The 57,671-nt window shown below is 43.2% G+C and carries 39 protein-coding genes (1 of these 39 cut by a window edge); 28 read left to right on the top strand and 11 right to left on the bottom strand.

From position 1 onward, the window contains the following. Positions 1-22 precede the first annotated feature (22 nt). Together HMPREF1212_RS14340 and HMPREF1212_RS14335 are read left to right on the top strand one after the other, a co-directional pair. On the top strand, positions 23-898 hold the full coding sequence (locus HMPREF1212_RS14340) for a FimB/Mfa2 family fimbrial subunit (RefSeq protein ID WP_028728026.1): 876 nt from the start codon (positions 23-25) through the stop codon (positions 896-898). Between the two features lie 29 nt (positions 899-927). Continuing rightward, on the top strand, positions 928-1,206 hold the full coding sequence (locus HMPREF1212_RS14335) for an HU family DNA-binding protein (RefSeq protein ID WP_028728027.1): 279 nt from the start codon (positions 928-930) through the stop codon (positions 1,204-1,206). A 246-nt stretch (positions 1,207-1,452) separates the two neighbouring features. Here the strand turns inward: HMPREF1212_RS14335 and HMPREF1212_RS14330 are convergent, their stop codons facing one another. Beyond that, positions 1,453-2,805: an MATE family efflux transporter gene (locus HMPREF1212_RS14330; protein ID WP_046149818.1), complete on the bottom strand. Its 1,353-nt coding sequence runs from the start codon at positions 2,803-2,805 to the stop codon at positions 1,453-1,455. Positions 2,806-2,963: 158 nt separating this feature from the next. Between HMPREF1212_RS14330 and HMPREF1212_RS14325 the strand changes: the two genes are divergently transcribed. Then, positions 2,964-3,812, top strand: coding sequence for a helix-turn-helix transcriptional regulator (locus HMPREF1212_RS14325; RefSeq protein ID WP_028728029.1), 849 nt, complete (start codon positions 2,964-2,966; stop codon positions 3,810-3,812). Here HMPREF1212_RS14325 and HMPREF1212_RS14320 read toward each other — a convergent pair. Beyond that, positions 3,807-4,355 (bottom strand): DNA-3-methyladenine glycosylase I, encoded by a 549-nt coding sequence (locus tag HMPREF1212_RS14320; RefSeq protein WP_028728030.1) that lies wholly within the window; start codon positions 4,353-4,355, stop codon positions 3,807-3,809. The genes HMPREF1212_RS14325 and HMPREF1212_RS14320 overlap by 6 nt on opposite strands. A gap of 157 nt (positions 4,356-4,512) precedes the next feature. Here HMPREF1212_RS14320 and HMPREF1212_RS14315 point away from each other — a divergent pair, with 157 nt between their 5' ends. From HMPREF1212_RS14315 to HMPREF1212_RS14280, 8 genes are all read left to right on the top strand, one after another. Next, positions 4,513-5,643 carry a PDDEXK nuclease domain-containing protein gene (locus HMPREF1212_RS14315; RefSeq protein ID WP_046149817.1) on the top strand — a complete coding sequence of 377 codons (1,131 nt, stop codon included), beginning with the start codon at positions 4,513-4,515 and terminating at the stop codon, positions 5,641-5,643. Positions 5,644-5,680: 37 nt separating this feature from the next. Further along, positions 5,681-8,617 carry a DEAD/DEAH box helicase gene (locus HMPREF1212_RS14310; RefSeq protein WP_046149816.1) on the top strand — a complete coding sequence of 979 codons (2,937 nt, stop codon included), beginning with the start codon at positions 5,681-5,683 and terminating at the stop codon, positions 8,615-8,617. Between the two features lie 237 nt (positions 8,618-8,854). Further along, positions 8,855-10,741, top strand: a complete 1,887-nt coding sequence (locus tag HMPREF1212_RS14305; protein ID WP_046149815.1) for an amidophosphoribosyltransferase — start codon at positions 8,855-8,857, stop codon at positions 10,739-10,741. Further along, positions 10,738-11,844, top strand: a complete 1,107-nt coding sequence (gene carA, locus HMPREF1212_RS14300; protein ID WP_046149814.1) for a glutamine-hydrolyzing carbamoyl-phosphate synthase small subunit — start codon at positions 10,738-10,740, stop codon at positions 11,842-11,844. Before HMPREF1212_RS14305 ends, carA begins: the two co-directional genes overlap by 4 nt. 182 nt (positions 11,845-12,026) lie before the next feature. After that, positions 12,027-15,251, top strand: a complete 3,225-nt coding sequence (gene carB, locus HMPREF1212_RS14295) for a carbamoyl-phosphate synthase (glutamine-hydrolyzing) large subunit (protein WP_028728035.1) — start codon at positions 12,027-12,029, stop codon at positions 15,249-15,251. Between the two features lie 121 nt (positions 15,252-15,372). Continuing rightward, complete coding sequence (locus HMPREF1212_RS14290; RefSeq protein WP_046149813.1) at positions 15,373-16,113, top strand: (Fe-S)-binding protein; 741 nt, start codon at positions 15,373-15,375, stop codon at positions 16,111-16,113. Then, positions 16,110-17,480, top strand: coding sequence for a lactate utilization protein B (locus tag HMPREF1212_RS14285; protein ID WP_046149812.1), 1,371 nt, complete (start codon positions 16,110-16,112; stop codon positions 17,478-17,480). The genes HMPREF1212_RS14290 and HMPREF1212_RS14285 overlap by 4 nt, the downstream gene beginning before the upstream one ends. Further along, a complete protein-coding gene (locus HMPREF1212_RS14280; protein WP_046149811.1) occupies positions 17,477-18,055 on the top strand; it encodes a LutC/YkgG family protein in 579 nt (192 codons plus the stop codon). Before HMPREF1212_RS14285 ends, HMPREF1212_RS14280 begins: the two co-directional genes overlap by 4 nt. A 177-nt stretch (positions 18,056-18,232) precedes the next feature. Here the strand turns inward: HMPREF1212_RS14280 and tpx are convergent, their stop codons facing one another. After that, the gene (gene tpx, locus HMPREF1212_RS14275; RefSeq protein ID WP_082099887.1) at positions 18,233-18,811 is read right to left on the bottom strand and encodes a thiol peroxidase; all 579 of its coding nucleotides are present in this window, start codon (positions 18,809-18,811) and stop codon (positions 18,233-18,235) included. A 329-nt stretch (positions 18,812-19,140) separates the two neighbouring features. Here tpx and HMPREF1212_RS14270 point away from each other — a divergent pair, with 329 nt between their 5' ends. The 3 genes from HMPREF1212_RS14270 (at position 19,141) to HMPREF1212_RS14260 (ending at position 25,104) form a co-directional block, all read left to right on the top strand. Beyond that, on the top strand, positions 19,141-21,408 hold the full coding sequence (locus tag HMPREF1212_RS14270) for a bifunctional alpha,alpha-trehalose-phosphate synthase (UDP-forming)/trehalose-phosphatase (protein ID WP_046150404.1): 2,268 nt from the start codon (positions 19,141-19,143) through the stop codon (positions 21,406-21,408). Continuing rightward, positions 21,405-23,195: a glycoside hydrolase family 15 protein gene (locus HMPREF1212_RS14265; protein WP_046149810.1), complete on the top strand. Its 1,791-nt coding sequence runs from the start codon at positions 21,405-21,407 to the stop codon at positions 23,193-23,195. Before HMPREF1212_RS14270 ends, HMPREF1212_RS14265 begins: the two co-directional genes overlap by 4 nt. A 292-nt stretch (positions 23,196-23,487) precedes the next feature. Next, on the top strand, positions 23,488-25,104 hold the full coding sequence (locus HMPREF1212_RS14260; protein ID WP_046149809.1) for an ABC-F family ATP-binding cassette domain-containing protein: 1,617 nt from the start codon (positions 23,488-23,490) through the stop codon (positions 25,102-25,104). A gap of 77 nt (positions 25,105-25,181) precedes the next feature. Here HMPREF1212_RS14260 and HMPREF1212_RS14255 read toward each other — a convergent pair whose 3' ends face one another. Further along, entirely contained in the window at positions 25,182-26,177 is a 996-nt protein-coding gene (locus tag HMPREF1212_RS14255) for a gliding motility lipoprotein GldB (protein WP_046149808.1), read from the bottom strand. Between the two features lie 207 nt (positions 26,178-26,384). Here HMPREF1212_RS14255 and HMPREF1212_RS14250 point away from each other — a divergent pair, with 207 nt between their 5' ends. Next, on the top strand, positions 26,385-27,707 hold the full coding sequence (locus HMPREF1212_RS14250) for an MATE family efflux transporter (protein ID WP_046149807.1): 1,323 nt from the start codon (positions 26,385-26,387) through the stop codon (positions 27,705-27,707). 5 nt (positions 27,708-27,712) lie between these two features. Here HMPREF1212_RS14250 and HMPREF1212_RS14245 read toward each other — a convergent pair whose 3' ends face one another. Further along, entirely contained in the window at positions 27,713-28,837 is a 1,125-nt protein-coding gene (locus tag HMPREF1212_RS14245; RefSeq protein ID WP_046149806.1) for a DNA polymerase III subunit, read from the bottom strand. Between the two features lie 950 nt (positions 28,838-29,787). Here HMPREF1212_RS14245 and HMPREF1212_RS14240 point away from each other — a divergent pair. The 6 genes from HMPREF1212_RS14240 (at position 29,788) to HMPREF1212_RS14215 (ending at position 40,806) form a co-directional block, all read left to right on the top strand. Further along, a complete protein-coding gene (locus HMPREF1212_RS14240) occupies positions 29,788-30,630 on the top strand; it encodes a metallophosphoesterase (protein WP_232430102.1) in 843 nt (280 codons plus the stop codon). Positions 30,631-30,660: 30 nt separating this feature from the next. Next, a complete protein-coding gene (locus HMPREF1212_RS14235; RefSeq protein WP_046149804.1) occupies positions 30,661-31,233 on the top strand; it encodes an RNA polymerase sigma-70 factor in 573 nt (190 codons plus the stop codon). A gap of 55 nt (positions 31,234-31,288) precedes the next feature. Beyond that, positions 31,289-32,215: a FecR family protein gene (locus HMPREF1212_RS14230; RefSeq protein WP_052725004.1), complete on the top strand. Its 927-nt coding sequence runs from the start codon at positions 31,289-31,291 to the stop codon at positions 32,213-32,215. 390 nt (positions 32,216-32,605) lie between these two features. Then, on the top strand, positions 32,606-35,998 hold the full coding sequence (locus tag HMPREF1212_RS14225; protein WP_046149803.1) for a TonB-dependent receptor: 3,393 nt from the start codon (positions 32,606-32,608) through the stop codon (positions 35,996-35,998). A gap of 30 nt (positions 35,999-36,028) precedes the next feature. Next, positions 36,029-37,498: a RagB/SusD family nutrient uptake outer membrane protein gene (locus tag HMPREF1212_RS14220; RefSeq protein WP_046149802.1), complete on the top strand. Its 1,470-nt coding sequence runs from the start codon at positions 36,029-36,031 to the stop codon at positions 37,496-37,498. 68 nt (positions 37,499-37,566) lie between these two features. Next, on the top strand, positions 37,567-40,806 hold the full coding sequence (locus tag HMPREF1212_RS14215) for a glycosyl hydrolase (RefSeq protein ID WP_046149801.1): 3,240 nt from the start codon (positions 37,567-37,569) through the stop codon (positions 40,804-40,806). Between the two features lie 71 nt (positions 40,807-40,877). Here HMPREF1212_RS14215 and metF read toward each other — a convergent pair whose 3' ends face one another. Further along, positions 40,878-41,828 carry a methylenetetrahydrofolate reductase [NAD(P)H] gene (metF, locus tag HMPREF1212_RS14210; RefSeq protein ID WP_046149800.1) on the bottom strand — a complete coding sequence of 317 codons (951 nt, stop codon included), beginning with the start codon at positions 41,826-41,828 and terminating at the stop codon, positions 40,878-40,880. Between the two features lie 83 nt (positions 41,829-41,911). Between metF and HMPREF1212_RS14205 the strand changes: the two genes are divergently transcribed. From HMPREF1212_RS14205 to nifJ, 3 genes are all read left to right on the top strand, one after another. Beyond that, positions 41,912-42,931: a branched-chain amino acid aminotransferase gene (locus HMPREF1212_RS14205; protein WP_028728656.1), complete on the top strand. Its 1,020-nt coding sequence runs from the start codon at positions 41,912-41,914 to the stop codon at positions 42,929-42,931. Positions 42,932-43,120: 189 nt separating this feature from the next. Beyond that, the gene (locus HMPREF1212_RS14200) at positions 43,121-44,299 is read left to right on the top strand and encodes an ATP-binding protein (RefSeq protein WP_028728655.1); all 1,179 of its coding nucleotides are present in this window, start codon (positions 43,121-43,123) and stop codon (positions 44,297-44,299) included. A gap of 33 nt (positions 44,300-44,332) precedes the next feature. Further along, positions 44,333-47,896, top strand: coding sequence for a pyruvate:ferredoxin (flavodoxin) oxidoreductase (gene nifJ, locus HMPREF1212_RS14195; RefSeq protein WP_046149799.1), 3,564 nt, complete (start codon positions 44,333-44,335; stop codon positions 47,894-47,896). Between the two features lie 102 nt (positions 47,897-47,998). On the opposite strand, the gene HMPREF1212_RS14190 is transcribed toward nifJ, so the two are convergent. Further along, positions 47,999-49,033, bottom strand: coding sequence for an aldo/keto reductase (locus tag HMPREF1212_RS14190; protein ID WP_028728653.1), 1,035 nt, complete (start codon positions 49,031-49,033; stop codon positions 47,999-48,001). A 107-nt stretch (positions 49,034-49,140) separates the two neighbouring features. Between HMPREF1212_RS14190 and HMPREF1212_RS14185 the strand changes: the two genes are divergently transcribed. The 4 genes from HMPREF1212_RS14185 to HMPREF1212_RS14175 all read left to right on the top strand — a co-directional run bounded on the left by HMPREF1212_RS14185 (position 49,141) and on the right by HMPREF1212_RS14175 (position 52,055). Further along, positions 49,141-49,917 (top strand): Cof-type HAD-IIB family hydrolase, encoded by a 777-nt coding sequence (locus tag HMPREF1212_RS14185; RefSeq protein WP_028728652.1) that lies wholly within the window; start codon positions 49,141-49,143, stop codon positions 49,915-49,917. A 31-nt stretch (positions 49,918-49,948) separates the two neighbouring features. Next, a complete protein-coding gene (locus HMPREF1212_RS14180; RefSeq protein WP_028728651.1) occupies positions 49,949-50,488 on the top strand; it encodes a beta-class carbonic anhydrase in 540 nt (179 codons plus the stop codon). A 194-nt stretch (positions 50,489-50,682) separates the two neighbouring features. Next, complete coding sequence (locus tag HMPREF1212_RS27175; protein ID WP_007658304.1) at positions 50,683-50,841, top strand: hypothetical protein; 159 nt, start codon at positions 50,683-50,685, stop codon at positions 50,839-50,841. Positions 50,842-51,056: 215 nt separating this feature from the next. Then, a complete protein-coding gene (locus tag HMPREF1212_RS14175; protein ID WP_046149798.1) occupies positions 51,057-52,055 on the top strand; it encodes a M28 family metallopeptidase in 999 nt (332 codons plus the stop codon). Between the two features lie 116 nt (positions 52,056-52,171). Here the strand turns inward: HMPREF1212_RS14175 and HMPREF1212_RS14170 are convergent, their stop codons facing one another. From HMPREF1212_RS14170 to HMPREF1212_RS14155, 4 genes are all read right to left on the bottom strand, one after another. Then, on the bottom strand, positions 52,172-52,843 hold the full coding sequence (locus tag HMPREF1212_RS14170) for a hypothetical protein (protein WP_046149797.1): 672 nt from the start codon (positions 52,841-52,843) through the stop codon (positions 52,172-52,174). Between the two features lie 10 nt (positions 52,844-52,853). Next, positions 52,854-53,396, bottom strand: coding sequence for an FKBP-type peptidyl-prolyl cis-trans isomerase (locus HMPREF1212_RS14165; protein ID WP_028726858.1), 543 nt, complete (start codon positions 53,394-53,396; stop codon positions 52,854-52,856). Between the two features lie 107 nt (positions 53,397-53,503). Beyond that, a complete protein-coding gene (locus HMPREF1212_RS14160; protein WP_046149796.1) occupies positions 53,504-55,276 on the bottom strand; it encodes a SusD/RagB family nutrient-binding outer membrane lipoprotein in 1,773 nt (590 codons plus the stop codon). A 15-nt stretch (positions 55,277-55,291) separates the two neighbouring features. Beyond that, a protein-coding gene (locus HMPREF1212_RS14155) for a SusC/RagA family TonB-linked outer membrane protein (protein WP_046149795.1) crosses the window boundary here: on the bottom strand, positions 55,292-57,671 show its 3' portion. Its footprint extends 983 nt past the window's final position; only the last 2,380 of its 3,363 coding nucleotides appear in the window; its start codon lies beyond the right edge, outside the window; the stop codon is at positions 55,292-55,294.

Below are 57,671 nucleotides of genomic sequence, written 5' to 3'. Positions count from 1 at the left end.
TTCAATATTAAAATTAACTGTTATGCAACACAACAAATATCGTAACTCTTTTGGGCTACTACTTTCCGTGTTAGTTGCGGCATTTGTATTTGCCGGATGTGCCAGAGAAGATGCCGGTACACCCCAGTTTTCATTGAAGGTTACGGCCTTTGATGAGGACGGAAATGAGATCGATGCCGAGGTCGTAAAAGATGTTACGTTTTATATCTTCGATAAAGATAAAAAATTTCTGGACTCCTACGAGGGTACTCTCCTGGAATCTATAACATTCGATTATCCCGACCACGAGGCTTTGACGGTGGTGGTATGGGGAAACGGCAGACAAGGAAACCAGTTGATGCCCACGCTCCATAAAGGTGACCATTTGGAGACGGCATTTGTATCTCTTATCCAAACTAAAACAACACTGCCCCTCGCCGGTTCACCCGATGACCTGTTTTACGGTTCCATAGATATGCTGGCAAACGAAACTTCCACAAAGGTGCTGTCCCTTAAACGTAAAACATCGGGTGTTGTTGTTACGGCACGTTATCTCAAGGAATATGTTGGAGATACGGATGGAGAGTTTCATTACGTACTGCGGAAAAGCAGTGACAGACTGGATTTTTACGGTAAGCTTAATGGTGCGGATGTAAGCTACAGTCCTGATGCCGCGTTCGATAATACGGGAGATTTTGTCTCTTCCGTTTTTAATATATTCTCTACGGATAATGATATTAAAATTGATATTTATCACCGGAACGTACTAAAGACCACTATTGTGTCCGATAGCCAGGGTAAACCTCTCCGGGCTGTCGAGGGGCGGCTGCTTAACGTGTTTGTCAATTTCAAGGGAAGTGTCAGTGTGGGTGTGAAAGTGACCGATTGGGGCAGTAAGGAGATATGGAAAGAGTTTTGAAAAAGTAATAATTCTAATAAATTATACATATGAACAGAACAGATTTAGTAAAAAAGATAGCCCTTCGCATGTCGGTTACGGAGGTGCAGGCGCGAGATTTTATTCATTCTTTCCAAGGAATTCTAGAAGAGGAGATTCTGACAGAAAGAACTATTATGCTGTTGGGCTTCGGGACATTTACTCTTTGGCAACAGGCAGAACGACCCGGGCGTAATCCGAAAAACGGTGTGCCGACCGTTATTCCTGCACGCAACAGCGTGAAGTTCAAACCGGGTAAGATGTTACTTGAAGCATTAAATAAAAAATAGATACTGACAGGAAAGAAAGCCGGAATATCTTTTGTCACGGATCTTTTTTTGTCGACAGGCGAATCCGGCTTTGCGTGGAGCGGAAGAGGGACAAATCATTCCCCTCGGAAGTATTGCGCAATGGAAGAAAAATTCCATCAATTAGAATTATTATTCGGTCGATGCAAACCCGAATCGGTTATGTTGTTGATAGGGAAATTTAAGTCGTTTGAGGATCTCTGTGATGATTGAAGGTATTATGCCTAGTTAGCACTGTCGTTGTTTCCGCTTAGCGAAAACAACGACAGCAACTACGGAAGCCGAAAGTATTTCTGCTACCGGGACTGAAAGCCAGATACCTACCGTACCGAACCATACCGGCAGAATCAAAAAGCATATCACCGGTAAAATTCCGCGTATCGTGGTGAAGATCAGTGCCCGTCTGACATTCCCGATCGACATATAATATCCGATGGCAACAACGTTGATCCCGAAGAAAATGAAATCCAACGAGAAATAAGGCAATCCTTCGGCTGCAAGTATTCCGGCAGGGTTGGTAAGATCAGGTATAAACATCGATACGATCACTTGATTGAATAAGGTAGATACTAAAACGAATACCGTACTGATCCCTATCGCCGAAAATAAAGCCAATCGAACGGCTTTTATGTACCGGGCGGGTTGTCTCAATCCGTAATTGTAACTGACAATTGGTTGTGCTGACTGTATTACTGCATTGAACACCATAAATACAACGGGAAACAGATAATTTATCACACTAAAAGCAGCCACTCCATCCACTCCGATATAACGGCTGAACGTATAATTGCCCGTTACCGCCATAACAGAAATTGTTATTTCACTCAGTAACACCGGAAATCCCAGCCGGCAGATCGAGGCTGTATTGCCAAGAGCAAACTGTATATTTCTCCTGTTGATACGAGGTCTGACAAACCTGATGGGAGACGATCTTCTCATCAGGAAGCCTATAAGCATAATAGTACCTACAGCCTGACCCAGCCCGGTTGCAAAAGCAGCACCGAACAACCCCCATTTGAATACAAAGATAAACAGGTAGTCGAGTATAATATTTAGAACCGTAGCAACACTTAAACAGAGTAAACTGTAATTCGGACTGCTTATCCTGACAAAGAAAGGTAGCGAACTCAAAGCCATCTGGAATACCGAGAAACAAGAGAATGTGATCAGGTATTCACTTACCTGGCTGACGATACCGGAAGGTGCACCCAGCAGGATCACGATCTCATCCGGAAAACATACTCCAATAATGGAACACAGAAACATCAGCAGCGATGAAATAATGAACGACTCGGTGATCACCACATTGGCACTGCTGCGTTTACCTCTCGATAGGTGGATCGTTGCGATAATTGCTGCTCCCATACCGAACATCAGGCCGATACCGGTCATGACGGTAAAGATCGGTACAACTATATTGATGGCAGCCAGGGCATCGCTTCCGAGCCCGTTTCCTACGAATATCCCGTCTACAATTATAAACAGGGCACCGAACACCATTCCCAGGATGTTGGGGACTAATTGTTTTATAAACAACTTCCCGATACTTCCCCCCGCATAATCCATTTTTAATTTTGACATTGCTGAAATGTTTAAACGATTTATTTTTTAACGCAGCAAAGGTAGGCCGATATAAATGCCTGATCCTTTTCATAAGTACGACTGTATTGTTCATTATCGCAACTCTCTTGTTGGTTTTATTCCTGAAAAGAACTATTTTTGTGTATTAAAATAAACTGATGGAAAAGAATCTTTCGTTCTTTAATGAGTCGTTCTGGTACAGTGAGACGAATCTGGATATGCTGCTTAACTATCCGTTCAGGATGGAAGGTGGTTTTATTTTATTGTGCACGGAAGGAGAGGCTGTTGTCTCGGTCGGTGTACAGAAATGTGAAATCGTGAAGAATACGGAAATGATCGTTTTGCCGGGTACGACCTTTTATCTGCTGAGTGCTTCAGAAACATTTCATGTCAAAATATTGACGTTTCCTAAGGAAGTGTATGATGAGGTGAGCCTTCGTTTGGGAGTGCCGTTTTCCAGTTACCTGCGTGAAACGCCTTGTTATACTTATCCGGATGAGTCTTCGCTATTAAAAAATATAGCTGTCTGGATGAATATGGGAAAACTGATCTTTGAAGATAAAAGTAATCAGTTCAATGCATTGATGCTCCGTAATTTTATACAGAATTATCTTTTATGGTTGTACGATAAAAGTCTAAATTATTTTGAGCAAACGGTCGGTAAATTTACCCGTAAGCAGGAGCGTTATCATCAGTTTATGTCTTTACTCGATACGCATTGCCGCGAACAGCGTGATGCCTTGTTTTATGCCGACAAACTTTGCATAACGCTTTCTTATCTCCGCATGGTTTGCCATGCTTGCAGCTCTTTTGCTTCACCGAAAGAGATTATCGACAAGCGGGTGATCCTGGAAATAAAAGTACTTCTTCAGTCTACCGAATATACCATTCAGGAGATAGCCGAAATACTCCATTTTCCTGATCAATCCTATCTGGGACGTTATTTTAAAAGACATACGGGGATGGCTGCCAGTGAATACCGGGCTTTACAGAAAAGTGTGTTATAATCTTCTCCATGCCGGGTTTTTGTCCAATATTTTCTGGTATATGGGACAATCGGGCGTATGGGCACCTTCAAGATATCCGGTACTTAACAGAAACTCATTGACGATCTCCCCACCGGTGAATTTGAATGTTTGTTTGAACAGTTTTGTCCATTCGTCTTTGGTTTTAGGATGATGATGATCCAGCCAGCTTTTGAATGAGCCGTATTCCTTTTTCAGTTCCATAATGACCTGTGCATTGTGGATGGCAGCTTTTACTTTTAGCCTGTTCCGGATAATACCGGGATCGGATAAAAGCCTGGCTTCTTCTGTTTCCGTATAGTTGGCAATCGTTTCGATATCGAACTTGTCGTAAGCAATACGGAAAGCTGCTTCTTTTCTCAATATGGTCGACCAGCTCAAGCCTGCCTGGTTGATTTCCAGCAGGAGCCTGCCGAACAGTTCGTTATCATCTTCGATAGGAAAACCATATTTCTCATCGTGATATGTTTTGTTCAGATCGAGAGCCCAACCAGTGATGGTATTTATGTATTCGCAGTATGACATGATTCGGTAATTATTTAGTATTTTATGATTAAACAAAAGTAATTATTTATTTCAGAAGAATTTATATATGAGGGTAAAACTGAAAATAGTAATGTTTTTATACATTTGATTATGTAATATTAAGTACATTTGGATGCAATATGAAAAGTTAGTAGTAATGAATTTTGAGCAGTTAGCAGCTATCATAGAGAATACTCATCAGCAATTACAGCAGAATGCAGTAAAAGCAGTCAACCAATTCCAGACTATACGTAATTGGCTTGTGGGTTTTTACATTGTGGAGTTTGAACAGAATGGTGAAGACCGGGCGCAATATGGTGAACAGTTATTGAAGAAACTGGAACAAAAATTGAATCAGAAAGGATTAAATGTGACCTTATTTCAATGGTCGAGAAAGTTTTATCTTACTTATCCTGCATTTGCCAGACTTATTAGCGGCTCATTTCGATTAATTTATGCGACAGCGTCACATAAATCGTTGGAAGAGGATAAAGAAGAGATTTGTGCGACACTGTCGCATAAATTGCAAGTCGTTGATGGTGAGTGTGATATAGATGGAATGCCTGCCGATAAAATATTTTCTTCAATATCTTTCTCTCATTTTATTGAGCTACTAAAGATTGATGATCCTATTAAACGAATGTATTATGAGATGCTAACCATTCAAACCGGACTTTCTGTTCGGGAACTTAGACGTCAGATCGAATCTTTGAGTTATGAACGGGTTGGTTTGTCCGGTAATATAGAAAATGCATTATCTGTAATCAAACAGAAAATCCATCCGCAGACCGTCACTGATGCTGTCAAGGATGATTATTTCTTTGAGTTCTTGAATATCCCACCACAACGTTTATCATTTGTCAAAGAAGATGAACTTGAAACACTTTTACTCGACCATTTGCGTGATTTCATTATAGAATTGGGGAATGGGTTTTGCTTTGAAGCAAGACAAAAGCGTATTTTGATTGGTGATGAGTTTTATTTTATTGATATGGTATTTTACCATAGAATATTGAAATGTCATGTTCTTTGCGAACTGAAAATCTCTGCATTTAATCATTCTCATGTGTCGCAATTATATTCATATTTGAATTATTATCGGGCGGAGATGATGGAGCCCGGAGATAATCCACCTATTGGAATTTTGTTGGTAACAGATAAGAATAATGCTTTAGTTCAATATGCAACAACAGGTTTGGATGAACAGATCTTTGTGTCTAAATATAAACTACAACTTCCAACGGAGCAGCAGTTGAAAGATTTGATATTGAAGACTATTAATCAGTAAATAAACTAATTTCTTTTCAGATAAAATAATCAGTCGAATGTCCGAGAACCATATATTAATCATCGCATTAAGTAACCATCCCGTTTTGGGGCCTTTGCTTATTCCTTATTTTGCCAAACCTGTATCTACGGATGTGATCAGTGTGGAGGAGCAGGCTACCCATGCCGGGGACGACATGGAGTTGTCGGATATGGAGAAGCGGGCGATTGCCATTGCGCAAAGCTATTCGGAAAAGAATCTGATGCAGGTGTATTCCAGGCAGCGTACCGTTGCTGCTTTCCTGAACTCGATAGCGCCGGATTTGTTGAAGAAGCAGCTTCGTCCGTTTATAGATAAGAAAATAAGGGAGATGGTCAGGTTGATGCGGGCGAATCATTTACCTGTCTATTTCAAGGAGCCCGGAGTCAAACAGCTTTATGGACATGACCGGATACGTTTTTCAGAGAAAGAGGCGGAGATTTCTTTTCGTTTCGAGATAACGGATCACTCTTTCCGTTATACAGCCATCAGCCGGATGGATGGGGAAGAGATCCCTTTACTGAAGAAGAGGCGGTTTATGTTGCTGTCATCCCGACCTGCTATATTTCTGCTCGATGATAGGTTGCTGGCATTCAAGCGGATCGAAGCATCGAAAGTTATTCCTTTTCAGACCCGAAAATATGTGGAAGTACCGCTGGCTGATGCCGAAAAGTATCTGGAGATGGTCGCACTTCCTTTGATTGGTGACTATCCCAGCGAATCTTCCGGCTTTGATATTATCCGGGAGGCACGCACCTGTATCCCTGAATTATCCGTCGAACGGTCTATAGATGACGAACCGGCATTACAATTGCGATTCCGGTACGGAGACCGGTATTTCTCACCGGGAAAGAAATGCGAGTTTACTTATCCCCGGTTGGAAAAGGTGGATGGAAAACCTGTCATTTATTATTTTACACGCGACCCGCGGTTGGAACAAACTTATATCAGCCTGCTCGAACAATGGAACTTCAAGCAGATTACAGATACGCAATTTGTCCGGGCTGCGGAGTCGGGCGGATATACTTTTATCGATTGGCTGCAACGACATAAAACGGAGTTGGAGTCTTGCTTCTCTTTTATAAAGACAGAGACTTCGCTGAGTTTTTATCTGGGAGAGGTTTCGCTTACCCAGGAGATCGCTTCTTCTCCCGACTGGTTCGATATTCGTATAATGGTTCGTATGGGCGATTACCAATTCCCTTTTATCCGTTTCAGAAAACATATTCAGGAGGGGAAGCGGGAGTTTGTGCTGCCGGACGGGCAGGTGGCTTTATTGCCGGAGGACTGGTTTGAGAAGTATAGCGACTTGCTTGCCTTCGGCGACGACCGGACAGAGGAGATCAGAGTGCGGAAAATGCACTTGGGGATCGTTTCTGCATTAGAGCAGGATGATACTTTATCGAAGGAGTATGTGCAGAAAGAGTCTGTTGCTGTTCCACCTAAAATAAAAGCGACCTTGCGTCCGTACCAGCAGGAAGGTTTTTCATGGCTGGTTCATCTGGCGGCAAACGGCTTTGGTGGTTGCCTGGCGGATGATATGGGACTGGGGAAAACATTGCAGACGATAACTTTGCTGCAACATATATATGATCCGGAAGAACCCGTAGAGGTTACTCTGCCTGAAGCTGAACCAGCAAATATCACAATCGACTCTGGTGGACAACTCTCGTTCTTCGGAATGGATTTGCCGGACGAAAAGCCGTATGAGGAAAAGAAAAAAGAGAAAGAGGAGACGCTTCTCCCTGCATCGCTGATCGTCGTACCAACTTCTTTGTTGCCGAACTGGAAACGGGAGATCCGTAAGTTCAGTACATTGAGCGTTTATACTTATACGGGCGACCAGAAAAGGAGGGAACCCTGGAAGAGTTTCAACCGGTATAATATCGTATTAGTCACTTACGGGCTTCTCCGGAGGGATATCGAATTGCTGGAGAAGTATCGTTTTACGTATGTGATACTGGATGAAAGCCAGAATATAAAGAATCCGGCTTCCATGACATACCATTCGGTTGTCCGCCTGCAATGTGAGCATCGCCTGGTACTGACCGGGACTCCGATCGAAAACTCGCTGAAAGACTTATGGGCGCAATTTAATTTTATCAATCCCGGCTTGCTGGGATCTGCGGATGGTTTCAGGAAATATTTTATTCAGCCGATCACGAAAGAGGGAAATGAGAAAGCTGCGAAAAGATTGCAGGAGATTATCCGTCCTTTCTTCCTGCGGCGAACCAAACAACAGGTAGCGCCCGAACTTCCGCCATTGACGGAAGAGGTGGTATTCTGTGAAATGACACCGGAACAGCGGGAAGTCTACCAAAAAGAAAAGAATGCGTTGCGAAATACGATCTTGCAGGAACGCAATAAGAATGCATTTGTCGCTCTGAACGGGATTACCCGTTTGCGTCAGCTGGCAAATCATCCCCGGATGGTGATGCCGGATTATACGGGTAGTTCGGGAAAGATAGAGCAGGTGCTGGATGCTTTTGAGACATTGGTCAGCGAAGGACATAAGGTATTGATCTTCTCCTCTTTTGTCACGCACCTGGATTTGTTGGCGAAGGCATTTACGGAACATGACTGGCCATATGCAATGCTTACCGGCAGTACGGTCGACAGGGAAAGGGAGATCACCCGCTTTTCGACCCGGCCTGATGTTTCTGCCTTTTTCATTTCCCTGAAAGCAGGTGGAGTCGGTTTGAACCTGACGGATGCCGATTATGTATTCATCATCGATCCCTGGTGGAATCCGGCGGCAGAGTTGCAGGCGGAAGGCCGTGCCCACCGTATCGGGCAGGATAAACAGGTCTTTGTCTACCGTTTCATCACTGCCGACACGATCGAGGAGAAGATACGCAACCTGCAAGAGTCCAAGAGCGAACTGGCCGAAACATTCATCACCGAAAACGATCCGCTGAAGTCGCTGACAGATAGGGAGTGGGAGGATTTGCTATGATCGGGTGTTATTAATTATATCATATCCCCTTAATCTCCTTACAGATTTTATATTCGCGATCGGCTCTTTCTTTGAAATTGTAACTTTATCGAAACAATGCGGAAATATATAATATTTTAACCAAATGCCGGATAAAATGATTATTTCTATTAATATGTCAATTATTTTGCATTAATATGAACAATGTGTTTGATAAAGTGCGTATCTTTGTAGTTGAAATAAACAAGATATAACCAGATGGAACAACTTAAACATGAGTGTGGAGTCGCCATGGTCCGGTTACTAAAGCCTTTAGAGTATTATCATCAAAAGTATGGTACCTGGATGTACGGCCTGAATAAACTCTACTTACTGATGGAAAAGCAGCATAACCGCGGACAAGAAGGAGCCGGTTTAGCCTGCGTGAAGTTAGAAGCAAGTCCCGGTGAAGAATATATGTTTCGGGAAAGAGCGTTGGGAACAGGAGCTATAACCGAGATATTTGCCGCCGTTCACGATCATTACAAAGATTTACCACCCGGTAAATTAAACGATCCGCTTTTCGCTAAAGCAAACCTTCCTTTCGCCGGAGAACTTTATATGGGTCATCTCCGTTACAGTACGACCGGTAAGTCCGGTATTTCCTACGTCCATCCTTTTTTACGCCGCAACAACTGGAGAGCCAAGAACCTCGCTCTTTGCGGAAATTTCAACCTCACAAACGTAAATGATATTTTTGAAGAGATAACGGCTATCGGGCAACATCCGCGTAAGTATGCCGATACCTACATCATGCTCGAACAGATGGGACACCGCCTGGATCGCGAGATAGAGCGTTTGTATCAGAAATATGAGGGGGAAGGACTGAAAGGGATGGAGATCACAAACGCTATCGAAGCACATGTCGATCTTTCGAACGTACTGAAGCGATGCGTGCCGACCTGGGACGGCGGATTTGTGATCTGCGGCCTGACCGGTAGCGGCGAGTTGTTCAGCGTACGTGACCCGTGGGGTATCCGTCCGGCATTCTATTATGCGGATGACGAGATCGTGGTACTGGCTTCCGAACGTCCGGTTATCCAGACGGCTATGAATGTACAGGCCGAAGATATAAAAGAATTGCAGCGTGGCGAAGCGATGTTTATCAGCAAAGAGGGACAGTTCAGAACCTCGCAGATCGTCGAGCCGAAGGAGAACAAAGCCTGCTCGTTCGAACGTATCTACTTCTCCCGTGGTAGCGACGTAGATATCTACCGCGAACGTAAAAAGCTGGGGGAAAACCTGGTGCAGCCGATCCTGAAAGCGGTCGACCATGATATCAGGCATACCGTTTTCTCCTTTATCCCAAACACGGCCGAGGTTGCCTATTTCGGTATGCAGGAAGGACTGAACAACCACCTGAACAAACTGAAAAAGGAATGGATCGCCGACCGCAGCCATCTTTTGCAGGAAGAGGAACTCGATCAGATACTTTCCATGCGTGTTCGTGCCGAAAAGGTTGCAATTAAAGACATAAAATTACGTACCTTTATCGCCGAAGGAAACAGCCGCAACGATCTGGCAGCCCATGTATATGATATTACCTACGGAAGTATCGAACCTTTCGTCGATAATCTGGTTGTAATAGATGATAGCATCGTCAGGGGAACAACATTGAAACAGAGTATTATCGGCATATTAGATCGTTTGCATCCGAAGAAGATCGTGATCGTTTCTTCATCACCGCAGGTTCGTTATCCGGACTATTACGGCATCGACATGTCGCGTATGAATGAGTTTATCGCATTCAGGGCGGCGGTGGCTTTGCTGAAAGACCGAGGGATGGAGCCGGTGCTGACGGAGGCTTACCGGAAAGCGAAACAGCAACAGGCGCAGCCGGATGGCTCGACCGTCAACTATGTGAAGGAGATATATGCCCCGTTCACCGACGAGGAGATCTCCGCCAAGATGGTCGAATTGCTTACCCCGGCAGGTACGCGGGCAAAGGTCGAGATTGTTTATCAAACGCTCGAAGGCTTGCATGCCTCTTGTCCGAACCATCCGGGCGACTGGTATTTCTCCGGCGATTATCCGACTCCGGGCGGTGCGCGCATGGTGAACAATGCCTTCATACATTATATGGAAGAAGAATATTTAGTCAAATGACACAAGATACAAATTATATGCAAACAGAAAAAACAGCAACTTTGATCTTAGACGACGGGACTGTTTTTCGTGGCTTTTCTTTTGGCTGCGAAAAAGAGGTAACCGGCGAAGTAGTGTTCAACACTGCCATGACAGGTTATCCGGAAAGCCTGACCGACCCTTCTTATGCCGGCCAGCTGATGGTGTTAACTTATCCGTTGGTGGGAAATTACGGTGTACCCGCCCGTACGTTCGGAGCGGATGGAATTGCCACTTTCATGGAGAGTGAAAAGATTCATGCCGATGCCATTATCGTAAGCGATTACAGTCATGAGTATAGTCATTGGAATGCTGTAGAAAGTTTGGGAAGCTGGTTGGAGGAAGAAGGCATCCCGGGAATTTACGGGATAGATACACGTGCCCTGACCAAGAAACTGCGCGAACATGGCGTGATGATGGGAAAGATCGTGATTGGCGGGGAAAAAGCCGAAGCAACCGATTTCGGAGAGTACGCGAATGTGAATTATGTAGATAAAGTGTCCTGTAAGGAAGTGATTACTTACGGGGAAGGTGAAGGCAAAAAGCGGGTTGTCCTGGTGGACTGCGGGGTGAAGCATAACATCATCCGTTGCCTGTTGAAGCGTAATGTAATGGTTATCCGCGTACCCTGGGATTACGATTTCAATACGCTGGAATACGACGGCCTGTTCATCAGCAACGGCCCCGGCGACCCGGATACCTGCGATGCGGCTGTCCAGAATATCCGCAAGGCACTCTCCGGAGATAAACCGATCTGCGGTATCTGCATGGGTAACCAATTGCTGGCAAAAGCCGGAGGCGCATCTATCTACAAACTGAAATACGGACACCGCAGCCATAATCAGCCGGTTCGCATGGTGGGAACGGAGAAATGCTTCATCACCTCACAGAACCACGGGTATGCGGTGGATAACGATACACTGGGCGCTGACTGGGAACCGCTCTTCATCAATATGAACGACGGCACGAACGAAGGTATCAAACATAAAACGAAACCTTTCTTCTCCTCACAGTTCCACCCGGAGGCTTGTAGCGGTCCGACGGATACGGAGTTTATGTTCGATAAATTCGTTGAGTTGTTGTAGCAGCACTTTTGCATGGTAAGGCAAAGACCCTTTGCGTGAGCAGGCAAAGCATTTTTGCCAACGGCAGCGACACCTTCTAAGTGGAGGCACTGACAATCCCTCTCTGGAGGCAGTGAGACAAGCTAACCAACGTTGGTTAGTCGATGCGCCTAAAATATGTTAACAAGAAAAATAAGGTAGATATGAAAGAAGATATAAAGAAAGTCCTGATACTAGGAAGCGGTGCCCTCAAGATCGGTGAGGCGGGCGAGTTCGACTATTCAGGCAGCCAGGCATTGAAAGCCATCAAGGAAGAAGGCATCCAGACGGTGCTTATCAACCCAAACATTGCAACGGTACAGACTTCGGAAGGGGTTGCGGACACGGTTTATTTCCTGCCCGTCACTCCTTTCTTTGTGGAAAAGGTGATCGAAAAGGAACGCCCCGAAGGTATCCTGCTGGCATTCGGCGGACAGACGGCGCTCAACTGCGGTGTGGCGCTTTACCAGAGCGGTGTGCTGGAAAAATATAACGTCCGTGTGCTGGGTACTCCGGTACAAGCCATCATGGATACGGAAGATCGCGAACTGTTTGTCCGCAAACTGGACGAGATCGATGTAAAGACGATCAAGAGCGAAGCGGTGGAGAACGCTGCCGATGCCCGCCGTGCTGCCGCCGAACTGGGTTATCCGGTGATCGTGCGTGCCGCTTATGCGTTGGGAGGTCTGGGGTCAGGCTTCTGCGACAATGAAGAAGAACTGGACGTGCTGGTCGAAAAAGCCTTCTCTTTCTCTCCCCAGGTATTGGTGGAGAAGAGCCTGAAAGGGTGGAAGGAAGTGGAATACGAGGTGGTTCGCGACCGCTTCGACAACTGTATCACGGTGTGTAACATGGAAAACTTCGACCCGCTGGGAATCCATACCGGCGAGTCTATCGTGATCGCCCCTTCACAAACGCTGACCAATACGGACTATCATAAACTGCGCGAACTGGCTATCCGCATTATCCGCCATATTGGAATTGTAGGAGAATGTAACGTGCAGTACGCCTACGACCCCGAATCGGAAGACTACCGGGTGATCGAAGTCAATGCCCGCCTGAGCCGTTCATCCGCTCTGGCATCGAAAGCAACCGGTTACCCGCTGGCTTTCGTGGCAGCCAAATTAGGTCTGGGTTACGGCCTGTTCGACCTGAAGAACTCGGTAACGAAAACAACCAGCGCTTTCTTCGAACCGGCACTCGACTATGTGGTATGTAAGATACCGCGCTGGGACTTGGGTAAGTTCCACGGTGTAGCCCGCGAACTGGGTTCGAGCATGAAGTCGGTAGGAGAGGTAATGGCGATCGGCCGTACCTTCGAAGAAGCGATCCAGAAAGGTCTCCGCATGATCGGACAGGGTATGCACGGCTTCGTAGAAAACAAAGAACTGGTCATTCCCGATATCGACAAGGCGTTGAACGAGCCGACCGACCGTCGTATCTTCGTCATCAGCAAGGCCTTCCGTGCCGGTTACACGATCGACCAGATACACGACCTGACAAAGATCGACAAATGGTTCCTTCAAAAACTATATAATATCATCCAGACCGCCGGAGCCCTGGAAAGTTTCAGCAAGATAACTGATATTCCCGATGACCTGTTCCGTCTGGCAAAAGTGCAGGGTTTCTCTGACTTCCAGATTGCCCGCGCCATCTTCAAGGATAAAATGGAAGACGGCGAAAGAGCCATCCTGCAGGTGCGCCAGGATCGTAAATACCGCGGCATCCTTCCGGTAGTGAAACAGATCGATACTCTCGCCGCCGAATATCCGGCACAGACCAACTACTTGTATCTGACTTACAGCGGAACGGAAAACGATGTGCAGTATGTAGGAGACAAACGTTCTATCGTGGTACTGGGTTCGGGTGCTTACCGTATCGGTAGCTCGGTAGAGTTCGACTGGTGTGGTGTGCAGGCACTGAACACGATCCGCAAGGAGGGGTGGCGCTCGGTGATGATCAACTATAACCCCGAAACGGTTTCGACCGACTACGATATGTGCGACCGTCTTTACTTCGACGAACTGACTTTCGAACGGGTAATGGACATCCTCGAACTCGAAAATCCGCACGGCGTGATCGTCTCTACCGGAGGGCAGATACCGAACAACCTGGCGATGCGCCTGGACGAACAACATGTAAATATCCTCGGAACATCCGCGAAGAGTATCGACAATGCCGAAGACCGCGAGAAGTTCTCCGCCATGCTCGACCGCATCGGAGTAGACCAACCGCGTTGGAAAGAGCTTTCTTCTATGGACGATATCAATACATTCGTGGAGGAGGTAGGCTTCCCGGTACTGGTTCGCCCGAGTTACGTATTGAGTGGTGCGGCGATGAATGTCTGCTCCAATCAGGAAGAGCTGGAACGTTTCCTTCAACTGGCGGCCAATGTCAGCAAGAAGCATCCGGTCGTAGTCAGCCAGTTCATCGAACATGCCAAAGAGGTGGAAATGGATGCGGTGGCCGATCACGGCGAGATCGTGATGTATGCCATCAGCGAGCATATCGAGTTTGCCGGTGTACACTCCGGTGATGCGACGATCCAGTTCCCGGCACAGAAACTGTATGTGGAAACGGTGCGCCGCATCAAACGCATCAGCAAACAGATCGCGAAGGAGCTGAATATCTCCGGCCCGTTCAATATCCAATATCTGGCGAAGGGCAACGAGATCAAGGTTATCGAATGTAACCTCCGCGCTTCACGTAGTTTCCCCTTCGTGAGCAAGGTGTTAAAGATAAACTTCATCGAACTGGCTACCCGTATCATGCTGGGCTTGCCGGTCGAAAAGCCGCATAAGAATGCGTTCGACCTCGATTATGTCGGTATCAAAGCTTCGCAGTTCTCCTTCAACCGCTTGCAGAAAGCCGACCCGGTGCTGGGTGTGGATATGGCATCGACCGGTGAAGTAGGTTGCCTTGGCGATGATCTTTCAGAAGCAGTGCTGACCAGTATGTTGTCGGTCGGACAACGTATCCCGGCAAAGAATATCCTGCTCTCAACCGGAACACCGAAGCAGAAAGTAGCCATGCTGGATGCAGCGAAGATGCTTGCCCGGAAAGGTTACAGCCTGTTCGCTACCGGCGGAACACACCGTTTCCTGGAAGAGAACAATATCCCGAGCACGCTGGTCTACTGGCCGAGTGAAGAAGGCAAACAGCCGCAGGCACTCACCATGCTGCATGAAAAGAAGATCGACATGGTGGTCAATATCCCGCGCGACCTTTCAGCCGGTGAGCTGGACAACGGTTATAAGATCCGCCGTGCCGCAACCGACCTGAATGTCCCTCTGATCACGAATGCCCGCCTGGCAAGCGCCTTTATCGAAGCATTCTGCACCTTATCGATAGATGATATCGAGATCAAGAGCTGGCAGGAATATAAATAAATCAACGTATAAGATACTGTTGCAAGAGAGGGGGGACTGAATGTCTCCCCTCTTTTTTTAATAGTTTTGGAAAACATATCTTAAATGGGAATAGTTATACTTATGTTATAATTCAACCAATATGAAGATAGGACTATTTATCCCGTGTTATATCAACGCGGTGTATCCGGAGGTCGGTGTAGCCTCCTACAAACTCTTAAAGCATTTGGGCCTGGATGTCGACTACCCCTTAGACCAGACCTGTTGCGGCCAGCCGATGGCAAACGCAGGTTTCGAGAATGAGTCGTTGAAACTGGCCTTGCGTATGGAAGAACTGTTCCGGCAGTATGATTATGTGGTCGGCCCCTCGGCCAGCTGTGTCGCTTTCGTGAAAGAAAATCATCCGGGTATTCTGGAAGCCGAAGGGCATGCCTGCCTGAACAGTGGCAAGATATACGATATCTGCGAGTTCCTTCACGATATCGTAAAACCGGAAACACTGCCCGCCGTTTTCCCTCATAAGGTAAGCATCCATAACAGTTGTCATGGCGTGCGTGAACTGCATCTATCCTCTCCGAGTGAAATGAATATCCCTTATTTCTCCAAACTGCGCGATCTGTTGAAGCTGGTGAAGGGCATTGAGGTGCTGGAACCGAAACGTATCGACGAATGTTGCGGTTTCGGTGGAATGTTTGCCGTGGAAGAACCGGAAGTATCGGTTTGTATGGGACACGATAAAGTAAAGGATCATATGAGCACCGGAGCCGAGTTTATCACCGGAGCCGACAGTTCCTGCCTGATGCATATGCAAGGCGTGATCGAACGGGAACATCTGCCGATCCGTACAATTCACATTACTCAAATATTAGCCGCCGGATTATGAGCACGAAACATTCTATAGCTGCTGCCCGTTTCATTGAGAACAGGAAACAGGAAGCCTGGCACGACGAAACCCTTTGGATGGTACGTGCCAAAAGAGACAAAATGAGCCGCTCGCTCCCCGAATGGGAACGCCTGCGTGAACTGGCCTGCGATATCAAGCTGTATTCGAACAGTCACCTCGATACGCTGCTGCAACAGTTTGAAGAGAATGCCCAGGCCAACGGAGCAATCGTACATTGGGCGAAAGATGCAGACGAACACAACGAAATCGTTTACAACATCCTTCGGCAACATAATGCCCGTAACCTGATAAAAAGCAAATCGATGCTGACCGAAGAGTGCCGTATGAACGAATACCTTCAGGAAAAAGGTTTCGATATCATTGAAAGTGACTTGGGCGAACGCATCCTTCAATTGATGCATCTGACGCCCAGCCATATCGTACTTCCTGCCATCCATATTAAAAGGGAACAGGTAGGGGAGATGATGGAGCGTGAAATGGGTACGGAAAAAGGAAACTTCGATCCGACCTACCTGACGCATGAAGTCCGTAAGAACATGCGCGGAAAGTTCCTGCATGCCGATGTCGCTATGACAGGCGTGAACTTTGCCGTAGCATCTACCGGCGAGATCGTTGTCTGCACCAACGAAGGAAATGCCGACATGGGAACTTCTTTCCCGAAGGTACATATTGCCGTGATGGGGATGGAGAAGATCGTTCCCAACCTGGAGGCATTGGGCGTCTTTACCCGTTTGCTTGCCCGTTCCGGTACGGGGCAGCCTATCACATCCTATACTTCCCATTACCGCAAACCGGCTGACGGTGGCGAGTTCCATATTATTATTGTAGATAACGGCCGAAGTGATATCCTGGCTCGTCCCGATCATATCCGTACGCTGAACTGTATCCGTTGCGGTGAGTGTATGAATACCTGCCCTGTTTACCGCCGTAGCGGAGGATATTCTTATACATACTTTATCCCGGGCCCGATCGGTATCAATCTGGGAATGCTGAAGAACCCGGTGGAATATTCGGATAATGTGTCGGCTTGTTCCTTGTGCCTGTCCTGCTCGAATGTCTGTCCCGTGAAGATAGACCTGGGCGAACAGATTTACCGCTGGCGGCAGGAGTTGGATAAGATCGGCAAGGCCAGTGCGGAAAAGAAAGTCATGTCAGGCGGTATGAAGTTCCTGATGGAACGTCCCCGACTGTTCAATACAGCCCTGAAGTTCGCCCCGCTGGTAAATAAACTGCCCCGCTTTATGATCTATAACGGGCTGAATGCCTGGGGAAAGGGACGTGAAATGCCGGCTTTTGCCAAAGAGTCGTTCAACGATATGTGGAAGAAAAACAAAGTAAAATCATGAGTAGCAAAGAATCTATATTAGAACGTATCCGCAGCCATACCGGAACACGTTATGAGCAACCCGCAATCACGTTGGATGCGATCACTTACGAAGATAAGACCGAACAGTTCTCCGAGTCACTGAAGGCGGCAGGAGGTCAGGCGGTCGTTTTACAATCCGGGGAAGATATCAACGACCTGATCCGGAAATACTTTCCCGAAGGCAAACGGATAGCTTCCAATCTGCCGGAAATAACCGTTGCTACATTCAATCCGGATGCAGTTTCCGATCCGCGGGAATTAAATAATACAGACCTGGCTGTCGTGGAAGGTCGTTTCGGGGTTGCCGAGAACGGAGCAGTCTGGATCACGCAGCAGGTGAAACATAAAGCGCTTTACTTCATCCCGACAGGGTTGGTTATTATTATCGATAAAGACGATCTGGTAAATAATATGCATGAAGCCTATCGACGTGTAGAAGGGGATGATTACAAGTTCGGCTTCTTTGTCTCCGGCCCATCCAAAACAGCCGATATAGAACAGGCATTGGTGTTAGGTGCGCATGGGCCTGTCAATGTCCTGGTAATATTAAGATAGTAACGACATAAAATACTGGCTCTTGTTATATACTAAATGTTCCACCCTGAAGAAACTATAGTTTCATTAGGGTGGAACAAAAGTTTCATGCCTATGAAACAAAAGTTTCTCTATGGTGAAACAATCGTTTCTTCAGCATGAAACCAGATGGAACTTATATGAGCATGACTCTTTTGTTTACTTCGCCTTCTTCGCTGCTGCTATAGCCGCTTTATAATCCGGTTCCTGTCCGATCTCTTTTACATACTGTACATAAGATATTTTGCCGTCTTTACCGACCACAACCACACCACGGGCAAGCAATTTATTTTCCTTCATAAGAAAACCGTAATTCATACCGAACTCGCTTTCCTTGTAATCCGACAGCGTATAAATACGGTCGATACCTTCCGCAGCACAGAAACGTTCCAGGGCAAACGGTAAATCTTTCGACAGGGTGAGTACAACCACATCCTCTCCTAAACCGGAAGCCTCTTCGTTAAACTTCCTCGTCTGGGCGGCACAAACCTTTGTATCGACCGACGGGAATACGGACAGTATAACAACTTTCCCTTTGAAGTCGGATAACTTTACTTCTTTCATCTTCCCGTCTATCCCTGTAAAATCAGGAGCTGCTTCACCTACATAAGCCTTTGTGCCTAATAAGGTGACAGGTTTACCTCGCATGGTTATCTTCTCGGAATTGCTGTCCGGTGATTGTGCCGATAAAATACCGGAACAAAGCAACAGGCACAACAGAATGTATAATCTACTCATAATTACCTTTTTCTTTTTGTTATGTTCTTATTGTATGTTTACAAATTTATAATAATAACGGGAAACGGATCTGATTTCTCCATTCATTTTATCTATTGGCTCATCGATAGATATTATCAGCAAAGTAATTGCATTCATATGTTTTCGGTCACAATCCTTAATGATACACACGAATATTCTTAATCCCCCCTTTCAAAATGAAAAAGACAACTCCATTTTGAAAGGGAAACCAATCTGTATATGTCGTGTTGTATTCTTGTTGTATGCTGATTATCAAGTTGTATAAACAGAACAAGTTCTTCTGGCATACCCTTTGCCCTGTAATCTGTATGAAACTCTATATAATATCAAACAGATTACCGGTTAAAGTAACCAATCAGAATGGAACCTTCGCATTATCCCGGAGCGAAGGCGGATTGGCAACCGGTTTGGATTCTCTTCAGACTTCCTGTGAGAAACATTGGATAGGATGGCCGGGAATATGTGTGGACAAACCGGAGGAAAAGCAGGAGATTAGTGCTAAACTGGAAGAAATGAACTTTCACCCGGTCTTTTTATCCGGTTCGCATATCGAGAAGTATTATGAAGGATATAGCAATAGTACGATCTGGCCTTTGTGCCATTATTTCTTCGTATATACCCTTTATAAGAATAGTTTCTGGCAATCCTATCAGGAGGTTAATCAGCTTTTTTGTGATGAGATATGCCGTTGGGTAAAGCCCGGTGACAAGGTATGGATACAGGATTATCAGTTGATGCTGCTTCCTGCGATGTTGCGGAAGGCTTGTCCGGAACTAAATATCGGCTATTTCCACCATATTCCTTTTCCTTCCTATGAGTTATTCCGTATTTTGCCGGAACGGGCGGAGATATTAAACGGATTGCTGGGTGCGGATTTTATCGCTTTCCATACACATGACTATATGCGGCATTTTATCAGTGCCGTGGAACGCGTACTTCGTATCGACTTCAAACTGGATGAAATACAGTTGGGTAACCGTATTGTCCGGGTGGATGCATTGCCGATGGGCATTAATTATGAACTGTACCATGAAGCTTTCCGTAAGCCGGAAGTCAGGTCGGCTATCGACCGTACCCGTAAACAGTTCGGGAATAATAAACTGATCTTGTCTGTCGACCGGCTGGATTACAGCAAAGGTATCTTACACCGGTTATGGGGATTTTCCTCTTTTCTCAAAAAGCATCCCGAGTATCACGGAAAAGTGACCCTGGCGATGGTCATCGTCCCGTCCCGCGACCATGTAGGAAGTTATGCGACACTGAAGACGAAAATAGATGAGGAGATCGGTTCGATCAACGGACGTTATTCGACGATGGACTGGACGCCCGTTTGTTATTTTTATCATAGTTTCTCACTGGAAGAACTGACAGCAATGTATTATGTAGCCGATGTGGCACTGGTTACTCCTTTGCGTGACGGTATGAACCTGGTGGCTAAGGAATATGTGGCAACGAAATCTGATACCACCGGTGTCCTGATATTAAGTGAAATGGCGGGTGCCGCAGTAGAAATGACGGATGCATTGCTGATCAACCCCAATGATGCCGAACAGATAGATGAAGCTATTTGCCGGGCATTGGAAATGCCGGAAGATGAACAGAGAATGCGTTTGCAACGTATGCAGGAGATTATTTCGGTACAGACGGTAAACAAATGGGCGGGAGATTTTGTAAACGAATTGAACGACACCGGATTGAAAAACCAACAGCTTCGCCGCAAACTCATATCTGCCCGAACGGTGGAGACGATCCGCAGGGCTTATCGTGAAACCCGCGAACGTTTACTCCTTTTCGATTATGACGGTACGTTGGCAGCTCTTGAAGCTCGTCCCGAAGAGGCCTGTCCTACTGGGGAACTGCTTGCATTCTTAAAAGATCTCTCGGATGATCCGGCCAACCATATTGTCATCAATAGCGGACGGGATCATCTCACTTTGGATAAATGGCTGGGAAGTTTGCCTGTTTCTTTCGCCGCTGAACATGGTGCATTCTATAAAGAGGATGGGATGTGGCATAAGAACATAAGGAAAAAGGAAGTCTGGGATGACGGTTTATTGTCTGTCTTGCACAAGTTTGTGGAAAAGACTCCCCGTGCCCGTCTGGAAATAAAAGAAACTGCTTTGGCATGGCATTACCGGGAATGCGATGTTTGGCTCGGTTCGTTGCGGGCGCAGCAGTTGGTCAATGCTTTGGTTTCCATCTGCATGCCTCTCCATCTGCAAATTATGCAGGGAGATAAAGTCGTAGAGATCAAATCTCCTGATTATAATAAAGGTTCTGAAGTAAACCGGCTGATGCGGCAACGGCATTATGATTTCATACTGGCGATCGGGGATGATACGACGGATGAGGATATGTTTCGTGCCTTGCCGGGTAATTCGGTAACAATCAAGGTCGGTAATGTGTCGGATGTAGCGAATTACAATCTGACTTCGCAGGCGGAGGTCTTACCGTTTCTGCAAAGTATTATCGACCGCCATGTGGTAGAGAAGAAGAAAAATGTAAAAGACCGTATCAAATCGGCTTTTGGCTTTTTCAAAGGATTACTGAGTAATAATATAAAACAATCGATATGAATAATCTGAATTATGGAGTTATAGGTAATTGCCGTACGGCAGCTCTTATCTCGGAAACGGGAAACATCGAATGGTTGTGTTTGCCTGATTTTGACTCCCCGTCTGTTTTTGCCTCTCTGCTCGACAGGGAGAAAGGTGGAAACTTCGGGTTTGAAGTGGATAAAAGTTATCAGATATCACAATCGTACATGCCTCATACCAATATCCTGCAAACCCGTTTTTATTCCGAAACGGATGAGTTTGTGGTCTTGGATTTTATGCCTTGTTACCGTTCGAGAGACAATGAACATTATCTTCCGGCAGAACTTTACCGGTATATCCATCCGGTAAAAGGCGCTCCCCGTTTTAAGGTGGATTACAATCCGGCCCCGAACTATGCCCGGGGAAAGGTCGTTTATAACATGACTTCGCAATATCTTGAAACCTATTGTTGTTTTGAAAACAAAGACCGTCAATATTTGTATTCTTCCATACCCTTAATGCATATTGTCGAGCAGAAGGAGATCGTCCTTGAAAAGGATGAATTCTTCCTTCTTTCTTATAATGAAAAGGTGATACCGATCGATATCGAACGGGAAAAACTGGAATATTGCCGTACGCTTGTTTATTGGTTGAACTGGACGAACCGGACAAAGAAATATACCTTATATAACGAAGTCATCGAACGCAGTCTGTTGATACTGAAGTTGATGTCGTACTATAACGGAGCTGTTCTGGCAGCTCTTACCACCAGTCTTCCGGAAACGATCGGGGACGTGCGTAACTGGGATTACCGCTTCTGCTGGCTGAGGGATGCATCCATGTCAATCGAAACCTTATTCCAAATCGGCCATGCAGGGGCGGCTAAACGTTTTATGCGTTTCATACAATCTACCTTTGTTGCCCGTCATGAGTCCTATCAGATTATGTATGGCATCCGGGGAGAACGGTTATTGACAGAGACAATCTTATCCCATCTGTCCGGCTATAAAAACTCCGGGCCGGTAAGGATCGGCAACGACGCTTACCATCAACGGCAGAATGATTCGTTCGGTTACCTGATGGATCTGATCTACCAGTATTATCGTTTGATGCCCGGAACGTTGGATGAAATAGAAGATATGTGGGAAATGGTGAAAAGCATCCTTTCTATGGTGACGGACGATTGGAGGAAGCCGGATAAAGGTATCTGGGAGATCAGAGGGGAGAGCCGTCACTTCGTATCCTCGAAGGTGATGTGCTGGGTGGCTTTGGATCGTGGAGTCCGGATTGCTTCTTTATTGGATAAACCCGGTTATTGCGAACTCTGGCAAAAGGAAGCGGATGAAATACGGAAAGACGTGTTTGAACAGGGTTGGAAAGAGGAGATACAGAGTTTCTCCCAGACGTATGATAACCTGGCATTGGATTCGTCTCTGTTATTGATGGAGCCTTACGGGTTTATTCAGGCGGATGATGTACGGTATATTAAGACTGTTGATGCCGTGAAAAAGGCTCTTTTCCATAAAGGACTGATGTATCGCTATAATAGTGCGGATGATTTCGGTATGCCTTCCTCTGCTTTTACGATCTGTACGTTCTGGCTGATACAAGCCTTGTTTGTTACCGGACGGAAAGATGAGGCCAGGCTTTTGTTTGATGAGATACTGAAATATTCGAACCATTTGGGATTGTTCAGTGAAGATATCGACTTCGATACAAAAGAACAATTGGGGAATTTCCCGCAGGCTTATTCTCATCTGGCATTGGTGAAAACAGCCATTTTATTTGCTGAAGAAGATAAGCGGTTACCGTTTTTCCGTCCCTGACAGACTAATAAAGGGGAGGGTGGGAGGCAAACATAGTTTTAGATTGAATTTGCATAATATTTGGATATATACAAAAAGTATTCTTATCTTTGCCGCATAATTTTATAAATACTCCGATGAAAATATCTTAAGTAAAGCCGGTTTACATACTAATTAAGAGGTGCCTTAAAATGGTTTCACCCCCATTGTTTATATTACCTTTTCCTTATATACCTTCCCGGCTATCTGAGTGCCACTCTCAGGCACGTTTTTAATCCACTTTAGTTTCTAACATTTTTAAAGCAATTAGTCTATGTGCATATCAGTACAGCAGCTTAGCTATATCCATGCGGATAAAGAACCACTGTTTCAGAATATTAATTTGACGGTAAATAAAGGGGAACAAGTCTCATTGGTCGGAAATAACGGTTCCGGTAAATCTACTTTGCTACGTATTATTGAAGGAGGTTTGAAACCTGTTTCGGGCGAGGTCGTTTGTTCTTCCCAACCTTATTATGTGCCCCAGCATTTCGGGCAATACGATCAGTTGACGGTTATGCAGGCCTTACAGGTAGAGTCTAAAATTAAAGCCTTACAGGCCATTATTGCCGGGGATGCATCTGTCGGAAATTTTACCGCTCTGGATGATGACTGGAATATCGAGGAACGTTGTCTGGCGGCTCTTTCCTTTTGGGGATTGCAGCATATCCGGTTGGATCAGCCCATGTGTACGCTTAGCGGCGGTGAAAAGACAAAAGTATTTCTGTCCGGCCTGCAAATCCATTCTCCGGAAATTATCCTGATGGATGAACCGACCAACCATCTGGATACCGGAAGCAGAAATAAGTTATACGGTTTCATTGAGTCGAGCCGTGCCACAATGCTTATCGTGAGCCACGACAGGACTTTATTGAACCTGCTGCCTTATACCTGCGAACTGGACAGAAGCACCATTTCGCTCTATGGCGGTAATTATGAATTCTACAAGGAACAGAAGGAACAAGCCCTGGCTGCCTTGCAAAATCAATTAAGTGAAAAAGAAAAAGAGTTGCGTCTGGCAAAGAAGATAGCCAGGGAAGCACTCGAGAGAAAGAATAAATCGAGTTCAAGGGGAGAGAAAAACGCTGTAAAAAAAGGCATTCCCCGGATAATGATGGGGGCCATGAAGGAGGGCGCAGAGAATAGTACCGTTAAATTAAAGAACGTACACGATGATAAAATGAGTGCGATCAGCTCTTCCATTGCGGATATACAGACTGCTTTGCCCAATATGCGGCAGATGAAAACGGATTTTAATTCACCGGATCTTCATATAGGAAAGATATTGGTAACGGCCAAAGACGTGAACTTTGGATATGGCGAAAGCCGTTTGTGGCAAGATCCGTTGAACCTGCAAATAAAAAGCGGCGACCGTATCCGGTTCAGCGGAAATAACGGTGCGGGAAAGACAACCTTACTGAAATTGCTCCTGGGAGAACTGGAACCAACGGAAGGAACTATTACCCGTGCAGAGTTTAAATATATCTATATCGACCAAGAATATTCGATCGTGCAACCTCATCTTACGGTTTTTGAGCAGTTGGAGCAATTTAACCTGTTTGCCAAACCGGAACATGAGTTAAAAATGATACTGAGCCGTTTTCTTTTCCCGGTCGGTACCTGGGATAAAAGCTGTTCAAAACTAAGCGGGGGAGAGAAGATGCGCCTGGCGATCTGTTGCCTGATGGTTAGCAATAGTACACCCGATTTGTTTATTTTGGATGAACCGACGAACAATTTGGATATACAGAGTGTTAATATAATAACAGCAGCAATAAAGGACTATAATGGTACGGTGCTGCTGGTATCTCACGATCTTTATTTTGTGAAAGAAATAAAAATAAACAGGGTAGTTGAACTTTTTTCTTCAAGTCCTGTTATTAAGATATAGTGTTTTTCATGGTATTAGAATTAAGTTAGATTAGGTTATCCGTCTTGTTCGTGAGAATAGGGCGGTTTTTTTATGTCCTATGGTTTGTACTTCGATAATGTCAGAATCTCCTGCGGATTGTTGTTGCTCATCAGTGCTTCGGGAGTCGCATTTGTTTCATTCATATATTGAGTGATGATCTGCAAGCCGATCCAGCTTCCGATATTTCCGGGAGCATCACTGGTCAGGAAATGAGCGGGCATATCTTCGAAATACTTCATGGTCGTCATTTGATCGGGGGTATATAAATGTTTACGCTCTACGATCGCTTTCCATAAGTTCGCTTCATTATTCTTACACCATTCCCATGATTGGTCAGTATAACCGAACAGGTTGGCCGGCGTCATTTCGGGCAAAGCCAGCAGAACCAGATATTTTATCTTTCCTTCGTAAATCATCCGGTCGAGCAGTACATTCTCTTTTCCGTCGAACGGATATTCGGACATCAACCAGCCTGCAACATAATCGGGCACTACATGCGAGGGTTGCATTTTACTGCGTTGATAGTCATAAAAGAAGTCCTGATATAAAGGATAATCTTCTCCCATATATTTGTCGATGGACAGTGATAATAAACTGTCACCCACCAATACATTCTGGTTGAAACCGGAGACGTGCATATATAAAGCCGGTATTTGCATAGCCGGGAAGTTTTCGTGTATCCAGGCAAAGGCATTACCCAGGGATTGTTCCAGCCCTGCTACGGAGTCGTACTTTTGGATGGCATCGCCGTACAGCTTCTTCAAGGTTGGTTCCGAATAAAAGTTTTCGAGTTTGGCAAAGAATCCCGGAAGATCCGGCGACTGCATGTTGAGGATGCCTTTACCCAGTATCTCGGTCATTTGCGGATATTTGGCTAATAACTGCTGATTAAGGGTTGTGTCGTCCGAATTGATCAATTGGAACAATTCTTTGTCGAACCGGTTGATTGGCATCGGTACGGCAGAGGTAATGCTGTTGGCATTTGTATTTTGTCCGTTGCAACTGCAAAAGCAAACGGTCATGAGGAATGTCAGGAATATTTTGAGGCTCATCGTTTATATCTTTATGTTATGTATCTTCTTCTTTCCTTGTCATTTTAATACGTTAAAAAATATTACTCGTGATACTAATTCCAAATAGTCGCCATAGTAATCTGATTTATCCGCTATAGTATGACAAATTGATAAACGGATATTTATACGTTATATTGTATGGAAAGTATCTTATTACTACCTTTGCAGCCCTTTTGAATATCCAATATGCAATTTACGAATAAACAAATTTGGCAAATCACCTATCCTGTACTTATCAGCTTGCTGATGGAGCACATGATCGGGTTAACAGATACGGCTTACCTGGGACGGGTAGGAGAGGTGGAACTTGGTGCGTCGGCATTGGCCGGAGTCTATTATCTGGTTATTTATATGCTGGGGTTCGGCTTTAGTGTCGGGGCGCAGGTCTTGATGGCACGAAGGAACGGGGCACATGATTATACACGGATCGGCCCGGTATTTATGCAAGGTTCGCTTTTCCTGTTACTGCTTGCCGCTACTTTATTTACAGTATCCCATTTCTATTCTCCCGTTATCTTGCGGAAGCTGATCGGTTCGGATGACGTGTATCATGCGACGATGAGTTATATCGATTGGCGTGTTTACGGTTTCTTCTTCTCATTCGTGGCAGTGATGTTCAGGGCTTTCTATGTGGGTATAACCAAGACGAAGATACTGACAGCCAACTCTGTAGTAATGGTGCTGACGAATGTGATGCTGAATTATGTCCTGATATTCGGTAAATTCGGATTTCCGGCCTTAGGGATTGCCGGAGCAGCTATTGCTTCCTCTATCTCGGAAGCTGTATCGGTGCTGTTCTTTATTATTTATACATGGAAGAAAATCGATTATAAGAAATATGCCATGTTCAGTTTCACCGGGATCGATTTCCGGATGTTGAAACAGATATTAAATGTATCTATCTGGATTATGGTGCAGCATGGCATTGCATTTATCGGTTGGTTCATCTTCTTTGTCGTGATGGAACATCAGGGGGAACGGCCGTTGGCTATTACGAATGTGGTGCGTAGTATATCTTCTTTCCTGTTTATGTTTGTCAATGCGTTTGCTTCTACTTCAAGCTCGTTGGTCAGTAATTTGATCGGCCAGGGGAAATCTGATCAGGTGATGGGATTATGTGGACGTATGATACGGCTGTGTTATTTCTTTGTGTTGCCTATAAGTGCACTGCTCGCCTTATTCCCGGATCTGGTTTTAAGGATATATACGGATAATCCGGATTTGATACAGAGTTCTATCCCTTCTCTATGGGTGATGCTTTCTTCTTATCTACTGGCTGTTCCGGCTTTTATCTATTTCTTTAGTGTGTCGGGCACCGGAAATACACAATCGGCCTTGTTGATCGATATGGCAAGTATCTTCGTATATGTGGCTTATACCTATTTTATTGGAGTCTGGCTGATGGCTGATGTTGCCGTTTGCTGGACGACGGAATTTGCTTACAACGGGATGCTGCTGATCTCATTCTTCTATCTCTGGAAAGGGAATTGGCGGAATAAGAAGATATAAGGATATTATCTCTTTATCAACACCGTAAGCCTGAGAGACAGATCGAAGAATACCATTTTGGCATTTACGTTCTGTGTGATATGGCGTTCCGCTTTAGCCAGTTCTTCCATGATATCGAATACATTCCGTTCGTTCACGTAGGGGGCGAACTTGGTGGCGAATCCCGCTTCGTCCAGATTCATATAATTGAGGTCGGGTGACTGGAAGCGGTACATGAAATTCTCACGGATCAGATGTTGGCAATATTGCAGGAAGTTCTTCTGTCGTTCACGTCCGATGCTGGCGAGCACATCACCCATCGCTTTCATTCCTTTTACGTTGCGTGCCCATGAGTTACGCATCATTGTTTTGAACTGTTCCAGATAGAAACTGTTTTCTTCGCTCAGGCTGATTGCTTCGACAGCCTTCAGATAACTGCCATTAGCCAGGTGAGCTACATGTTTGGCATCGTCAGGAGCCAGTCCGAACTGTGTGACCATAGCAGCGGTGATCGCTTCCGGATGGATGGAACGGACATTGATCCGCTGTGCACGCGACAGGATCGTTCCCAATATCTGGTCGGGCAATTCGGATACCATCAGGATAACCGTATTCAAAGGCGGTTCTTCTATCACTTTTAATAACTTATTGGCACAGGTAGGATGTAACTTTTCCGGTAGCCAGACCAGCAGGATGCGGTAAGTAGCTTCGTATATCTTGAGGTTCAGTTTACGGATGATCTCGTCACTTTCCTTCGAATAGATCAACGCCTGCGAGTTACCAGCTTCGATATAATCCAGCCATCCGTCTATGTTGAAATAAGGGCGGCCTTTCAGAAAACCTCTCCATTCGGTCAGGTAATCGTCGCATACTTCCTTTTTCTTCTCTTTTTTTGCTACGATAGGGAATACGAAGTGTAAGTCGGGGTGAGCTAGTTCGTTATACTTCAAGCAGGAAGGACATTGCCCGCAGGCATCGTTCTCTGTGCGATGCGTACAATTCAGATAACGGGCATAAGCCAACGCCAAAGGAAAGGCACCTGCACCGCCCTGTTCCGTAAAGAGTTGAGCGTGAGGAACAACTCCTGTCTGAGCTGAGTGTATTAATTGTTTCTTAATCTCTTCCTGACCGATTATATCTTTGAAGTACATGAACGCTCCTTGTTAAGTTGATAGAACAAAGGTACGAATAATCGGGGAAATAAGAAATGCCGTTTTAATGTGTCGGTTGTATTTTACTAAATATACTTTTAGCTATAAAGAGTAATAGCAGGAAAGGATATACTGCCAAATCCATAGCAATGAATAATATGTATTTCATATCAGTCTTATTTTTAATTTTTATCTGTATGACAGAAATATTTTGAAAACCCCTATCATTATAACAGCTTTTTTTTATTTATGTTGAAAATGACACAAAGACATGTATAGTTAATAATACGTGATAAAATATGCTTGTATTCTCTTTTTTAGTGACGGGCAAAGGTATTAAAAAGCTGCATTCGGGTTTGATATTGTTACAAACATTAACGTTTGAACCTTCCACAGGCCTTGAAAAATTTCATTCGGGTGTTTTTTGAAAAAGGTCCGGAAGAAAATTTATAAAAGTCCGGACCTTTTTTGGCAAAAGACTGGACTTAACAAATGTAAATAAGGGGGCTTTTTTTCATGAAATAAGCACTTTTTGTAAGATAAGTATATGCCGTAGAGCATGTTTTTCTCTATATTGCTTGGATGGATAGCTGTTTTCAAGTAGTCTATATGAGCAATATATTTATGAAATGTAGATGATAAGATGGTAAATAAGCTGTTTTGTTGTTTTGTGGCTTGGATTTATTAGCTGATTGTTTCTTTTTGATAAATACAATGTCTTTGTGAGTGCTTTATTTATAACCGTTGTGTGTAACGGGGCAGAATAGAGTAATCTCCGGCAGGTAAATTATCAAAATGACAAATAGATAATAGTAAGCGATATTTTTTCTTTTTCTGAAAATAGTAATACATTTGTCAGAGTATAGAACCTGTTAATTACTCATTATATGAAAAATCTCAGATATCTAATAGTTCTCTTTGTTTTGTTAACCAGTTTTTCTGCAACACGTATGTTTAGTCAAGACACTTCTCCTCTGATCCGTTTTGGTCTGATTGCTGATATTCAGTATGGCGATTGTGATACGCATGGGGATCGCTATTACAGAAACTCTTTGGAGAAACTAACTTCCTGCATAGATAGTTTAAATGAAGAGAAAGTGCAGTTTACGATTAATCTGGGTGATATAGTAGACAGAAGCCCTGCTGACATAGATCCGGTGGTCGATTTGCTGAAGAAACTGGATGCTCCTGTTTATCATACGACGGGCAACCACGATTACAAAGGTTTTACAAATAATGGAGACCTGTTTAACAAGTTGGATATGCCCGCAGAGTATTATTCCTTTAAGAAAGGAGACTGGCTTTTTATTATGTTGAATACCAATGAAATCGCCTCTTATTCCAATATAAAAGGCACCTGGAAAGAGGCTGAACTGCCGGTTATGCTGGATCGTATTAAATCATCCAAACGTAATAATGACCAGGATTGGAACGGCGGTATCAGTAGCAAACAACTGCAATGGCTGAAAGACCAGTTGCAAGAGGCACAGAAAAACGGCATGAAAGTACTGGTGCTTTCGCATAATCCGATTTATCCTGCTACAGAATTTACCGCATTGAACGATCAGGAGATACTGGATACCATCGCCGATTTCTCCTGTGTGAAATGTGTGATCAGCGGTCATCATCATACCGGGGCTTTTGCCTATTATAAAAATATTCCCTGCATAACGACAGAAGGTATGATTGAAACAGAGTCTAAAAATGCTTTTGGTGTGGTGGATATTTATGAGAACGGACTTGTGCTGACCGGATACGGAAGGACGAAATCGTATACTATTCCATTGAAATAGGGAATATAAATAAATGATACTTACACGAGGATGGGTGCAATAAAAGCAGATAGAACGGATGAATTGTTCCGGCGAATTTCCTTTTCAGATGACGAGGAAGCTTTCCGGCTATTATTCTACGATTTTTTCTCTCCTTTATGTGTGTTTGCTTACCGGTATGTAGAAGATAAAGCAACCTGTGAAGATATTGTGCAGGATACCTTTTTTCGGATATGGAAGAATAGGAAGAGTCTGGATATACATGTTTCAGCCCGTAACTTTTTATTGACTACCGTGAGGAACAGTTGTCTGGATTGGTTGCGGAAACAGGCTGTCGAGAAGCGTTGGGAAGAGAAGTTCATGGAAGAGCCGGAAGAGGATACTTCCGATCTGTATACGACTGTGGAACTGGAATACCTTCTTAACCTGGCTTTAGATAAATTGCCGGAGCAGATATCTTCCACCTTCCGGAGTAATCGTTTTGACGGGAAAACATATACGGAGATAGCCGAAGAGAAAAATATTTCGGTAAAAACGGTTGAGTCCTATATGACCAAGGCTTTGAAGCATCTTCGGGTGGAGCTGAAGGATTATTTGCCTTTTTTTATCGGATTTCTTTATTGAGGCATAGGGTATATGGGTAGGTTGTTCGTCTATATAGTAAAAATAGAAGATAGTTATGAAAGAGCATGATACAGATATGAAATCTATCCTTGAACTTTCTGACAGACTGATGGCACAGAAAAAAATAAATGTGGATCGGAACTGGACAGAACTACATAAGCGTATCAGGAACGATCGCTGGAAAGTGCGTCTGGGGCAGTTCATACGAACTTCTGCTGCAATATTATTATTACCGCTGTTGATCCTTTCTGGTTACTTGTATTATCATTTAGAACAATGGAAATCTTTGCCGGTCGAACAAGTGGAACTGGTAGCAGCTTATGGAGTTGTCTCAAAGGTTGTTTTGTCCGACGGTTCGGAGGTTTGGCTAAATTCCGGTTCTAAACTAGTATATCCCAACCGGTTTGTTGGAAAACGTCAGGTTTACTTATCGGGAGAGGCTTATTTTAAAGTAGAATCGGACGCTTCCCATCGTTTTGATGTACAAACCTCGGATGGCGTAACCGTGAGTGCTTACGGAACGGAGTTTAATGTACAGGCTTATGATAAAGAACCGAATGTAACAGCTACTTTAGCCAAAGGACAAATCAGTGTCGAGCAGGAGGATTTGCAATTGAGTAAGCATTTGAAACCGGGTGAGCAGGCTGTATTTGCCAGAAACGAAAAAAATATCACCTTGCAAAAGGCTAATATATTAATGGAAACAGCCTGGAAAGACGGTAGGATCATGTTCCGCAGAACACCGATGGAAGATGTTGCCAAGCAACTTTCCCGTCATTTTAATGTGGATATTCAACTACAGGGAAAAGAAGTGTTCGGATATTCTTATTCGGCAACGTTTACTACGGAGACACTGGCTGAAATACTTTCTTTACTGGAAAAGAGTGCACCGATCCGTTGTGAGATCATAGAACCGGAGCAGCAGGGTGACTATGCCTTCTCGAAGAAAAAGGTACTTATTCATTCTTATTATCCAAAGTAAAATAACTGGAATTACTTTATTCAGTAAATTATTCGTGTGAAGTTTTTATTGATGGGATGTCTTGATTATTATAGATCGGATATCCTGTTCGGGGAATCTTGTGCTGTTCGGGCAGTTTAAAATAAAGCAAATATATTTTTTTGAAAAAAAGATTACTTTTTTCGTAGGGTATTCTTCCGGGCAGTTCGTCTATATATTGAGATATGGAAATAAATATTGTTTAATTGTTAACTTTAAAAGTATATGAGAAAAGGAGAAATATAGCCCAAAAAAGAACGGGAAAACGAAGCTGTTTTCCCGCCTGTGAGATAAACGTTCTTTGAACATCCAACCTTTCAAAGTCCGTTTTAAATTAAGTTTTTACACCTAATCATAATCTAGTGTGAATTTATGAAGAAAATATTAATTCCGAAAGAATTTAAGTCTTCTTGTGACTTATTACCAAAAATTCCCATGCGTATGCGGATCACTTCAATTTTGTTAGCCGGTTTTCTGTTTCAAGCCCATGCGGAAACACTTTATTCCCAGTCTGCCCGTGTCTCTTTGGAAATGCGCAATGCCACAGTGGAAGAAGTGCTTAATGAGATAGAAGCGAAATCAGATTACTATTTCTTATATAATAGTAAATTGATCAATGTAGATCGTAAAGTATCAGTGTCTGTAAATGAAAACAGTGTCGAATCTGTTTTACATAGGCTGTTCGATGGAACGGATATCGATTACAAAGTAAATGACAAGCAAATTGTGTTGAGCCTGAAAACATTGAAGATGAATTTACCAGGTATCGATCAACAGAAAAAGAATATAACAGGAACAGTTGTCGATGCAACCGGACTTCCTATTATCGGTGCTAATGTGATGATTAAAGGAACCACCAACGGTACGGTGACCGACGTAGAAGGCCGGTTCTCTCTGGAAACATCCGATGATGCTATCCTGGAAGTTTCTTATATCGGTTATACAAGCTACGAAGCTCTGGTTGGCAATAAGAGTTCTTTCACTATCACTTTAAAAGAAGATCTGAAGACTTTGGACGAAGTAGTAGTTGTTGCCTATGGTACGCAGAATAAACGAAGTGTAACAGGCTCTATGGAAACGGTAAAATTGGATGATCTTTCCGAGCTGCCTGTCGGTCAGTTCTCTCAGAAAATGCAAGGACAGGTTACTGGTGTTCAGATCAGCCAGGGTTCGGGACGACCGGGACAGGGTGTTAATGTACGTATCCGTGGTGCCGCTTCTATTTCTACTACATCTACTCCTCTTTATGTAGTCGATGGTTTCCCTATCGTCGGAGATATTAATAACATTAACCCGAATGAAATAGAGAGCATGACGGTCTTAAAGGATGCGGCCGCCACTTCTCTGTATGGGTCGAGAGCTGCCTTCGGTGTTATTCTGATTACAACCAAACGTGCAAAGGCCGGTGAAACCAAAGTAAGTGCAAACGCTTACATGGGTATTCAGCAGGTTCCTAAACATGGGCGTCCGGAACTGATGAATGGTACGGAATGGGCTCAGTTCAGGAAAGAACATTATGAAGATATGGGGATAGAAGTTCCTGATGCCTTTAAGAATCCGTCGCAATACGGCGAAGGTTACGATTGGTATGATGCGATGTTGCGCACTGCCATGATTGGCGATTATAGTGTTTCTGTCAATGCAAGCAAAGGTGATTTTACAAGTTCGATCGTTCTGGGTTATTTCAGACAGGAAGGTGTTGTAAATAATTCGGCCTATAACCGGTTTACCGCCCGTGCGAATAATGAATATAAATTCAATGATAAATTTAAGATTGCGTTTAATATCGCACCGAGTTTCAGCTTTGACGATGCTCCTCCTGCTGATGGATTTTTCGGAAGTGGTGGCGGATTGCTGGATAATGCCAGATTAACTCCTCCTATTCTTTCCTGGAAAGAGGCAGACGGTTCATTACCTGTTACGGTAACGACTCCGGGTGTAACCTCTTTTGAAACTCCGAACTGGATACGTTCTGCAAAAGACATAACGAACAGATCGCAGTGGAATCGCTTGCTGACCAATGGTTATCTGGAATATGAGCCGATCAGTGATTTGAAATTAAAAACAAGTATCAGTGTTGATTTGGGAAATAGCAATACTCATTATTTCCAGCCGTCTACTGCAGGCCGTGCTTTTGCTGCCGCCCCAAGTAAGATCAATGCTTATCTTTCGGACAAGACATTCCGCTATTGGTCGTGGCTGTCTGAAAATACAGTGTCGTATGCTAAACAGCTCGGTGAACATTCCTTCGATATTTTAGGTGGTTATACCGTTCAGCAATATCGTAGTGATTATTCTGAAATATCCGGCTCCAGTTTCCCGGACGACCGCATCCAGACGATCAATATGGCGCTTGTAAAGAATAATCCCTCTATGGATATCCAGGAATGGAGTATGATCTCTTATCTGGCTCGTTTGAACTATGATTATAAAGGACGTTATCTGCTGAATGCAAGTATCCGTCGTGATGGTTCTTCCCGTTTCGGTAAGAATACAAAATGGGGGAATTTCCCGTCGGTTTCTTTAGGATGGATCGCCAGTGAAGAAGAGTTTATGCAGAAGATCGAACCGATTTCTTTCCTGAAGGTTCGTGGAAGTTACGGATTGGTTGGTAATAATAATATCGGTAACTATACTCATTATAATGTCGTAAGCAGTGCTAATACGGTATTTGGTGAAACGTCTTCCAGCGGTACGGCCGTGACCCAACTGGGTAATGATAACCTGGGATGGGAAACGACTAAACAATTGGATTTAGGTGTTGATTTCGGCTTCCTTAATAACCGTATTAATTTTACATACGATTATTACAACAAGCGTACAACCGAATTGCTTTACAATCTGCCTATTCCTCAGGAGTCCGGATTCTCCAGTTTTACGGGTAATGTCGGTGAATTAAAATTCTGGGGACATGAATTTTCTCTGGATACAAAAAACCTCGTAGGCGAATTTAAATGGAATACGAATTTCAATATTGCATTCAGCGATAATAAAGTATTGTCTTTATCCGGAAACAGCGATCAGATCGTTGCTTATGCAGAACGTGTTTCTACAATTACAAAAGTAGGAGGTCGGATCGGACAGTTCTACGGGCCTATCCAGTTAGGTGTTTACGTCGATCAGCATGATTTCGATAATTCACCCAAGATGGTAGACTCGCAGGTGGGTACGATTAAATTTAAGGATATCAATGGGGATGGCCAGATTACATGGTCGGATGTCGATGGTGATAAAACGGAGATAGGAAACCCGTTCCCGAAATTTGTTTTCGGTTTCACCAATAATTTCTCTTATAAGAATTTTGATTTATCTATCGTGACATCCGGTACTTATGGTAATAAGGTTTGGGCGAATGAAGAAGGTATTGCGAATCTGGATGGTGTATTCAATGTATTGAAAGAGATTAAAGACAGATGGCGTTCTCCTGAAAATCCCGGAGCCGGGAAATATGGTAAAACAACAGGATCGACCGAACCTGACCGTTTGAACCATTCCAGAAGTGTATACAATGGTAGCCATTTAACAATCAACAATGTGACATTAGGCTATAATATACCTTGTGCGGGGATTAAAGGTATAAGTAATCTGAGAGTATATGGCAGTATCCAGAACCTGTATACATTTACAAAATATCCTTACGGAAACCCGGAAGCCGGTGTGGATCAAAACGGAAATGCGCCAAGTGCTTTGCTGCAAGGTATTGACTTCTCTACTTATCCCGTTCCCCGTACATTTACATTGGGTATAAGCTTAACGATCGATTGATAAATTATAAACGAATAAGTCTATTTTGTTATGAAAATATGTAAGTATATAACGTTTCTGGGAATTACTTTCTTACTAAGTAGTTGTACGAATGATTTTCTGGACATACCGTCGGAAACGACACTAAGCTCTGCTATCTATTATAAAAGTCAGAGTGACTTTGAACAGGCGATTAATGGTGCTTATGCTCCATTACGTGGGATGTATAGCGGAAATGAAGGGGCATGGGCTATGGGTGAGCTACGGTCTGATAATACGACCTATAAGTTTAATCCGAATGACCGTGGAACGACCCAGGCTGAATATATAAAGGATTTTATCGAACAGGCAGATAATAGAGTCCCTTTAAATAAATGGGCATCCAACTATTCGGTAATTTCCCGGGTAAATCATTTATTGGAACCGATCGATGGCATTGAGTTCGACGAAAGTGCAAAAAATAATATTAAAGGTCAGGCTTATTTCTTACGGGCTTTTGCTTACTTAGACCTGGTTCAGTATTTTGGTAGCGTGCCTTTGCATCTGACGCCGGTAAAGACTTTGGAAGAGACATCGTTACCTTTGTCTTCAGTGGAAGATGTTTATAACCAGATTATTTCGGATGCTCAACAAGCTGCAAATTTATTACCAGATAAAGCAAGTCAGGAAGGAGGACGTGCAACATCGGGAGCTGCTAAAATGCTGTTGGGAAATGTGTATATTAATTTGAAGAAATGGTCGGAAGCTGAAGCGATATTGAAAGAAGTGACCGGATATGAGCTTTTGTCGGATTATCATCAGGTTTATGAAACCTCCAATAAGAATCATAAAGAATCTATATTTGAGATTCAGTATAAGGAGGGAACGGAAGGTTATGCCAGCTTCTTTTTCTATACATTCTTGCCTCAACCTATCTCGGCAGAAGAAATTACAGCGATTACTGGTATAGCGGAATCCGCTCGTACGGTCGAAGGGTATAATATTCCGACACCGGATATTATCGCAGCTTATGAACCGGGTGATTTAAGAAAGGATGCATCTGTCGGTACGCTGATTGCTAATGGCGAGCCGTACCCTTATATTAAGAAATATTGCCATGCACATGCTTTATCTGGTAACACCAATGATAACTGGCCTGTATATCGTTATGCTGAAACACTGTTGTTTTTAGCTGAAGCGGCAAATGAACAGAATAAGACAGGTGAAGCATTGAATTATTTGAATCAGGTGAGACAACGTGCCGGCCTGGTAGATTGTACGGCATCCGGACAGAGTGCAATTCGTGAAGCTATTTTAAAAGAAAGACGTGTGGAGCTGGCTTTTGAAAATAAAAGATGGCTGGATTTGGTTCGCAGTGGTAATGCTGAGTCTGTGATGAAGGCTTATGGCCAACGTGTGAAAGCGAATCCTCAGGCTTATTATTTCCCGCAAGGTTATACGGTTTCTCCCGCAGCATATACTAATATTCCATTGCTATATGCTTTGCCTGCTGCAGAAGCTGCCTTAAGTCCTTATTTTTAAATAAGATCAAAGCTCTTTATCAGGTGTCAGATACCTGATAAAGAGCTTGCTAATTAATAAAGTGAACCATGAAAAGATATTTAAATATAATAGTTTTTGCATTATTGGCTATGTCCTGTTCCGGATCTAAAGTCAATAATTCAAAACTGGAATCAGAGTTTCTCTCTCCTCCTGAAAGTGTCCAGACAAGTGTGTATTGGTATTGGATGTGTGGCAATATATCCAAGGAAGGAGTTATAAAAGACTTGGAAGAAATGAAGCGTGTCGGCATTAACCGGGCGTTTATCGGACATAATTATTTTGATCCTTATGAAGGCGGACGAAATGTCCGGCTGATGAGTGACGAGTGGTGGGATATTTTGCATACGGCTTTGAAGAAGGCGGCAGAATTAAATATTGAAATAGGTCTGTTTAATTCTCCGGGATGGACACAGGCTGGCGGCCCCTGGATAAAACCAAGTGAGTCGATGCGTTATTTGACACATTCGGATCTGACAGTGAAAGGGCCACAGAAAGTGGTTGTTAAACTGGAGAAACCGAAAGCTGATTTTCAGGATGTGAAAGTGATCGCTTATCCATCGTCGGCGTCAAAGCAGATGGTTTTGAACTTATCTAATGCCCAGATATCTATTTCACCGACATTAAAACAAGTGGAAAAGATGTTTGACGGCGATCGTTTATCTGATGTGCGTCTTCCGCAGAATGTAGATTATAGTATCGATATAAAGACTCGGAAAGAGTTTACTGCTCGTAGTCTGACAATTTATCCTTCGCATTCGAATATTAATGCAACGATCGAATTACAGGCAAAAGAAGGAAATGTTTATCGTACGCTTTCCAGTTTTGTTATTGACTGGCATCATCTGGCCGTTATCGTCGGTTTTCAACCATTTGCCCCGATTGTTATGACGCTTGACGAAACGACTGCAAATGAGTTTCGTTTGTTGGTAAAGAACAGCCACCAGGAAGGAGGCATTGCGGAAGTAGAACTATCTTCTGTTCCCCGGATCGAGAATTATGCTGCAAAAACATTTGCTAAAATGTTCCAGGATCCTCTTCCTCAGTGGGATTATTATATGTGGCGTGACCAGCCTGAGATTTCAGATACCTCATTGAATATTGATCCTAAAGATGTTTTGGACATTTCTGCTTGTATGACAGCAGACGGAACATTGACATGGGAAGTACCTGAAGGAGAGTGGACGGTGTCGAGAACCGGAATGACTTCGACGACAGTCACCAACAATCCGGCCGGCCCGGATGGAACAGGCCTGGAAGTAGATAAGATTAATAAAAAGCATGTGGCCAGCCATTTTGATGCATTTATCGGGAAGATATTAAAACGTATTCCGGCTGAAGACCGCAAGACCTTTAAAGTCGTAGTGCAGGATAGTTATGAGTCCGGAGGTCAGAACTTTACGGATGGTTTCCTGGAAAGTTTTAAAGAACGTTACGGGTATGATGCACTGCCGTTCATACCGGCTTACTTTGGTCAGGTAGTTGGTAGCCAGTCCCAATCAGATAAGTTTTTATGGGATATGAGACGTCTGGTAGCTGATAAGATTGCTTATGAATATGTTGGAGGTTTCAGGGAACTTTCCCATCAGCACGGTCTGAGAACCTGGCTTGAAAACTATGGACATTGGGGATTTCCTGCGGAGTTTCTGATGTATGGCGGACAATCTGATGAAGTAGGAGGTGAGTATTGGTTACCTAATGTGGTTCCTTCCTGGGAGAATAATCTGGGAAATATTGAGAATCGTGCCGCTTCATCTTGTGCACATATTTATGGCAAGAACTTGGTCTCTGCCGAATCAAATACCAGTGGTGGCCCCGCTTTCTCGCGTGTACCCGCTGATGCAAAACAACGTACTGATAAATATTTTTCGGAAGGAATAAATAATACCTTATTGCATGTATTTATTCAGCAACCGGATTCTGATCGATATCCGGGGACAAATGCGTGGTTTGGTACTGAATTTTATCGGACAAACACTTGGTATTCTCACATTGATCTATTTATCGATTATGTCAAGCGTTGTAATTACATGCTTCGACAAGGGCTTAATATAGCGGATGTCGCTTATTTTATAGGTGAAGATGTTCCTAAGATGACAGGTATTCAGGATCCGGCTCTGCCCGTTGGGTATCAGTTCGATTATATCAATGCGGAAGTTTTGCTGCGTGATGCACAAGTGAAAGACGGTTTGATTACATTACCGCATGGAACGGCTTATCGTGTATTGGTTTTGCCCCGTATAAATACGATGCGTCCGGAAGTCCTGAATAAAATCAAACAATTGGTTATGGATGGAGCAATTGTTTTAGGTACGCCTCCGACGCATTCACCCAGTCTTCAGAATCAACCTCAGGCAGATGAGCAGGTAAAGGCGATGGCTATGGAGTTGTGGAAAGATGTCGACGGTAAAAATTCTACTTCGGCAAAAGTAGGAAAAGGTATGCTCTTTAACGGAGTAGGATTGGAAGAGGTTTTCTCAAAGATCGGATGTACAGAGGACTGTAAAATACCAGCAGGTGTACCTTTCCTTTTCGGACATCGTAAAATAGATAATACGGAAATCTATTTTATCTCCAATCAAAGTGAGTCTACACAAAAGGCTGCTCTTAAATTCCGGGTAAAAGGTTTGCGCCCTGAATTATTTGATCCTATAACAGGAAATATACGTGATCTGACCGAGTTTACTTCAGATGCAACAGGTACGACTGTGCCAGTTACATTACATGGATATGAAAGCGGTTTTATAGTATTCCGTGAGAAAGGTAACCCAACTCCCAGAACAAAGAATTTCCCTGATCCTGTAACATTCTCTGAACTGAAAGGTGGATGGGATATCACGTTCAATGGCAAATTATCCAATCCGGCTCCGATACGTCTGGAAGAACTTCAGGATTTATCAAAGTCAGCCAATGACAGTATCAAATATTTCTCCGGGAATATGCTTTATACGACTACTTTCAATTTTGACTGTCCTTTATCCAAAGGCGAAAAAGTTTATCTGGATCTTGGCGAAGTTAACAAATTGGCAAAAGTATGGATTAACGAACAATATGTGGGTGGAGCATGGACAATGCCGTATAGTGTGGATATATCTTCTGCGTTGAAACAGGGAAAGAATACACTTCGTATTGATGTGGTCAATACTTGGGTCAACCGTATGATAGGTGATAAGAACTTGCCGAAAGAACAACGGGAAACATGGGCTGGAATAAACGATTATCAACCTGATTCTCCTTTACAGAAAACGGGACTGATCGGGCCAGTGAAACTTGAAATAATAAAGTTCTAGTTGTTTAGATGTTACTTAGTTAATTAAAAAGGAAAGAAACTCGTTTTTACTGTTTCTTTCCTTTTTATATTTTAATAAATTTCTTTTGCCACCTTATAAACGCTATCCGTAGCCATCATAGTGTAAAAATGCAAGCTCGGAACGCCATGAGCGACCAAGTCTTTGCATTGCTGGATACACCATTCCACACCGACTGCTTTTACCTCGTCATCATTTTTACATTTGCGAAGTTCGGTTGCAAACGGTTCGGGTATGTCGGAGCGGAATATCTTCGGTAATACCGTCAATTGGTTTTTGAATACGACCGGCTTAATACCCGGAATGATCGGTACGGTGATACCTTCCGCACGGCAACGGTCTACAAATGAATAATATTTTTCGTTATCGAAGAACATTTGGGTAACCAGGTAATCAGCTCCGTTTTTTACTTTCTCTTTCAGGTAGAAGATATCGGAATCCATGTTCGGAGCCTCTTCGTGCTTTTCCGGATAACAAGCCATTCCGTAAGAGAACGGCGTTTCATTGGCTTCAAAAGTTGATCCGTCCACTGCTATTCCTTTATTGAAATTGTTAACTTGCTCCTGTAAGTCTGTGGCATGTTCGTGATACATTTCTGTATTTTGTCCGGCTTCCAATGTCTTTACATCTCCACGAAGTAAAAGCAGGTCGTAAACACCCAGAAAGTTAAGGTCGATCAGCGCATATTCCGTTTCATCTTTTGTAAACCCCTTACATATAATATGCGGTACAGCCGGAATGCCATACTTATTCTGGATAGCGGAAGCAATGGCAACCGATCCCGGACGTTTCCGGATATTTACCTTCTGGAAACTACCATCGGGAAGTGTCTTATAGATGTATTCGCTGTGATGGGAGGTTATATTAATGTATTTAGGATCGAACTCTTTCAATTTATCAATCACATTGTACACTTTCTGTATGCTGTTCCCTTTCAGGGGCGGAAGTATTTCAAATGAGAAAGCAGTCGCTTTACTGCCGTTTATCAAATCAATGACTTTCATATTTTAATTATTTTTGCTGCAAAAGTAACAATTATCATCCGAAATAGCTTACTTTTGCGTTCATAATCTAATTACGACAAGATATGGAAAATATTAATTGGTCTGATCTGGCATTCGGTTATATGAAGACAGACTACAATGTACGGTGTTACTATCGTGATGGTAAATGGGGTGAGTTGGAAGTAAGTTCTTCTGAGATCATCAATATTCATATGGCAGCAACTTGTCTGCATTACGGACAAGAATCGTTTGAAGGTCTGAAGGCTTTCAGAGGGAAAGACGGAAAGATCCGCGTGTTCCGTATGGATGAAAACGGCAAGCGTATGCAGGCTTCCAGCCGTGGTATCAAGATGGCCGAACTTCCTCTTGAAAGATTTGAAGAAGCTGTTCGCAAGGTCGTAAAACTGAATGAACGTTTTGTTCCGCCTTACGAAAGCGGTGCAGCTCTTTATATCCGTCCGTTGATGATCGGTCTGGGTGCACAAGTTGGTGTTAAGCCGGCTCCCGAATATATGTTCATGATCTTTGTAACTCCGGTAGGCCCTTATTTCAAAGGAGGCTTCCAGCCGTCAAAGGTTTGTATCATGCGCGAATATGACCGTGCAGCACCTCAGGGAACCGGTACGATCAAAGTGGGTGGTAACTATGCAGCCAGTCTCGTTGCCGGTGAAAAAGCAAAAGAACAGGGATATGCAGCTGTTTTGTATTTAGATCCGAAAGAAAAGAAATATCTGGACGAATGTGGCCCGGCTAACTTCTTCGGTATTCGTGGAAACAGTTACATCACTCCGCAATCCCATTCAATCCTGCCTTCTATTACAAACAAGAGCTTGCAGCAGTTGGCTGAAGATATGGGGCTGACGGTTGAGCGTCGTCCTGTTCCGGTGGAAGAGATCGCTACTTTTGATGAAGCGGCAGAATGCGGTACAGCAGCTGTAATCGCTCCAATCTCACAGATCGATGATTTGGATATCAATAAATCGTATGTGATAGCCAAAGACGGTAAACCCGGATCTGTTTGCGAGAAATTGTATAACAAATTGCGTGGTATCCAATACGGTGACGAACCTGATACATACGGTTGGGTCAGCATTATTGATTAATCAGATATAAGGAACGTTGACAGTTAACGGCTGCAAACGAAATAAAACCGTTAACTGCCAACTCCAATTTCTCAAACGTCAATACGCTTTGCCAACTTTGGATTGTCAACTGAAAATAAAATTGCTATGTCGGTATTGCAAAGTTGAGGATAATTTCTATCTTTGTGGCCTATATAGTAAGACAGTGAGGTGGAAGCATTCTTTAAAACACATAAATACCTTGTAGAACATTTGCATGCGCCGGTGCGCAGAGGGCTGATGGATGAGATTAACTGGGGCGACCGGTTGATCGGAATCAAAGGTTCCCGCGGAGTGGGTAAAACCACTTTTTTACTGGATTATGCCCGCGAATACTTTGGTGCTGATAATAAAGAGTGCCTGTATATAAATCTGAATCATTTTTATTTTACGGAACGTACGTTAGTCGATTTTGCTGCTGAATTCAGAGCAAAAGGAGGGAAGGTTCTGTTGATTGACCAGGTGTTCAAATATTCCGGATGGTCAAAGGAATTACGCTATTGTTATGATAATTTTGAAGATCTGAAGATCATCTTTTCCGGTTCGTCCGTTATGCGGTTGAAAGAGGAAAATCCTGATCTGTCGGGTAAAGTCGTTTCATACAATCTGCGTGGTTTTTCATTCCGTGAGTTTCTGAATCTGATGTCCGGAAATAGTTTTCCTGCCTATACGTTTGATGAAGTGATTGAGAACCACCAGGAGATTGCGAAAGGTATTTGTTCGGTTGCAAAACCAATGGCTTATTTTCAGGATTACCTGCATCATGGTTTTTATCCTTTCTTTCTGGAGAAACGGAATTTTTCCGAGAACCTGTTGAAGACAATGAATATGATGCTGGAGGTGGATGTCCTTTACATTAAGCAAATCGAACAGAGCTATCTTCCGAAACTCCGTAAATTACTGTATCTGCTGGCTATCAGCGCACCTTGTACGCCTAATGTCAGCCAGTTGAGTAAAGATATTGAAACATCACGGGCGACAGTGATGAATTACATTAAATATCTGACCGATGCCCGTTTGATGAATATGCTGTATCCGGTAGGCGAATCGTTTCCGAAAAAACCATCTACCGTATATATGTATAATTCGAATCTGATGTACCCCATTCGCCCTATGGAGGTAAATGTGCAAGCGGTGCGCGAATCTTTTTTCTATAACCAGCTTTTGAAAGACAATAAACTGAACGAAGGAATAAAGAACGCACACTTTCTGGTTAATGAAAAGTATAATTTCAGGATAGAGGAAAGTATGAAAGTGAAAAACAATCCCGATTTATACTACGCTGTAGACAAGGTTGAAGTAGGTGATGGCAACATGATCCCGCTTTGGCTTTTTGGCTTTTTATACTAAGAAATTATTTTTAAATACTAATAGTAAGAGTCTATGACAAAACAGAAGAAATTTTTGACCTGTGATGGTAATCAGGCTGCTGCTCATATTTCATATATGTTCAGCGAAGTAGCCGCTATTTACCCCATCACTCCGTCGTCTACTATGGCAGAATATGTAGACGAATGGGCTGCCGCCGGACGTAAAAACATTTTCGGTGAAACAGTTTTGGTACAGGAAATGCAATCAGAAGGTGGTGCTGCGGGTGCAGTTCACGGATCTTTGCAGGCCGGTGCCCTGACTTCAACTTACACAGCTTCTCAGGGATTGTTGCTGATGATCCCTAACATGTACAAGATTGCCGGTGAGTTGCTTCCTTGCGTATTCCATGTATCTGCCCGTACACTGGCATCTCATGCTTTGTGTATCTTCGGTGATCATCAGGATGTTATGTCTGCCCGTCAGACAGGTTTCGCAATGTTGGCAGAAGGTTCTGTTCAGGAAGTTATGGACTTGTCCGGTGTGGCTCACCTGGCTACTATCAAGTCTCGCGTTCCTTTCGTGAACTTCTTCGACGGTTTCCGTACATCACACGAAATCCAGAAGATCGAAGCATTGGAAAATGACGATCTGGCTCCGCTGATCGACCAGAAAGCGCTGGCTGAATTCCGTGCACGTGCATTGAATCCGGAAAAACCGGAAGCTCGTGGTATGGCTGAAAACCCGGATCACTTCTTCCAGCACAGAGAATCTTCTAACAAATACTATGATGCAGTGCCTGCTATCGTAGAAGAATATATGAACGAAATCTCCAAGATCACAGGCCGTAAGTATGGTTTGTTCGATTATTACGGAGCAGAAGATGCAGAACGCGTAATTATTGCAATGGGTTCTGTAACGGAAGCAGCCCGTGAAGCAATCGACTACCTGACAGCTCAGGGTGAAAAGGTTGGTTTGGTTTCTGTTCACTTGTATCGTCCGTTCTCTGCAAAGCACTTCCTGGCTGCTGTTCCTAAGACTGCAAAACGTATCGCAGTTCTTGACAGAACAAAAGAACCGGGTGCAACAGGCGAACCGTTGTATCTGGATGTTAAAGACTGCTACTACGGAACGGAAAATGCTCCGGTTATCGTAGGTGGCCGTTATGGTTTGGGTTCTAAGGATACTACTCCTGCTCAGATCCTTTCAGTTTACGAAAACCTGGCATTACCGATGCCGAAGAACCAGTTCACACTGGGTATCGTAGACGATGTTACATTCACTTCTCTGCCTCAGAAAGAAGAAATCGCTTTGGGTGGCGAAGGTATGTTCGAAGCTAAGTTCTACGGATTAGGTGCTGACGGTACGGTTGGTGCTAACAAGAACTCTGTAAAGATCATCGGTGACAACACAAACAAATATTGCCAGGCATATTTTTCTTACGACTCTAAGAAGTCTGGTGGTTTCACTTGTTCTCACCTGCGTTTCGGTGATCATCCGATCCGTTCTACTTATTTGGTAAATACTCCGAATTTCGTTGCTTGCCACGTTCAGGCTTACCTGCGTATGTACGACGTAACCCGCGGTTTGCGTGAAAACGGTACATTCCTGCTGAACACTGTATGGAACGGTGAAGAGTTGGCTAAACACCTGCCGAACAAAGTAAAACGTTATTTCGCTCAGAAAAATATTACAGTTTACTATATTAATGCAACACAGATTGCATTGGAAATTGGTTTGGGCAACCGTACTAATACTATCCTTCAGTCTGCATTCTTCCGTATTACAGGTGTAATTCCTGTAGACCTGGCTATTGAACAGATGAAGAAATTCATCGTAAAGTCTTACGGTAAGAAAGGTGAAGATGTAGTTAATAAGAACTATGCAGCCGTTGATCGCGGTGGTGAATATACTCAACTGACAATTGATCCGAGCTGGGCTAACCTGCCGGATGATGAGGCTGTAGCAAACAACGATCCTGCTTTCATCAATGAAGTAGTTCGTCCTATCAATGCTCAGGATGGCGACCTGTTGAAGGTTTCTGCATTCGAAGGCATTGAAGACGGTACATGGCATCAGGGAACTGCCAAATACGAAAAACGTGGTGTAGCTGCCTTCGTTCCTGTTTGGGAAGCAGACAACTGTATCCAGTGTAACAAGTGTGCTTATGTTTGTCCTCACGCTTCTATCCGTCCGTTCGTATTGGATACGACAGAACAGGCTAGTGCTCCTTTCAGCGACTCATTGAAAGCTACAGGAAAGCAGTTTGACGGAATGCAGTTCCGTATTCAGGTAGACGTTCTCGACTGTCTGGGTTGTGGTAACTGTGCCGATGTTTGTCCGGGTAATCCGAAGAAGGGTGGTAAAGCACTGAAGATGGCTGCTCTGGAAACTCAGTTGGCTGAAGCTCCTAAGTGGGACTATTGCGTTGAAAAGGTTTCAAGCAAACAACACTTGGTAGACGTTAAAGCTAACGTGAAGAATTCTCAGTTCGCTACTCCGTTGTTTGAGTTCTCAGGTGCTTGCTCCGGTTGTGGTGAAACTCCGTATGTGAAGTTGGTAACTCAGTTGTTCGGTGACCGTGAAATGGTAGCTAACGCAACAGGTTGTTCTTCTATCTATTCCGGTTCAGTACCTTCAACTCCGTATACTACAAACGATAAGGGACAGGGTCCTGCTTGGGCTAACTCATTGTTTGAAGACTTCTGCGAATTCGGTTTGGGTATGGAATTGGCTAACGAAAAGATGCGTGCCCGCCTGACAAATGCGATGAACGCAATTATCGCAGCCGACAACGCACCTGCTGAAGCTAAGGAAGTACTTAAAGCTTGGGTTGAAAACCAGAACGATGCCGACAAGACAAAAGAACTGGCTCCTCAGGTATTGGCTATTGCTGAAGAAGGTATCACTCACGGCTGTCCGCTCAGCGCACAGATCAAGGAACTTTCTCACTTCCTGGTGAAACGTTCACAGTGGATCATCGGTGGTGACGGTGCTTCTTATGATATCGGTTACGGTGGTTTGGATCATGTGATCGCTTCCGGTAAGAATGTTAACATTCTGGTTCTGGATACTGAAGTGTATTCAAATACAGGAGGTCAGTCTTCTAAGGCTACTCCGGTAGGTGCAATCGCTAAGTTTGCTGCTTCAGGTAAGAGAATCCGTAAAAAAGACCTGGGTCTGATGGCTACTACTTACGGTTACGTATATGTGGCTCAGATCGCAATGGGTGCTGACCAGGCTCAGACATTGAAGGCTATCCGTGAAGCTGAAGCTTATGACGGTCCTTCATTGATCATCGCTTACTCACCCTGTATCAACCACGGTTTGAGAAAAGGTATGGGTAAGAGCCAGCAGGAAGAAGCGGATGCAGTTGCATGTGGTTACTGGCACCTGTGGCGTTACAACCCGGCATTGGAAGAAGAAGGAAAGAATCCGTTCACTTTGGATAGCAAAGAACCGGATTGGGCTAAATTCCAGGACTTCCTGAAAGGTGAGGTTCGTTTCTCTTCTCTGGCTAAACAGTTCCCGGCTGAAGCTGACGAATTGTTCAAAGCTGCCGAAAGCAACGCTAAGTGGAGACTTAATAACTACAAGCGTCTGGCTAAACAGCAGTGGGGTGTTGAAGAAGAAGCATAATGGTTTGATATGCAATATAGGGTAGAGAAAAACTTTACCCTTATAAAATAAAAGCGGAGATTCTACTCGGATCTCCGCTTTTTCATTCTTAATCTATTTCCTCTAAAACTGAAGCTGTGCGTTTAGAAATGGAAATTGTGCCTGATGCCAATATGGATAGATAGAAGTAACCTGACTCACATCATCCAGGCGCTTTATCTGCTCCGGTGTTAAATTCCATCCGACAGCTTCCAGGTTTTGTTTTAATTGCTCTTCCGTACTTGCTCCGATAATAAGGCTGGAAACGGTCGGGCGTTGCAATAACCAGTTTAATGCACATTGTGCTATACTATGTCCTGTCTCTGCTGCCACCTCTTCCAATACATCCATTATATTATACAGACGTTCGTATGAAGTCGCTTCATCCGGGATCGGGCTTCCGCCACGTGCTACACGTCCATCCGCAGGAATAGGATTGTTACGTCTGTATTTACCTCCCAAACGGCCTGCTGATAATGGACTCCAGATGATAGAACCTACTTTCTGGTCGATACCGAGCGGCATCAATTCCCATTCATATTCCCTGTTAAGCAAAGAATAATGAACCTGGTGCGCCACATAACGACTCCAGCCATACCGTTCGGAAACAGATAATGCTTTCATCAGATGCCAGCCGGAGAAATTGGAACAGGCGATATATCGTACCTTACCCGCTGTGATTAAGTCGTCCAAAGCACGGAGTGTTTCTTCTACAGGCGTGTTTGCATCAAATCCATGCATGTGATATATATCGATATGATCGGTATTCAGTCTTTTCAGACTAGCCTCGCAAGCATTGATCAAGTGGAAGCGGGAAGAGCCCATTGCATTGCGGCTTTCCGGATTCAGATTGAATGTAGCTTTTGTCGAAATAAGTAGTTTATTCCGAAGTCCTTCCATTGCTTTTCCTAAGATTTCTTCTGATAATCCGCCGGAATAAACGTCTGCCGTATCAAATAAGTTTACACCGGCATCCAGGCACATGTTTATCATTCGTCTGGCTTCCTCTACCTGGGTATGTCCCCATCCTTCGAAACCATTTGTCCCTCCAAAAGTAGCAGTACCTAAACAGAGTACGGGAACATACAGTCCCGAACCACCTAATTGTCTATATTCCATAACTCACCTATTAAATTGTTATTAAGATAGCATCTACAAATGTATATAAAAATTGCATGTGTTTATTTATTCTTATCTTTGTATCAAATTTAGGTTATAAGAAAAGTATGATTAAGGCAGTTTTTTTCGATATCGACGGAACATTGGTCAGTTTTAAAACGCACGAAGTCCCCCAATCCACCATTGAAGCATTGGATCTCTTACGGAAGAAAGGTATTAAAGTCTTTATTGCTACAGGGCGCCATTACACCTCCATTAATAATCTGGGCGATTTAAAGTTTGACGGATATGTGACTTTAAATGGCGGTTATTGTTTCGCAGGGGAAGATAAAGTGATCTATAAACACAGTATTCCTGATAGGGATATCGAGGCCCTGATCCGTTATATGGAAACCGAAGAGTCTTTCCCTTGTGCTTTCGTACAGGAAAAGGAAATCTTTATGAATTATAAAGATGAAACGGTGGAGGAGATATTCAATATGCTTAATTTTCCGGAGCCGCCTATCCGTCCTATGGATGAAATACGTGGGAAGACGGCTTATCAGCTGGTTTCCTTTTTTACAGCCGAACAGGAAAAAAAGATTATGACCATACTGTCCAATTGTGAATCCACCCGCTGGAATCCTTTATTTACAGATGTAGTACCCGCCGGAAGCAGCAAGCGGGTAGGGATTGATAAAATGCTGGAATACTTCAGAATACCATTGAATGAATGTATGGCTTTTGGTGATGGGGGCAACGATGTAGCTATGCTTCAACATGCCGGGATTGGGGTCGCTATGGGAAATGCGGAAGACGATGTGAAGCAGTATGCGGATTATATCACGGATTCTGTTGATGAAGATGGAATTTTCAAAGCCTTGAAACATTTGAACATTATTTGATCAGCTTTGTTATAACTATAAAAGCAAGCTCATGATTGACGAATTACTAGTATTTAATAAAGAGTTCGTAAAGAACAAAGGATATGAGAAGTTTATAACGAATAAGTATCCGGACAAGAAAATTGCCATTGTATCCTGTATGGATACTCGTCTGACAGAGTTACTTCCTGCCGCGTTAGGTATTAAGAATGGCGATGTGAAAGTTATCAAAAATGCAGGTGCAGTGATCTCGCATCCGTTTGGTAGTGTAATCCGAAGTTTGTTGGTTGCCATTTATGATCTGGGGGTAACCGAGATTATGATCATCGGACATTCGGATTGCGGTGCACAGCATATGGATAGCGAAGAGATGATTGAGGCAATGAAGAAACGAGGTATTCCGGCAGATCGTATTGATATGATACGTTACTGCGGAGTCGATTTTAAAGAGTGGTTGCATGGTTTTGATTCGTCAGAAGGTTCTGTAAGGAATACCGTAAACCAAGTTTGTAACCATCCGTTGATTCCGTCCGATGTTAGTGTCCGGGGCTTCGTAATCAACTCGGTTACAGGTGAATTGACAGCTGTTTAGTAGGCTGTTTATCTTATAAAAAAACTATTTCTATAGATTAAATAAATATAAACATAGAAATATTTTATATGTTTTATAGCATAGTTTTAAAGAAAGTGCTTATCTTTGCACTGTAAACAAAAAGAAGAGACGAGAGTTTAGGTTAAATTATTAATGAGTCTTCCAAGCGTGGGAGACATAAAAATGTAAAGATTATGATGACAAGTAGAAATGAAGAAAATCTTCGTACTTTAGCGATGTTGCGTTATCAGGCTGATCGTTACCAGTCAATGAGAAATGGTACAATGAGTCAGCGAGTAAATGCTGAAATCCGCCGCCTGTTGGAAGAAATGGGCGCTAACGCAAAAAATTAAGTAAAAAGAAAGTATATTATTTTGATGTATTCTCTTCACCAGGGTCTTTTATAAAGACTGGTGAGAGATAATGGATGGGCATTCGACGCTGATAGAACAGCGAAGATTAGCCTTTTTTTATTTTCTATCCCTTACAAATCTTAGATTAATCTTTTATCTTTGTGACCGGAAGCTGAAACTAATTATTCCAATAATTTGTAAAACACAATCATACGATGAAGAGAACAGGATTATTTGTAGCATCCCTTATGCTATCTACTACCCTTTTGGCACAGTCGCCGGTCGAGAAAGGATTAGGCGTGATCAATAAAGAAAATGCAGAAGCTTATATCGGCTTTTTAGCCAGTGATGAACTGGAAGGACGTGAGGCTGGATTTCAGGGTGGCCGTATTGCTGCGGAGTATATTGTATCCAATTTGAAAACAATGGGTATCGCTCCTTTGAATGAATCTTATTATCAGCCTTTTGAGGCTTATAATAAAGAAAGGCAGAAGAGAGGTCGTTTCCAGGTTCATCCGGATTCGATTGCTCAATTGAAGCAAGGTGTACATCAGAAACTGTCGATGCGTAATATCCTGGGTAAGATAGAAGGTAAAAATCCGAATGAATTTGTTATTATCGGTGCCCATTACGATCATCTAGGATTCGATCCTATGTTGGAAGGCGATCAGATCTATAACGGAGCAGACGATAATGCATCGGGTGTATCTGCCGTACTTCAGGTAGCAAAAGCTTTTCTGGCTTCCGGTGAGCAACCGGAGCGTACTGTAATCTTTGCATTCTGGGATGGAGAAGAAAAGGGATTATTAGGATCTGAATATTTTGTACAAAACTGTTCTTTCCTGAAAGATATAAAAGGATATTTGAATTATGATATGATCGGTCGTAACTCGAATGAAGCAGTTCCTGAACAGGTTGACTATTTCTATACGGAAGCCAATAAGGCTTTCGGTGACTGGCTGAAGAATGACATCAAGAAATACAATCTGAATCTGAAACCGATCTATCATGCCTGGGATAAACCGGTAGGAGGGAGCGATAACGGAACATTTGCGAAACGCGATATACCAATTATCTGGTATCACACCAATGGCCATCCGGATTACCATATGCCGAGCGACCACGTAGAAAAGATCAATTGGAATAAGATTGTCGATATAACAAAAGCCTCTTTCCTGAATATGTGGAATCTGGCGAATGAGAAGAAGTATTAATTGATTATTTAACAAAGAGGTTATTCCTTATAAGCGAAATAACCTCTTTGTTTTTATTTTTAATCACAAATACTTGTAATGGGGGATTAGAATTTATGTAATGATCGCTTTCTGACTTAAAAGTTTTGGCAAATAATTATAAGTTTAGCAACTTGCCATGGATCATCAAAATTAATGGACTGGTCTTTCGCTAGTTGACGGATAGCTTTCCGGCGAGTGTCAGGATAGAGTTTTAAGAATGATTTAAGGTTACTGAAAGATACTTGCTGTCCATTCAAGATGATCCAGTATGTATTTTGAATATCTCTTTTATACACACTATTATCTGGATTGCTTAACCCTTTATTTAGCATCCAATCCATGTCTACTGAAGCTTGGCCTCCAGCTTGAGATACTACTCCCATCGCACTTCGTTTACCTTTATAGTAAAACCTCACTTTCCAATCAACCAGTAAAGTCTCCTCTCCAACCGAAATACACTCTAGAAAACGACACCCTTCATGAGCCGGAACAAATTTCCGATCTTGGATATAAAGAGTATCAACATTCGATGTGTTATACATCATTTGGTATTTATTGGCTGCCTTAAAATATAGCTCCTGTGTTTGGCAGTTGTAATTAAATTGAGTTACTATACAACGTTCATCAGTTAGCAAAATTTTCCCATTAGTAAACCGGTCAAACAAGAAAATATTCGTTGGAGTTTTTTTCGTCTCCTGCGCTCCCAAGACGAGAGGAAGACAGGACAAAAGAAAATTCACCGTCAAAAAGAAATACAAGACTTTCATCCTATAATGATTAGTCAAAACTTTTTACAGTGAAAGTAAACTGCAACGTTGAGCATAACGGAATATATGGATTGGGATAATTTCGATCTCCATATCCTAACTGATAAGGGATTATAGCTTCCACTCTTTCCCCTTTACGAATTTCCGGCAAAAGAGTAGCCAGGCCTTTAATCAGATTAGGGCTATCCAGATCTAAAGTCTGATCTATCGGATTACCATCTTTGTTACCTACAATAACCGTTTGGGAAACAGGGAGTATTCCCAACATGGAAACTTTTACATCAGAATCTATCTTAGGGAAAGAATCTATTTGGCTCGTTTCCAGTATACGATACAAAAGCGTATCATCATCCACAACCAATCGTTGATACAGTAATTGACCATCATCCTCTACATCTTCCTTTTTTTCCTGAAAATATTTCTGATTATCGGCAATCCATATTTTCTCCTCTTCCGTATGAGCCGGTATCGTCTTTTCATCGTCATCACTACAAGCCGGTAAGCCGACCATCATCACCATTATCCAACACAGGATCACATTAATTGATTTCATTATTACTTATTTTGTTAAGTTATACACTAGATTTATATAGTGAATAAAGGCTGTCGAAAAAGTTTCTCGACAGCCTTTGCGGTTATGTAGCATTAAGCTAATGTTTATTACAATGCATTACCATTATGGTTCTCAGCAGCAGTGGTACGGGTTGTCCACCATACCGGAGTATCATATGTATTCTTATGAGCTACTTTTGCAAAGTTTTCGCCATTGTTAGTCAACTCGCTGGACGGATAGAACATACGTTCTTGGAATACAACGTTAGGAGTAGCAACAAATGGCAGTTCACCATCAAAGTCTTTTACCAATCGACGAGCTTCATTGTAAATCTCATACGGATTCATGATGTTCATATGGCAGAACTTCTGGTCGAAAATGAATTTCAGTTTATCCTTTGTTGAAGCTAGACCTGCAAACTTGTTAGCTGCCAGTTCTTCATAATCAGCCAAATGATCTTCATCCAACTCCGGAGCTTTAGCCTTTGCCTGAACGTACAGAATACTCGGCAGAGAAGATTCGTTATAGCTCATTGTTTTATTAACATTGTAATAAAAACGAGTAGAAGCATCGATTGCTTTCTTGATACATTGTTTAACATCAATACTACCGAATTCACCCGGCCAACGTACAGCTGCTTCTACCAATAACAGGTTTGTTTCTGTTGATCCCATTACCGGAAACTTCATATCAAAATTGAAATAAGTACGACGATTGTACATTGCCGGAATACGTTCTGGATTCCATGTATTAGTAACCACATCATTAAAATTATACATGTCAGTCAATTCTTGTGTTGTATAATATTTAGGAAGTTCCGCTTCTGCTTCTTCTATAGTTAACGGCAAGCCTATATAACGTCCGTGGATATCTGGCTGGAACATAGCATACAAACGTGGATCAAAATCGTGACGAGTAATACCGTTTTCATCACCTGGTTGATATTCATAATTCATGATATCATTAATGATTGTAGCCGGTGCACCAGATTCGTATCCGCGTTCATCAACACCACGGAAGAAAGTCAATTCGAATGCATGCGTTTTATCCTGTTCTTCAAAACCTAGATCATGCGAATATTCGGTCAACATACGGTTTTCTGCAACCAACTCCTTGATCGTTGAAACGGCTACATCTGGTTTTGCATGACATAGACGCATTGCCATACGTAAACGCAAAGAATTAGCCATACGAATCCATTTGTCCAAATCACCGTTACACAGAAGATCTACAGATGAGAATTTCGACTTTTCTGCTTCTGTATGGAATTGATATGCACTTAAATCTTTTGCTGCACTTTTCAGAGTTTCCATGATACTCGTGTAAATCTCTTCCTGTGTATCATATTTAGGATAGAACAATTCCTGAAAAGCACCACCAGCTTCCGAATAAGGCATATCGTCGTACAAGTCTGTTGCACGCTGGAACGCATAAGACCGGATAATATCACTACAAAGCATATACACTTTGTTCTGTTCCTGTTCTTCTTCTGTCATGTCGGCATACAACAATTTCATACCACTGAGTTCCTTGCTGTAATTTGTACAAGTTTGTGTGAATATAAATTCGTTAAACGGAGTACCCGACCAGCCATCCCAAGGACGAACAATCGTATTGTTTTGGGTTCTGTCCAAATATAATGGACTGACACCTAATCCCAGCATCTTACCAAAACCTCTCATATAGTGATAAGTTGCACCATAATCGTATCGGAACAGGTGTCCTTTTGTCTGGGCAGAAGCAAACAGCAAGCTGAAATCAGCTTCCGTTAATTTATCCGGATTATAAAATTTTTCATCCAGTGTGTCACACGACACCATCGCTCCGGTTACGGCAACACCTAAAGCCAAGCTGGTTATATATTTTTTTATTGTATTCATATTCTGTTATCTAATTTAGAATGAAACATTAAGACCTAAACCAAAGCTGCGAACACCCGGGATGCTGGTAGCCTCTGTAAAGGAGTTAGTACCTTGCGTAGATTCCGGTGTTACATTCGGAATAGCCTTGTAGATGTAGCACAAGTTGTTAGCAAAGGCATTGATACGTGCACTTTGAATCTTGAACTTTGACAGGAAGCTTTTCGGTAAATTGTAGTTAAATGACAAGGAGCGTAAAGCTATATAATCACTTTTATAAATTTGATCTTCACTCAAATCCATACCACCCTGCCAATATAACTGACTATAGTATTGTTCAGCAGTGATCAGTTTTTCATTTGTCTTTCCATCACTAGTAACACCTGGAGTGATCACACCATCATGTAAGATGAACGGATAGAATGAATCTGCAGGAACGGCTGCCGAATGGCTATCTAACTTGATTCTCTCACCAGCTGTATTTACATAATATGGTAGACCGCCACGAGCTTCATCGCGATACTTCAATGATTCAACACCGGAACCGTTACCCAACAAATACATATTTGTCTGCGAAATCATGGTTGCACCGAACTGGAAGTCGAATACAGCGCTCAATGAAAAGTCTTTATATGAAAGACTCGTTGTAAGACCGCCGACTACATCCGGTGTAATCTTACCTACTTTGATCATCTGTGTTTTGTCAAAATCCCAAACACCGGTTCCTTGATTAACAATGCGATTACCATTTTCGTCACGCTGATACGGATAAATATAGATTTCACCGTATTCACCGTTAGGAATGCTTCGAACAGAGGCACCTGTAGCACCCCACATATCCAACTGGTTAATACCTTTACCCAACTTCTTTACTTTTGTTGAATAATTAGCCAAATTGAATCCCACTTCCCAAGTCCAGTCTCTAGTCATGATCGGCTTTGTATTCAGAGAAAATTCAATACCGCTCTGGGCGATATCACCCGCATTCATACGAACCTCTGTCAAACCGGAAGAAGAAGGCACTGTCAACTTCGTAATCTGGTCATAAGTATTATTATGGAAGAAAGAGAAATCTACACCGATACGATTGCCTGGTAAAAATGCACCCTCCAAACCGATTTCATATTCACGCTTACGTTCAGGTTTCAAGTTAGGAACCGGGAATCCTCCATTAGCAGAAGCAAAGTCTGCCGGTGGCAAATGATCCGGTAAAGACATGGTCGGTTGTCCGCCATAAGCTCCTAATGAAAAGTCTACGTTCCCATAATAACGGGGACCTGGACGACCTACGTCGGCCCAAGAAGCACGTACTTTACCGAAATTTAAACTCGGGATCTCAAATGCTTCTGTAAAAATCCATGACAAGCTGGCACCCGGATAGAAATAATGGTTATTTTCTGGAGGAAGGATAGAGGACCAGTCGTTACGAGCCTGGATTTCCAAATAAACCTGATTGGCATAGGCCAATTGAGCAGAAGCAAATACGCTCAACAGCAGGTCATTGCCACGAGAGCGACTGGAACGTGGTCCGAAATCTTCTCGGGTATTACTCAAAGAGAACCAGTTTTCAAGAGCGAATGTTTCCGCTACGTATTGTTCCTGATAATCTTCTTTATTATACTTTACAGCACCACCGACCATCGCTGACAAATCCCAGACTTCATTGAATGTCTGATTATAGTTGAAAGAAGACTGGCCGTACATAATCATGTTACGTTTGCTTGCAACCTGATACCAGCCTTGCTTATTCTCGTAAGACAAAGGTTTGCTGACATGCTGTTTAATCTCCTGATCTGCTACAGTCCAGTCAATACCACCCAGTGTATTCCAGGAGAACTTATCATTGAATTTGACATCAACGTTCAACGATTGAATCAAGTGATTACGGTCATAGTCATTTGAATTGCGCAACTGTGACCAATAATAACCAGCAATATAATTTGTGTAAGGAGCCATCTGTGTAACAGATTGGTTCATACTGAAATAATTGTAACCTTCATCTGTCAGATACGTGTCTTTGATCAAGTTGACATCCTGTTCGCGTGGAAAACCATACGTTGCAAAACTTTGCATGGCATACGGAGCATTATGATCTTTCGTATTTGAGAAGTTGGTGTTCATCTTCACCTTAATCCAGTCGTTTGCTTTCAGATCCGCAGCAAAACTGAATGAATGGGCTTTGTTGTCGGCACCATAAGAGATTGCATTGTAATCACGGTAGTTATACGATAAACGGAATGAACCTAAATCACCGCCATTACTCAATGCAAAATTCACATTAGTCTGACCACCTGTGCGGTACAAATCCCTTTGATTATTTTTCTGTGCAGAATAAGAACGATACTGTCCATCCCACCATAACAACTGGCGACCATCCAAGCGCGGACCGAAATTATATTGGGAACCTCTCCACAAT

The organism is Parabacteroides sp. HGS0025 (genome assembly GCF_000969845.1).
Classification (GTDB): Bacteria; Bacteroidota; Bacteroidia; order Bacteroidales; family Tannerellaceae; genus Parabacteroides; species Parabacteroides gordonii.
The sequence above is the reverse complement of the archived record's forward strand: the minus strand, read 5'-3'. Positions and strand labels throughout refer to the sequence as shown.

Bases quoted from the DNA above. Each gene is read 5' to 3' on its own strand.
- HMPREF1212_RS14270 (WP_046150404.1), top strand. From the start codon at position 19,141: ATGAAACTCTATATAATATCAAACAGATTACCGGTTAAAGTAACCAAT.
- HMPREF1212_RS14280 (WP_046149811.1), top strand. From the start codon at position 17,477: ATGAGTAGCAAAGAATCTATATTAGAACGTATCCGCAGCCATACCGGA.
- HMPREF1212_RS14320 (WP_028728030.1), bottom strand. From the start codon at position 4,355: ATGTCATACTGCGAATACATAAATACCATCACTGGTTGGGCTCTCGAT.
- metF (WP_046149800.1), bottom strand. From the start codon at position 41,828: ATGAAAGTCATTGATTTGATAAACGGCAGTAAAGCGACTGCTTTCTCA.
- HMPREF1212_RS14240 (WP_232430102.1), top strand. From the start codon at position 29,788: ATGTTTAGTCAAGACACTTCTCCTCTGATCCGTTTTGGTCTGATTGCT.
- HMPREF1212_RS14245 (WP_046149806.1), bottom strand. From the start codon at position 28,837: ATGTACTTCAAAGATATAATCGGTCAGGAAGAGATTAAGAAACAATTA.
- carA (WP_046149814.1), top strand. From the start codon at position 10,738: ATGACACAAGATACAAATTATATGCAAACAGAAAAAACAGCAACTTTG.
- HMPREF1212_RS14205 (WP_028728656.1), top strand. From the start codon at position 41,912: ATGGAAAATATTAATTGGTCTGATCTGGCATTCGGTTATATGAAGACA.
- HMPREF1212_RS27175 (WP_007658304.1), top strand. From the start codon at position 50,683: ATGATGACAAGTAGAAATGAAGAAAATCTTCGTACTTTAGCGATGTTG.
- HMPREF1212_RS14190 (WP_028728653.1), bottom strand. From the start codon at position 49,033: ATGGAATATAGACAATTAGGTGGTTCGGGACTGTATGTTCCCGTACTC.
- HMPREF1212_RS14250 (WP_046149807.1), top strand. From the start codon at position 26,385: ATGCAATTTACGAATAAACAAATTTGGCAAATCACCTATCCTGTACTT.
- HMPREF1212_RS14335 (WP_028728027.1), top strand. From the start codon at position 928: ATGAACAGAACAGATTTAGTAAAAAAGATAGCCCTTCGCATGTCGGTT.
- HMPREF1212_RS14290 (WP_046149813.1), top strand. From the start codon at position 15,373: ATGAAGATAGGACTATTTATCCCGTGTTATATCAACGCGGTGTATCCG.
- HMPREF1212_RS14305 (WP_046149815.1), top strand. From the start codon at position 8,855: ATGGAACAACTTAAACATGAGTGTGGAGTCGCCATGGTCCGGTTACTA.
- HMPREF1212_RS14165 (WP_028726858.1), bottom strand. From the start codon at position 53,396: ATGAAATCAATTAATGTGATCCTGTGTTGGATAATGGTGATGATGGTC.
- HMPREF1212_RS14230 (WP_052725004.1), top strand. From the start codon at position 31,289: ATGAAAGAGCATGATACAGATATGAAATCTATCCTTGAACTTTCTGAC.
- tpx (WP_082099887.1), bottom strand. From the start codon at position 18,811: ATGAGTAGATTATACATTCTGTTGTGCCTGTTGCTTTGTTCCGGTATT.
- HMPREF1212_RS14310 (WP_046149816.1), top strand. From the start codon at position 5,681: ATGTCCGAGAACCATATATTAATCATCGCATTAAGTAACCATCCCGTT.
- HMPREF1212_RS14215 (WP_046149801.1), top strand. From the start codon at position 37,567: ATGAAAAGATATTTAAATATAATAGTTTTTGCATTATTGGCTATGTCC.
- HMPREF1212_RS14225 (WP_046149803.1), top strand. From the start codon at position 32,606: ATGAAGAAAATATTAATTCCGAAAGAATTTAAGTCTTCTTGTGACTTA.
- carB (WP_028728035.1), top strand. From the start codon at position 12,027: ATGAAAGAAGATATAAAGAAAGTCCTGATACTAGGAAGCGGTGCCCTC.
- HMPREF1212_RS14170 (WP_046149797.1), bottom strand. From the start codon at position 52,843: ATGAAAGTCTTGTATTTCTTTTTGACGGTGAATTTTCTTTTGTCCTGT.
- HMPREF1212_RS14220 (WP_046149802.1), top strand. From the start codon at position 36,029: ATGAAAATATGTAAGTATATAACGTTTCTGGGAATTACTTTCTTACTA.
- HMPREF1212_RS14265 (WP_046149810.1), top strand. From the start codon at position 21,405: ATGAATAATCTGAATTATGGAGTTATAGGTAATTGCCGTACGGCAGCT.
- HMPREF1212_RS14175 (WP_046149798.1), top strand. From the start codon at position 51,057: ATGAAGAGAACAGGATTATTTGTAGCATCCCTTATGCTATCTACTACC.
- HMPREF1212_RS14180 (WP_028728651.1), top strand. From the start codon at position 49,949: ATGATTGACGAATTACTAGTATTTAATAAAGAGTTCGTAAAGAACAAA.
- HMPREF1212_RS14235 (WP_046149804.1), top strand. From the start codon at position 30,661: ATGGGTGCAATAAAAGCAGATAGAACGGATGAATTGTTCCGGCGAATT.
- HMPREF1212_RS14340 (WP_028728026.1), top strand. From the start codon at position 23: ATGCAACACAACAAATATCGTAACTCTTTTGGGCTACTACTTTCCGTG.
- HMPREF1212_RS14260 (WP_046149809.1), top strand. From the start codon at position 23,488: ATGTGCATATCAGTACAGCAGCTTAGCTATATCCATGCGGATAAAGAA.
- nifJ (WP_046149799.1), top strand. From the start codon at position 44,333: ATGACAAAACAGAAGAAATTTTTGACCTGTGATGGTAATCAGGCTGCT.
- HMPREF1212_RS14255 (WP_046149808.1), bottom strand. From the start codon at position 26,177: ATGAGCCTCAAAATATTCCTGACATTCCTCATGACCGTTTGCTTTTGC.
- HMPREF1212_RS14315 (WP_046149817.1), top strand. From the start codon at position 4,513: ATGAATTTTGAGCAGTTAGCAGCTATCATAGAGAATACTCATCAGCAA.
- HMPREF1212_RS14160 (WP_046149796.1), bottom strand. From the start codon at position 55,276: ATGAATACAATAAAAAAATATATAACCAGCTTGGCTTTAGGTGTTGCC.
- HMPREF1212_RS14330 (WP_046149818.1), bottom strand. From the start codon at position 2,805: ATGTCAAAATTAAAAATGGATTATGCGGGGGGAAGTATCGGGAAGTTG.
- HMPREF1212_RS14285 (WP_046149812.1), top strand. From the start codon at position 16,110: ATGAGCACGAAACATTCTATAGCTGCTGCCCGTTTCATTGAGAACAGG.
- HMPREF1212_RS14325 (WP_028728029.1), top strand. From the start codon at position 2,964: ATGGAAAAGAATCTTTCGTTCTTTAATGAGTCGTTCTGGTACAGTGAG.
- HMPREF1212_RS14185 (WP_028728652.1), top strand. From the start codon at position 49,141: ATGATTAAGGCAGTTTTTTTCGATATCGACGGAACATTGGTCAGTTTT.